This window comes from Mycobacterium senriense (genome assembly GCF_019668465.1).
GTDB lineage: Bacteria > Actinomycetota > Actinomycetes > Mycobacteriales > Mycobacteriaceae > Mycobacterium > Mycobacterium senriense.
The window spans coordinates 4,685,526-4,742,061 of the sequence record NZ_AP024828.1 but is presented as its reverse complement, the minus strand read 5'-3'; the positions used below and the strand labels follow the sequence as shown (position 1 = coordinate 4,742,061).

At 67.5% G+C, this 56,536-nt stretch carries 56 protein-coding genes (2 of these 56 only partly in view); 39 read left to right on the top strand and 17 right to left on the bottom strand.

Annotated features, from left to right (window positions below; genetic code table 11):
• Together MTY59_RS22250 and MTY59_RS22245 are read left to right on the top strand one after the other, a co-directional pair.
• On the top strand, positions 1-1,898 hold the 3' portion of the coding sequence (locus MTY59_RS22250) for a flavin-containing monooxygenase (protein ID WP_221043074.1). The gene continues 31 nt to the left of window position 1, outside the view; 1,898 of the gene's 1,929 nt are visible here — the last part of the coding sequence; its start codon lies off the left edge, out of view; its stop codon occupies positions 1,896-1,898.
• Positions 1,895-2,782, top strand: coding sequence for an SDR family NAD(P)-dependent oxidoreductase (locus MTY59_RS22245; RefSeq protein ID WP_221043073.1), 888 nt, complete (start codon positions 1,895-1,897; stop codon positions 2,780-2,782). The genes MTY59_RS22250 and MTY59_RS22245 overlap by 4 nt, the downstream gene beginning before the upstream one ends.
• A 6-nt stretch (positions 2,783-2,788) precedes the next feature.
• On the opposite strand, the gene MTY59_RS22240 is transcribed toward MTY59_RS22245, so the two are convergent.
• The 7 genes from MTY59_RS22240 to MTY59_RS22210 all read right to left on the bottom strand — a co-directional run bounded on the left by MTY59_RS22240 (position 2,789) and on the right by MTY59_RS22210 (position 8,862).
• Positions 2,789-3,412 carry a Dabb family protein gene (locus tag MTY59_RS22240; RefSeq protein WP_221043072.1) on the bottom strand — a complete coding sequence of 208 codons (624 nt, stop codon included), beginning with the start codon at positions 3,410-3,412 and terminating at the stop codon, positions 2,789-2,791.
• A complete protein-coding gene (locus MTY59_RS22235; protein ID WP_221043071.1) occupies positions 3,405-3,752 on the bottom strand; it encodes a hypothetical protein in 348 nt (115 codons plus the stop codon). The genes MTY59_RS22240 and MTY59_RS22235 overlap by 8 nt, the downstream gene beginning before the upstream one ends.
• 68 nt (positions 3,753-3,820) lie before the next feature.
• On the bottom strand, positions 3,821-4,648 hold the full coding sequence (locus MTY59_RS22230) for an IclR family transcriptional regulator (protein ID WP_221043070.1): 828 nt from the start codon (positions 4,646-4,648) through the stop codon (positions 3,821-3,823).
• 229 nt (positions 4,649-4,877) lie between these two features.
• Positions 4,878-6,344 carry an FAD-dependent oxidoreductase gene (locus tag MTY59_RS22225; RefSeq protein ID WP_221043069.1) on the bottom strand — a complete coding sequence of 489 codons (1,467 nt, stop codon included), beginning with the start codon at positions 6,342-6,344 and terminating at the stop codon, positions 4,878-4,880.
• Positions 6,341-7,249: a biphenyl-2,3-diol 1,2-dioxygenase gene (gene bphC / locus MTY59_RS22220; RefSeq protein WP_221043068.1), complete on the bottom strand. Its 909-nt coding sequence runs from the start codon at positions 7,247-7,249 to the stop codon at positions 6,341-6,343. The genes MTY59_RS22225 and bphC overlap by 4 nt, the downstream gene beginning before the upstream one ends.
• 15 nt (positions 7,250-7,264) lie before the next feature.
• Positions 7,265-8,449 (bottom strand): acyl-CoA dehydrogenase family protein, encoded by a 1,185-nt coding sequence (locus MTY59_RS22215; RefSeq protein ID WP_221043067.1) that lies wholly within the window; start codon positions 8,447-8,449, stop codon positions 7,265-7,267.
• 89 nt (positions 8,450-8,538) lie between these two features.
• A complete protein-coding gene (locus MTY59_RS22210; RefSeq protein WP_221043066.1) occupies positions 8,539-8,862 on the bottom strand; it encodes a 2Fe-2S iron-sulfur cluster-binding protein in 324 nt (107 codons plus the stop codon).
• A gap of 130 nt (positions 8,863-8,992) precedes the next feature.
• Here MTY59_RS22210 and MTY59_RS22205 point away from each other — a divergent pair, with 130 nt between their 5' ends.
• Genes MTY59_RS22205 through MTY59_RS22195 form a run of 3 tightly spaced genes read left to right on the top strand, consistent with a single transcriptional unit; the run spans position 8,993 to position 12,257 of the window.
• Entirely contained in the window at positions 8,993-10,615 is a 1,623-nt protein-coding gene (locus tag MTY59_RS22205) for a flavin-containing monooxygenase (RefSeq protein WP_415822023.1), read from the top strand.
• Entirely contained in the window at positions 10,612-11,415 is an 804-nt protein-coding gene (locus MTY59_RS22200) for a mycofactocin-coupled SDR family oxidoreductase (RefSeq protein ID WP_221043065.1), read from the top strand. Before MTY59_RS22205 ends, MTY59_RS22200 begins: the two co-directional genes overlap by 4 nt.
• On the top strand, positions 11,412-12,257 hold the full coding sequence (locus MTY59_RS22195) for a mycofactocin-coupled SDR family oxidoreductase (RefSeq protein WP_415822020.1): 846 nt from the start codon (positions 11,412-11,414) through the stop codon (positions 12,255-12,257). The genes MTY59_RS22200 and MTY59_RS22195 overlap by 4 nt, the downstream gene beginning before the upstream one ends.
• 171 nt (positions 12,258-12,428) lie before the next feature.
• On the opposite strand, the gene MTY59_RS22185 is transcribed toward MTY59_RS22195, so the two are convergent.
• The 4 genes from MTY59_RS22185 to MTY59_RS22170 form a co-directional block, all read right to left on the bottom strand.
• Complete coding sequence (locus MTY59_RS22185; protein WP_250160625.1) at positions 12,429-13,310, bottom strand: alpha/beta fold hydrolase; 882 nt, start codon at positions 13,308-13,310, stop codon at positions 12,429-12,431.
• Between the two features lie 60 nt (positions 13,311-13,370).
• The gene (locus MTY59_RS22180; protein ID WP_221043064.1) at positions 13,371-14,765 is read right to left on the bottom strand and encodes a WS/DGAT/MGAT family O-acyltransferase; all 1,395 of its coding nucleotides are present in this window, start codon (positions 14,763-14,765) and stop codon (positions 13,371-13,373) included.
• A 211-nt stretch (positions 14,766-14,976) separates the two neighbouring features.
• The gene (locus tag MTY59_RS22175; protein WP_221043063.1) at positions 14,977-15,405 is read right to left on the bottom strand and encodes a DoxX family protein; all 429 of its coding nucleotides are present in this window, start codon (positions 15,403-15,405) and stop codon (positions 14,977-14,979) included.
• Between the two features lie 80 nt (positions 15,406-15,485).
• On the bottom strand, positions 15,486-15,938 hold the full coding sequence (locus MTY59_RS22170) for a nuclear transport factor 2 family protein (protein WP_221046586.1): 453 nt from the start codon (positions 15,936-15,938) through the stop codon (positions 15,486-15,488).
• Positions 15,939-16,233: 295 nt separating this feature from the next.
• On the opposite strand from MTY59_RS22170, the gene mbp1 reads away from it, so the two are divergent.
• The 5 genes from mbp1 to MTY59_RS22145 all read left to right on the top strand — a co-directional run bounded on the left by mbp1 (position 16,234) and on the right by MTY59_RS22145 (position 21,080).
• Entirely contained in the window at positions 16,234-16,467 is a 234-nt protein-coding gene (gene mbp1, locus MTY59_RS22165) for a microaggregate-binding protein 1 (protein WP_221043062.1), read from the top strand.
• 104 nt (positions 16,468-16,571) lie between these two features.
• Positions 16,572-16,997, top strand: a complete 426-nt coding sequence (locus MTY59_RS22160; protein WP_221043061.1) for a PPOX class F420-dependent oxidoreductase — start codon at positions 16,572-16,574, stop codon at positions 16,995-16,997.
• A gap of 51 nt (positions 16,998-17,048) precedes the next feature.
• A complete protein-coding gene (locus MTY59_RS22155) occupies positions 17,049-19,283 on the top strand; it encodes a molybdopterin-dependent oxidoreductase (protein ID WP_221043060.1) in 2,235 nt (744 codons plus the stop codon).
• A 256-nt stretch (positions 19,284-19,539) separates the two neighbouring features.
• Complete coding sequence (locus MTY59_RS22150) at positions 19,540-20,562, top strand: type III polyketide synthase (RefSeq protein ID WP_221043059.1); 1,023 nt, start codon at positions 19,540-19,542, stop codon at positions 20,560-20,562.
• A 14-nt stretch (positions 20,563-20,576) separates the two neighbouring features.
• Positions 20,577-21,080: an isoprenylcysteine carboxyl methyltransferase family protein gene (locus MTY59_RS22145; protein ID WP_221046585.1), complete on the top strand. Its 504-nt coding sequence runs from the start codon at positions 20,577-20,579 to the stop codon at positions 21,078-21,080.
• Here MTY59_RS22145 and MTY59_RS22140 read toward each other — a convergent pair whose 3' ends face one another.
• Positions 21,081-21,926 carry an SDR family NAD(P)-dependent oxidoreductase gene (locus MTY59_RS22140; protein WP_221043058.1) on the bottom strand — a complete coding sequence of 282 codons (846 nt, stop codon included), beginning with the start codon at positions 21,924-21,926 and terminating at the stop codon, positions 21,081-21,083.
• Between the two features lie 206 nt (positions 21,927-22,132).
• Between MTY59_RS22140 and MTY59_RS22135 the strand changes: the two genes are divergently transcribed.
• Together MTY59_RS22135 and MTY59_RS22130 are read left to right on the top strand one after the other, a co-directional pair.
• Positions 22,133-23,182: an alpha/beta hydrolase gene (locus MTY59_RS22135; protein WP_221043057.1), complete on the top strand. Its 1,050-nt coding sequence runs from the start codon at positions 22,133-22,135 to the stop codon at positions 23,180-23,182.
• Positions 23,183-23,343: 161 nt separating this feature from the next.
• A complete protein-coding gene (locus MTY59_RS22130; RefSeq protein ID WP_221043056.1) occupies positions 23,344-26,010 on the top strand; it encodes an FHA domain-containing protein in 2,667 nt (888 codons plus the stop codon).
• Between the two features lie 10 nt (positions 26,011-26,020).
• Here MTY59_RS22130 and MTY59_RS22125 read toward each other — a convergent pair whose 3' ends face one another.
• Positions 26,021-26,185 carry a hypothetical protein gene (locus MTY59_RS22125; protein ID WP_167540309.1) on the bottom strand — a complete coding sequence of 55 codons (165 nt, stop codon included), beginning with the start codon at positions 26,183-26,185 and terminating at the stop codon, positions 26,021-26,023.
• A 253-nt stretch (positions 26,186-26,438) separates the two neighbouring features.
• Between MTY59_RS22125 and MTY59_RS22120 the strand changes: the two genes are divergently transcribed.
• Genes MTY59_RS22120 through fadD1 form a run of 9 tightly spaced genes read left to right on the top strand, consistent with a single transcriptional unit; the run spans position 26,439 to position 35,507 of the window.
• Complete coding sequence (locus tag MTY59_RS22120) at positions 26,439-27,617, top strand: acyl-CoA dehydrogenase family protein (protein WP_221046584.1); 1,179 nt, start codon at positions 26,439-26,441, stop codon at positions 27,615-27,617.
• Positions 27,618-27,638: 21 nt separating this feature from the next.
• Complete coding sequence (locus MTY59_RS22115) at positions 27,639-28,757, top strand: acyl-CoA dehydrogenase family protein (protein ID WP_221043055.1); 1,119 nt, start codon at positions 27,639-27,641, stop codon at positions 28,755-28,757.
• On the top strand, positions 28,754-29,254 hold the full coding sequence (locus MTY59_RS22110) for a MaoC family dehydratase (protein ID WP_221043054.1): 501 nt from the start codon (positions 28,754-28,756) through the stop codon (positions 29,252-29,254). The genes MTY59_RS22115 and MTY59_RS22110 overlap by 4 nt, the downstream gene beginning before the upstream one ends.
• Positions 29,255-29,261: 7 nt before the next feature.
• The gene (locus MTY59_RS22105) at positions 29,262-29,708 is read left to right on the top strand and encodes a MaoC/PaaZ C-terminal domain-containing protein (RefSeq protein ID WP_221043053.1); all 447 of its coding nucleotides are present in this window, start codon (positions 29,262-29,264) and stop codon (positions 29,706-29,708) included.
• The gene (locus MTY59_RS22100) at positions 29,705-30,907 is read left to right on the top strand and encodes a thiolase family protein (protein WP_221043052.1); all 1,203 of its coding nucleotides are present in this window, start codon (positions 29,705-29,707) and stop codon (positions 30,905-30,907) included. The genes MTY59_RS22105 and MTY59_RS22100 overlap by 4 nt, the downstream gene beginning before the upstream one ends.
• 2 nt (positions 30,908-30,909) lie before the next feature.
• Positions 30,910-31,311: a Zn-ribbon domain-containing OB-fold protein gene (locus MTY59_RS22095; protein WP_221043051.1), complete on the top strand. Its 402-nt coding sequence runs from the start codon at positions 30,910-30,912 to the stop codon at positions 31,309-31,311.
• A 28-nt stretch (positions 31,312-31,339) separates the two neighbouring features.
• On the top strand, positions 31,340-32,302 hold the full coding sequence (locus MTY59_RS22090; RefSeq protein WP_221043050.1) for an alpha/beta hydrolase: 963 nt from the start codon (positions 31,340-31,342) through the stop codon (positions 32,300-32,302).
• Positions 32,299-33,894, top strand: coding sequence for a flavin-containing monooxygenase (locus tag MTY59_RS22085; protein WP_221043049.1), 1,596 nt, complete (start codon positions 32,299-32,301; stop codon positions 33,892-33,894). The genes MTY59_RS22090 and MTY59_RS22085 overlap by 4 nt, the downstream gene beginning before the upstream one ends.
• On the top strand, positions 33,891-35,507 hold the full coding sequence (gene fadD1 / locus MTY59_RS22080) for a fatty-acid--CoA ligase FadD1 (protein ID WP_221043048.1): 1,617 nt from the start codon (positions 33,891-33,893) through the stop codon (positions 35,505-35,507). Before MTY59_RS22085 ends, fadD1 begins: the two co-directional genes overlap by 4 nt.
• 1 nt (position 35,508) lies before the next feature.
• Here the strand turns inward: fadD1 and MTY59_RS22075 are convergent, their stop codons facing one another.
• Positions 35,509-36,372 (bottom strand): DMT family transporter, encoded by an 864-nt coding sequence (locus tag MTY59_RS22075; RefSeq protein ID WP_221043047.1) that lies wholly within the window; start codon positions 36,370-36,372, stop codon positions 35,509-35,511.
• Between the two features lie 258 nt (positions 36,373-36,630).
• Between MTY59_RS22075 and MTY59_RS22070 the strand changes: the two genes are divergently transcribed.
• From MTY59_RS22070 to MTY59_RS22015, 12 genes are all read left to right on the top strand, one after another.
• The gene (locus MTY59_RS22070) at positions 36,631-37,728 is read left to right on the top strand and encodes a ferredoxin reductase (RefSeq protein WP_221043046.1); all 1,098 of its coding nucleotides are present in this window, start codon (positions 36,631-36,633) and stop codon (positions 37,726-37,728) included.
• A 16-nt stretch (positions 37,729-37,744) separates the two neighbouring features.
• On the top strand, positions 37,745-39,157 hold the full coding sequence (locus tag MTY59_RS22065; protein WP_250160624.1) for a fatty acid desaturase family protein: 1,413 nt from the start codon (positions 37,745-37,747) through the stop codon (positions 39,155-39,157).
• A gap of 36 nt (positions 39,158-39,193) precedes the next feature.
• Positions 39,194-39,934: an SDR family oxidoreductase gene (locus tag MTY59_RS22060; RefSeq protein WP_221043044.1), complete on the top strand. Its 741-nt coding sequence runs from the start codon at positions 39,194-39,196 to the stop codon at positions 39,932-39,934.
• Between the two features lie 105 nt (positions 39,935-40,039).
• On the top strand, positions 40,040-41,362 hold the full coding sequence (locus tag MTY59_RS22055; protein WP_250160623.1) for a molybdopterin-dependent oxidoreductase: 1,323 nt from the start codon (positions 40,040-40,042) through the stop codon (positions 41,360-41,362).
• Positions 41,355-41,846, top strand: coding sequence for a hypothetical protein (locus MTY59_RS22050; RefSeq protein ID WP_221043043.1), 492 nt, complete (start codon positions 41,355-41,357; stop codon positions 41,844-41,846). Before MTY59_RS22055 ends, MTY59_RS22050 begins: the two co-directional genes overlap by 8 nt.
• Before the next feature lie 38 nt (positions 41,847-41,884).
• Positions 41,885-42,181 carry a hypothetical protein gene (locus MTY59_RS22045; protein WP_221043042.1) on the top strand — a complete coding sequence of 99 codons (297 nt, stop codon included), beginning with the start codon at positions 41,885-41,887 and terminating at the stop codon, positions 42,179-42,181.
• 36 nt (positions 42,182-42,217) lie between these two features.
• A complete protein-coding gene (locus tag MTY59_RS22040; RefSeq protein WP_221046582.1) occupies positions 42,218-43,840 on the top strand; it encodes a class I adenylate-forming enzyme family protein in 1,623 nt (540 codons plus the stop codon).
• Positions 43,827-44,600: a class II aldolase/adducin family protein gene (locus tag MTY59_RS22035; protein WP_221043041.1), complete on the top strand. Its 774-nt coding sequence runs from the start codon at positions 43,827-43,829 to the stop codon at positions 44,598-44,600. The genes MTY59_RS22040 and MTY59_RS22035 overlap by 14 nt, the downstream gene beginning before the upstream one ends.
• Positions 44,601-44,652: 52 nt before the next feature.
• On the top strand, positions 44,653-45,921 hold the full coding sequence (locus MTY59_RS22030) for an amidohydrolase family protein (protein WP_221043040.1): 1,269 nt from the start codon (positions 44,653-44,655) through the stop codon (positions 45,919-45,921).
• 160 nt (positions 45,922-46,081) lie between these two features.
• Positions 46,082-47,077: an alpha/beta fold hydrolase gene (locus MTY59_RS22025; RefSeq protein WP_221043039.1), complete on the top strand. Its 996-nt coding sequence runs from the start codon at positions 46,082-46,084 to the stop codon at positions 47,075-47,077.
• 90 nt (positions 47,078-47,167) lie between these two features.
• Entirely contained in the window at positions 47,168-47,635 is a 468-nt protein-coding gene (locus tag MTY59_RS22020) for a GbsR/MarR family transcriptional regulator (RefSeq protein WP_221043038.1), read from the top strand.
• The gene (locus MTY59_RS22015; protein WP_221043037.1) at positions 47,632-48,453 is read left to right on the top strand and encodes a class I SAM-dependent methyltransferase; all 822 of its coding nucleotides are present in this window, start codon (positions 47,632-47,634) and stop codon (positions 48,451-48,453) included. Before MTY59_RS22020 ends, MTY59_RS22015 begins: the two co-directional genes overlap by 4 nt.
• An 8-nt stretch (positions 48,454-48,461) precedes the next feature.
• On the opposite strand, the gene MTY59_RS22010 is transcribed toward MTY59_RS22015, so the two are convergent.
• The gene (locus MTY59_RS22010; RefSeq protein WP_221043036.1) at positions 48,462-49,481 is read right to left on the bottom strand and encodes an NAD(P)H-dependent flavin oxidoreductase; all 1,020 of its coding nucleotides are present in this window, start codon (positions 49,479-49,481) and stop codon (positions 48,462-48,464) included.
• 114 nt (positions 49,482-49,595) lie between these two features.
• On the opposite strand from MTY59_RS22010, the gene MTY59_RS22005 reads away from it, so the two are divergent.
• On the top strand, positions 49,596-51,197 hold the full coding sequence (locus MTY59_RS22005; protein ID WP_221043035.1) for an arylsulfatase: 1,602 nt from the start codon (positions 49,596-49,598) through the stop codon (positions 51,195-51,197).
• A gap of 12 nt (positions 51,198-51,209) precedes the next feature.
• Here MTY59_RS22005 and MTY59_RS22000 read toward each other — a convergent pair whose 3' ends face one another.
• Entirely contained in the window at positions 51,210-51,875 is a 666-nt protein-coding gene (locus MTY59_RS22000; RefSeq protein ID WP_221043034.1) for a class I SAM-dependent methyltransferase, read from the bottom strand.
• 76 nt (positions 51,876-51,951) lie between these two features.
• Complete coding sequence (locus tag MTY59_RS27485) at positions 51,952-52,236, bottom strand: SecDF P1 head subdomain-containing protein (RefSeq protein WP_250160622.1); 285 nt, start codon at positions 52,234-52,236, stop codon at positions 51,952-51,954.
• Positions 52,237-52,258: 22 nt separating this feature from the next.
• Here MTY59_RS27485 and MTY59_RS27480 point away from each other — a divergent pair, with 22 nt between their 5' ends.
• The 5 genes from MTY59_RS27480 to MTY59_RS21975 all read left to right on the top strand — a co-directional run.
• The gene (locus MTY59_RS27480) at positions 52,259-52,477 is read left to right on the top strand and encodes a hypothetical protein (protein ID WP_250160621.1); all 219 of its coding nucleotides are present in this window, start codon (positions 52,259-52,261) and stop codon (positions 52,475-52,477) included.
• A gap of 328 nt (positions 52,478-52,805) precedes the next feature.
• Complete coding sequence (locus MTY59_RS21990) at positions 52,806-53,489, top strand: TetR/AcrR family transcriptional regulator (protein WP_221043032.1); 684 nt, start codon at positions 52,806-52,808, stop codon at positions 53,487-53,489.
• Between the two features lie 249 nt (positions 53,490-53,738).
• Complete coding sequence (locus tag MTY59_RS21985) at positions 53,739-54,941, top strand: cytochrome P450 (RefSeq protein ID WP_221043031.1); 1,203 nt, start codon at positions 53,739-53,741, stop codon at positions 54,939-54,941.
• The gene (locus MTY59_RS21980) at positions 54,941-55,777 is read left to right on the top strand and encodes a mycofactocin-coupled SDR family oxidoreductase (RefSeq protein ID WP_221043030.1); all 837 of its coding nucleotides are present in this window, start codon (positions 54,941-54,943) and stop codon (positions 55,775-55,777) included. The genes MTY59_RS21985 and MTY59_RS21980 overlap by 1 nt, the downstream gene beginning before the upstream one ends.
• A gap of 29 nt (positions 55,778-55,806) precedes the next feature.
• Positions 55,807-56,536, top strand: partial view of an enoyl-CoA hydratase/isomerase family protein gene (locus tag MTY59_RS21975; protein WP_221043029.1) — the 5' portion only. 239 nt of this gene lie beyond the right edge of the window; only the first 730 of its 969 coding nucleotides appear in the window; it begins with the start codon at positions 55,807-55,809; its stop codon lies beyond the right edge, outside the window.

The window sequence follows — 56,536 nt, the reverse complement described above, 5'->3', positions numbered from 1 at the left end:
CCAGCTCGGCCACGCTCGATCTCGAGGAACTGCGGACGCACCTCGGTCAGGCCGACCCCGGCGTGCTGGTCGCTATCCTGGCTCAGCTGACCGGCGACTCGTCTGTGATCGACAAGTTCGGGCCCAAGATCTCCCACGTCCCCGATCCGCCCGAGCGGGCCGGCGTCACCGATGACGACACCGCGGAGGAATTGGTGAGCGCCCTGGTTGCCGCCCTGGTCGAAAACCGGCAGGCGAGTGCTCCGCCCGTCGACGACCCCGACCTGTTCAGGCGCCTGCTTCCGCTGGCGCTGGGTTCGGAGGTGGACGACGAGTTCGTTCCGCTGCTGCTCGAGCAGGGCGGCTTTCAACTCTCACGGCCGACGCTGCCACGAAACGTGCCGATCCCCGCGACAACGAATGTGGTCATCGTCGGTGCGGGCCTCGCCGGCATCATCGCTGCGCTGGCGGCCGCCGAAGCCGGGGCTGGCTACGAAGTCTTCGATCGCAACGACGAAGTCGGGGGTACCTGGTTGACCACGACCTATCCCGGCATCGGAGTCGACACTCCCTCGGCGTACTACTCGCTGTCGCGCGAGGTGAATCCCGAATGGACGAGCTACTATCCGCAGGGCGCTGAGTACCAGGCCTATCTGGTTGCGTTGGCCGACAAGTACGGACTGCGTGAGCACACACGATTCGGCACTGAGGTAACGGCGCTGTGGTGGGACGAGGACCATGCTCATTGGCAGATCCACTCGGTTGACCGCGACGGTAAACATGACGTCACTCATTCGCGCGTGGTGATTACCGCCGCAGGTTACCTCAACCGGCCGCGTTGGCCCGAGCTATCGGGCCGGGAGACATTCGCAGGCACCAGCATTCACTCCGCACGATGGGATGCATCTCTGGACCTCGCGGGCAAGCGGGTGGCGATCATCGGTGCTGGTTGTACAGCGGTGCAAATCGTTGATGCCTGTGTGGACGAAGTCGAGCACCTCACGGTGTTTCAGCGTCAGCCACACTGGGTGGCGCCGCGTAAACGGCTGACCGACGACGTTCCCGAGTACCGCCGATACCTCGGCCGTCACGTCCCGCACTACGCCAAATGGAACAGGCTGAAGTCCTACTGGGGCACGGCGGACAACAACTATCCCGTCATCCTGCGTGACCCTCAGTGGGCGGAAACGCATCTCTCGATCTCGCCCGCGAACGACGTGCTCTTGCGGATGTGTATGGACTACATCAACACAACTTTCGGTTCGGGAACTGAACTGGCGAGGAAGGTGACGCCGGATTTTGCGCCCTACGGCAAGCGGATTATCCGTGACCCGGGTGGTTACTACGAGGCCCTGACCCGTGAGCACGTCGATGTGGAGGCCAGTGAGCCGGCCGCGGTCAACGGCAAAGGTATTGTCACCCAAGACGGCAGGCAGATCGATCTCGACGTGATCATCTATGCCACCGGATATCACCTTGACTTCTTGTCTACCATCGATATTCGTGGCCGCGGCGGGCGCAAGCTCACCGACGAGTGGGGTGACAGCCCTCGTGCCTACCGCGGCGGCACCGTGCCGGGCTTTCCCAACCTGTTCATCCACTCGGCCCCGAACTACAGTCCCGGTCACGGAGCCGGCGCTAATTTCTCGATGGAAGTACTGTCGCACTACATCATCGAATGCCTGCAATTGATGGCGCTGCGCGGGGCGAGGACGATGGAGGTCACACAACAGGCTTACGACGACTATGTGTCCGCGATCGATGAGGCCATGGCCGGCACGGTGTGGTGTCACACCCCGAACGCGCACACTTATTACCGCTCCGGTTCGGGACGGGTCGTGGTGGCCACTCCGTACCGGCTGGTGGACCTCTGGCATGAACACCGAGCGCCGATCGAAGAGCACTTCGAGTTGCGATGACCCAATTATTGTTCGGTAGAACGGCTTTGGTCACCGGCAGCAGCCGGGGGATTGGCCGGGCGATCGCGCAGCGATTGGCTGCCGAGGGCGCCACGGTGGCGGTGACGGCGCGAAACCACACACCCTCGCGGTCCACCCGGGCGGGGCTGGCTACGGTGCTGCCGGGGACGATTGACGAGACGATTGCCCTGATCGAGAACGCAGGGGGATCGGCGTTCGGGCTGGCCGTCGACCTCGAAGACAACAATGCCCGTGATGGTCTGATCGACCAGGTGCTCGACCGCACCGGCCGGATCGACATCCTGGTCAACAATGCGGGTTTCGCCGACTACTCGGTGATCGAGGAGATGAGCCTGGAGACGTTCGACCGTACCGTGGAGCACTACCTGCGCACCCCTTTTGTGCTGACGAAAGGCGCAGTGCCCCATATGCGCAAGCAAGGCGCGGGCTGGATCGTGAACATCGGGTCGGTGACCGGGGTGGCGCCGGTGAGGCCGTACCGCGAGTACAACAAGACTTCGGGCGACGTGCTCTACGGGTCCGTGAAGGCCGCGCTGCACCGCTTCACCCAGGGTGTCGCGGCGGAACTGCTGGACGCCAACATTGCGGTCAATTGCGTGGGCCCATCGACGGCGGTTCGGACACCCGGTGCGGCCCAGTTGATTCCCGACTCGTTCCCGACCGAATCGGTGGAATACCTGGCCGAAACAGTGCTGGCAATGTGTCACCTTCCCGCGGCGGAGCGCACCGGCTTGGTCGCATTCAGCCTGCACTATCCGTGGTCGCAGCAGTTGCGAGTTCACACACTGGACGGCGAAGGCGAGCTCCCCGCGCTGGAGCCACCGACGACGACCAACCCAAACATCTTGCCTGCGGGGTTCTAGCAGGATTCAGCTCAGCACCGCGTCGGTGATCGCGCAGAAGCTGTGACACACCGGATTCCGGACGATCACCTCGGGGCACTCGGGATCGAACCAGCGGTCCACTACGGCCCAGTGGATCGGGTGCATCAGGTAGGCGCCCATCAGCCCCTCGACGTCGGTGAATTCCTGCTCGAACACGTGGGTCCACTCCTGCGTCCCGACCGCTTGCTCGACACGACTCAACTGCCAGGCAGTGATCGTCTTGATATACCGCGGCATCAAGCGCAGCTCATCTTCGAAGCGGGCGATGGTGTCGCCGTCGGTGCCGGGGAGCACGCACAGCAACAGCGCGCGATAGACGGTGCCGGTTGCGCCGGTACAGGAAGCCGCGCCTGAATAGTTGGCGCCATTGACGGCGGTGATCGCGGGATCATTGAGGAGTACCGCGAAATCCGGCTCGGCGGAACGCCATTGGCTTTCCGTGCCGAAGCGCAGGTGCACCACGACGTCGCCGCCGTTGCGTGCGCCCGGCAGCGTCGGCTCGACAAGCCGGCATTGCGCCCCGGTGTTTGCGGCGACGGTGCGCACAGCGGTCAGCACGCGGTCGCGATCCTGCTCGACGACGTCGAGCAGCCGGGTCACGCTATACATCGCAGAGTCGATCGACGTCGTTGGCGGCCGCGGCCACGCTGCGGCCGCGCGTCTCGACGAGATCGGCGATGCCTTCCCACCATGGCCCGAGGGTGGGGTCCGGCCGGCCCTGCCACGTCATCTCCCACCAAGCCTGCAGGCTGGGCAGTGACCAGGTGACGGTCACGGTGTTCGATTGATCGTCGAACCAGATCGGCGGGCTGACCAGAATGTCACGCAGCGTCATACCACGGTCGCGTGCGGCCGGGGCGTACTCGTTGAGGTAGGTGTCCACAAATTCCCTGGCACAACCCGGGCGCGTGATGACACGGTCGACGACGAATATCTCACCGTTAGCCATATGCGAAGGGTATGGCGCTGTCGCGCCTTGAATACGGGTAAGTCCCGCCTACTGGGAGACGCCGAGCTTCACGCGTACTGCAACACGGGCCGCGGCGCCGGCCGCAGCGGCCGCAAGGGCTGCAGGGTCGGCGCGACGCGTTGCGGGCCGTCCTCGGCGTGCCGCCAGATGCCCATCGCGGTCATCCGGACCGGGGCGACCAATCGCTGGTCGAACATCATTCGATTCATGGGCCCGCACACCGACACCGCCGCTATCACTTCCTGGCCTTCACCGGGTCCACCGATAGGCGCTGCCACACAACCGAATCCGAGCAGCGATTCCTCGCGCTCGAAGGCGACGCCGTGCGCGCGCACCCGGGACAACTCGACGGCCAGCTGCGAGCCGGTGGCGATCGAGTATCTGGTTTTGCGGACTGCCAGGTCCACCGGCGCGTCCTCGTCGCGGTAGGCCAGCATCGCCTTCCCGACGGCGGTGCAATGCGCGGGCTGGCGGCTGCCCACCCGCGTGGGCATCGGCGCGAGCGGCGAGTCGCCGACCTTGTCGAGGTAGACCACGTCCGGCCCGTCCAGAACCGCGAGGTGCACGACGAGCCCTGTGGCGCGGTGCAATTCGCCCAGCAGGCGACCGGCGGCACGCACCAGGCGGTCCTGATGCACGGCCAGCGAGCCCAGCTCGACCAGCCGCATGCCCAGCTCGTAGTCGCGGCCGCTGCGGCGCAGCCAGCGCAGCTGCACCAGGCGCTCGAGCATCCGGTGCGCCGACGAGCGCGGCAGGCCGGTCCGCCGGACGATCTGGGCCAGCGTCAGCCGCCCGGGGCCGTCGAACGCGTCCAGCACGAGCGAGATGCGGTCGATGACCGCCGTGGGCGTGGCTGATTCCGCGGTGCCTGTCATCGGCCCTCCTGGCTGAACCTATCTGGCTGTCATATTCCTATTAGGAACATCTGTTTGTACCACACGCTGTGGTCGCTGTCACACGACACGTGAAAGTCGAGGGGCGGACGTGAGCGTCTGCCGGGTGTGCGCTGACGATGAAGTATGGGCGCGAATCCCGCCCAGGAAACACAGTCGACGCCGTCAGCGCACTCACGACGCGACGGCGATCGACCAGATGAGTGGCTGCTCAGCCCTTGGCGGCGGCCCGACCGGCGCGGCGGCCGTAGAAGCTGCCGTCACCCAGCGAGACCCCGCTGGCGTACCCCCAGGCGGCCAGCCCGGCGGTGCAGCGGCCGGCGGCGAACAGCCCCGGGATGGGCGCGCCGCTGACATGCAGCACCTCGGCGTCCAGCGTGGTGGCCAGCCCGCCCAGGGTGAAGCCGCCGGTGTTCTCGCGCAGGTCGACGGCGCCGATGGGGGAGCCGATCGGCTTGATCCACTCCGGCTTCTTGTGCAGCAGCGGGTCCTCGCCGCGCGCGGCGCCCTCGTTGTAGGCGGCCACCGTCGCCTGCAGCGAGCCGGGCGGCAGTCCCATGTCGCGTTCCAGGTCCGCGACGCTGTCCGCCACCCAGGTGGCCGGGCGCAGCATGAGCTTCGGCGACCACGAGGCCATCGCCTCCTCCTGGGCATCGCCGTCGATGATCAGGTAGGCGACGTTGTCCTGGTGGTAGAGGGTGAGCTGCCCGATGCGACCCGGGTAGGTGTCCTCGGCGACGTAGCGCTGGCCGCGGCCGTTGACGAGGATGCCGCGCACCAGCTGCTGGGGGTCGATGAAGATCGCGACCTCGGTGGCGTCCATGTGCGCCAGGTCGGCGCCCAGCGCCTGCGCCATCCGGATCGCCTGCCCGTCGTGCTGCTCGATGGAGGCGGCGGGCCGCCCGGCGATTCGCGGCGCGTACCGCTGCACCATCGCGTCGTTGTAGGCGAAGCTGCCGGTCGCCAGCACCACCCCGGACCGCGCCCGGATGTTCATCTCGGTGCCGTACTTTCGGGCGCGGATGCCGACCACCCGGCCGTCGGATTCGACGATCAGCCGTGACACCCGCACGTCGTACAGTGCCCGGGCGCCGGCCGCGGTCGCGGTTTCCACGAGCGGCTTCATCAGCATGTATCCGGCGCTGGCCTCGCCCTGCTTCTTGTTCTGCATCTGCGGGACGTGCCCGCGCGGCGCGGGGGAGGCAATGGTGTTGAACGGGAACGAGTTTTCGCCGCCGCTGTACATCAGGCCCTGGTCGCCCATCGGCTCCCAGCCGGGCTCGGAGAAGAACTCGGCCTTGAAGGGGACGCCGCAACCGACCAGCCAGTCGAAGTGCGCGACGCTGCCGGCGCAGTAATCGGCGATCCTGTCCTCGTCGGCGCCGGGCCCCATCGCGACGTTGAGGAAGGCCGCCATGTTATCGACGGAATCGGTGAAACCGCAAGCCTTTTGGATGGGTGTGCCGCCGCCGAGATAGATGAACCCGCCGGCCATCGACGCCGCCCCGCCCCAGGAGCCGGTGCGCTCCAGCACCAGCACGTCGGCGCCGGATCGCGCCGCCTCCACGGCCGCGGCCGCACCGGCGACACCGTAGCCGGCGATGGCGACGTCGGCCTCGTCATCCCACGAGGTGATCGACGACGCCGCGACCGGCGTCACCTCCGATTCGGGCGTCACAGCCGCATGGCCGCGGGCATTTCGCCGACCCACTGGTGGCCCCAGTAGCTGTCGGCGGTGATTTCCTCCGCGGTGTAATAAGTTTCGTCGACCCGCATACCGTCGGTGCCGAATTCGATGTCCCAGTCACCGGGTGCGCGGACGTAGAACGAGACCATCTTGTCGTTGGTGTGCCGCCCGAGGGTGGACGACAGCTGGAATCCCTCGGCGTTGACCCGGTCCAGCGCCTGCCCGACGGCGTCCAGGGTGTCGGCCTCCACCATGATGTGAACCAGGCGCGGGTCGCGCTGGTGCGCGGCCGGCACGATCGCCAAGCTGTGGTGTCGCTCGTTGATGCCCAGGAACCGAACCCGCACCGGGCCGAACTCTTTCGGCAGCGGCACCCGGAACGCGCCCCGGGCGCGGAAGCCCAGGACCTCGGTGTAGAAGTCGAAGAGCCCGTTGGGGTCGGTGGCCGGCACCACGACATGACCCAAGCCCTGATCGCCGGTGACGAACTTCGCGCCGAACGGCGTGACGACCGGGCTGTGGTCGAGCACCGCGCCGTGGAACACCTCCAGCGTGGTACCGGCGGGATCCTCGAACGTGATCACCTCTTCGACGCGGCGGGCCTCGGCCTCGTCCGGGGACAGCTGTTTGTACGCCACGCCGGCGCCGTCCAACGTAGCCTGCACGCGCTGCAACGCCGGGTGATCGCGCACTTCCCAGCCGACGGTCAGCACCCGGTCCGTCTCACCGGGCACCACGATGAGCCGGGCCGCCCGCTCATCCATCCGCAGGTACAGCGCCGACGGGTCGGGGCCCTTGCCCTCGGCGAAACCCAGCACCCCGAAGGCGAACTGCCGCCAGCGGTCGATGTCGTTGGTCGAAATGGTGATGTAGCCCAGGCTTTTCAGATCGCTCACGGATGCGTCTCCTGCTCAGATCAGGGCCCGCAGCGGACCCTCGGGCGGGTCGATGCCGATCGAACTCAGCGCCGACGCGTGATAAGTGGTGCCGGGGACGTGGATGGCATGCATCTGTCCGACGTGCACGTCGCGCCAATACCGTTGCAGCGGCTTGTCCATCCGCGCCGCGTTGCCGCCCGAGCGGGCGAAGATCTCGTCGACCGCGGACACCGCGCGCCACACCGCCCGAACCTGGGTGCGCCGCCCTGCCGCGCGGTCGGCGAACGACACCTCCTTGCCGGCCGCGACCATGTCGTAGATGCGGTCGGCGTTGGCCAACAGCTCCTGGCGGGCGGCGTTGATGTCCGCGGCCGCCTCGCCGATCGCGTGCATGACGTAGGGGTCGTCCTTGATCGCGGTTCCGGTGGCGCCCACCCGCTCGCGCTGATAGTCCAGGTGCGCGGCGAGCGCCCCTTCGGCGATGCCGATGGTCGCCGCGGAGATGCCCAGCGGGAACATCGTCGACCACGGCATCAGGTACAGCGGCTCGGTCATGCCGGCCTCACGCTGAGCGGTTCCGTCCATCACCTTGGTGGCGTCCATGGTCCGGTAGCTTGGGACGAACGCGTCTTTGACGATGACGTCCTTGGAGCCGGTTCCGCGCAGCCCCACCACATTCCACGAGTCGTCGACGATCTCGTAGTCCTTGCGCGGCAGGATCATGTGCAGCATCTGCGGCGGCATCAGGGGAATGCCCTTCTCGTCGCCGAGCATGGCCCCCAAAATGATCCAGTCACAGTGGTCGGTACCCGAGCTGAACTGCCAGCGGCCGTTGAAGATGTAGCCCCCGTCGACGGGCCTGGCCACGCCCTGCGGTGCGTAGGGGGAGGCCATCCAGGTGTCGACGTCGTCGGCCCAGATCTCGGCGGCGACCTTCGGGTCCGCGTAGGCCAACTGGTAGGGGTGCACGCCCACCACGCCGACGATCCAGCCGGCCGCCGGGTCCAGCGCCGCGGTGGCCATCGTCGTCTCGGCGAACTCGCGGGGGTGCACCTCGAAGCCCTGGTATTGCTTGGTCTGCAACAGCCGGATCAGGCCCGCGCCCTTCATCAGCTTGACGGTGTCGTCGGTGAGCCGCCCGATCCGTTCGGCGTCGGCGGCTTGGTCGCGCAACTGGTCGGCCATGGCCACTACCCGGTCCAGTACCCGCTCGCTCATATCGTTGTCCTTACGTGTGTGGGCTTAGTAATGGTCTACCGCAGACCCGGGCCGTCCCAAAGGAAATCCCGATGAGCGGACACCGGTAATCAGAATTCGACGTGCACATCTGCCCCGGCCGCCCTCGCCTGGCAGGCGAGAATCAGGCCGTCGTCGAGGTCCGCTGCGTCCAGGACGTCGCAGGGGGCCGTGTCGACCCGTCCGGCGATCACGGTCGCCACACACGAACCGCAGCGGCCCTCCCGGCACGAGTGCGGCACGGCGATCCCCGCGTCCAGCAGCGTCTCGACCAAGGTTTGGCCCTGCGGCCAGTGCAGACGATGCCGCCGGCCGTCCAGCTCGACGGTGACATGTGCGGCGTTGACATGTGCGGCGTTGACATGTGCGGCGTTGACATGTGCGACTTTCGGCATCGGCCGATGGTCGGCGATCGGTGCGCGGTGGCGAGCGTGCGCGCCCGGTGGCCGGGAGAACTCACCCGAACCGTCCGGTGACCGGGAGGGACGGCGGCCCGCGATGCGCAAGGCCCTACGGTGACTGGTTGTGAACGCTGGCCAACAGCCCCTGGATGTCGTCGTGGTCGGCGCGGGGTTCGCCGGCCTGTATGCCTTGCACAAGCTGCGCAGCCGGGGCCTGACGGTGCGGGTGCTGGAAGCCGCCCCCGAGCTGGGCGGCACCTGGTACCACAACCGGTATCCGGGTGCCCGCTGCGACGTCGAGAGCGTCGACTACTGCTACTCGTTCTCCGACGAGCTCCAGCGGGAGTGGGACTGGACCGAACGGTATGCCACCCAGGCCGAGATCCTGGCGTATCTGAACTGGGTGGCCGACAAGCTCGACCTGCGTCGCGACATCGCCTTGCGCACCCGCGTGGTTTCGGCGACACTCGATGAGGAGTCGTTGCGCTGGACGGTCATTACCGATGCGGGACAACGACTTTCGGCCCGGTTCTGCCTGATGGCGACCGGTCCGCTATCGGCCGCGCTGACGCCGGACCTCGCCGGCCTGGACACCTTCGCCGGGGAGACCTACCACACCGCGCACTGGCCGCACGAGCCGGTCGATTTCACCGGCAAACGGGTGGCGGTCATCGGCACCGGATCCTCGGGCATTCAATCGATTCCGATCATCGCCGAGCGCGCCGCCCAGCTCTACGTCTTTCAGCGCACCGCGAATTACAGTGTCCCGGCCGGCAACAGGTCGTTGTCCGCCGAGGAACTCGACGAGATCAAGGCGAATTATCCGCAACGGCGTGCGCTGTCGTGGCGCAGCGGCGGCGGTTCACCGCACATCACCGCACCGAGGCCGACGATGCAGTACACCGCCGAGGAGCGCCGGGCGGCGTTCGAAAAGCGGTGGCAACTCGGCGGCGTGCTGTTCTCCAAGACGTTCCCGGACCAGATGACCGACCTCGAGGCCAACGAGGAGGCCCGCAGGTTCTACGAGGAGAAGGTGCGCGCCGTCATCGACGACCCGGCCGTGGCCGAATTGCTGATTCCCACCGACCACCCGATCGGCACCAAGCGAATCTGCACGGACAGCAACTACTTTCAGACCTTCAACCGCGCCAACGTGTCACTGATCAGTGTCCGCGCCACCCCGATCGAATCCGTCGACGCCACCGGGATCAACACCCCCGGACCCGATCAGGGCAAGGCCCACTACGACGTCGACATGATCGTGCTGGCAACGGGTTTCGACGCGATGACCGGGGCGCTGGGCAAGATCGATATCGTCGGGCGTCGCGGCGCGGTCCTGCGCGAGGACTGGGCGCACGGGCCCCGCACGTACCTTGGCCTGGCCACAGACGGCTTCCCCAACCTGTTCATGATCTCGGGCCCGGGAGCGCCCGCCGTGCTGGCCAACATGGTGCTGCACGCCGAGGCGCAGGTGAACTGGATCGCCGACGCCATCGCCTTTCTCGACCGGCACGGATACGCCGCGCTGGAAGCCACCGTGGACAGCGTGGACGGCTGGGGCGCCGAATGTGCCCGGCGGGCCGAGACGACGCTGTTCACCAAGGCGAACTCCTGGTACATGGGCGCGAACGTGCCGGGCAAGCCCCGCGGCTTCATGCTGTTCACCGGCGGCTTCGCCGCCTACACCGACATCTGCGCCGAGGTGGCCGACGCCGGCTACCGGGGCTTCGATCTAATCGAACGATGACGGGATTGCTGGACAAGGTTGTCGTGGTCACCGGCGCCGCCAAAGGCACCGGGCGGGTGCACTGTGCGCGCTTCGCCGACGAGGGCGCCGACGTGATCGCGCTCGACGCCGACACCGCGGCCGACGAGTTGCGCGACACCGCAAGGGGAGTCGAGGACCGCGGCCGACGGTGCGTGACGGGCCTGGCCGACGTCAGCGACCTCGAGGCGATGACGGTCGCCATCGATGCCGGTGTCGCCGTGCTGGGCCGGCTCGACGTCGTGGTGGCCAACGCCGGGGTCCACCTGCCCGGCGCGCCGTCCTGGGAACTCGACCCCCAGCTGTGGCAGCGCACGCTCGACATCAACCTCACCGGCGTCTGGCACACGATCCGGGCGAGCGTGCCGCACATCGGGGATCAGGGTGGCTCCGTCGTCCTGATCAGCTCCACCAGCGGACTGCGCGGCCTACCCAACACCGCGCACTACACCGCCAGCAAGCACGCGGTGGTGGGACTGGCGCGCACCCTGGCCAACGAGCTCGGCCCGCGCGGCATCCGGGTCAACACCGTGCACCCCGGCCCGGTAGCCACGCCAATGGTGCTGAACGAGGCCACCTTTCGGCGACTGCGGCCGGACCTGGACAGCCCGACCGCCGCCGATGCGGCCGAGGTGCTGCAGGCGCGCAACCTGCTCCCGGTGCCCTGGGTCGAGCCCGTCGACATCGCCAACGCCGTGCTGTTCCTGGCCTCCGACGCGGCCCGCTACATCACCGGCACTCAGCTCGTCGTCGACGCGGGCCTGACGCAGAAGACGACATGACCATGACGGCCGAAGGGCGGCTAACAGGGAAGGTCGCCCTGATCACCGGCGCGGCGCGCGGGATCGGCCGTGCGCAAGCGGTGCGGTTCGCGCAGGAGGGCGCCGACATCGTCGCGCTTGACGTGTGCGGCCCGGTCGACACGGTGATCATCCCGCACAGCACCCCGGCCGACCTCGAAAAGACGGCCGCATTGGTCGCCGAGGCCGGTGGGCGGGCGCACACCGAAATCGCCGACGTGCGCGACCTCTCCGGCATGCAGGACGCCACCGAACGAGGTGTCCAGCGGTTCGGTGGCCTGGACGTGGTCTGCGCGACCGCGGGCATCACCTCGCGCGGCATGGCGGTCGAGCTGGACGAAAACGCCTGGCGCACCATGCTCGACGTCAACCTCACCGGGGTGTGGCACACCTGCCGCGCGGCCGCGCCGCACCTGATCGCGCGCGGGGCGGGATCGATGATCCTGACGAGCTCCATTGCGGGCCTGCGCGGGCTGGTCGGCGTCGCGCACTACACCGCCGCCAAGCACGGCGTGATCGGCATGATGCGCAGCATGGCCAATGAGCTTGCGCCACACAATGTTCGGGTCAACTGCATCAGCCCGACCAACGTCGACACGCCGATGATCCACAACGACGTGGTCAGCACCGCGTTCCGGCCCGACCTGGACCGCCCGCCCACGCGCGCGGAATTCGCCGAGGCGGCCCGCTCCATGAACATGCTCGCGGTGCCTTGGGTGGACGCGGTGGACGTGGCCAATGCCGCGCTGTTCCTGGCTTCCGACGAGGCGCGCTACATCACCGCGATCGTCCTGCCCGTCGACGCCGGGGCCACCCAGCGATGAGGAGAACACCATGACCGCCATCGACGACCGTTGGCAGATCGCCACCCGCACCAGCCGAGTGCTCGACGGCAACCCCGACGCGCTCGCCCTGTTGACCAAAGGCCTTGCGGCACAGAGCTGATTGCGGTAACCCGCTCGCCCGGCTTCGCCGCGCTCGCGATCACCGCTGCCTTAACCGCGTGACAGGAACGCCAGCACGGTGCTTTCGAACGCGTCCTTTGCCTCGATCATCGCCCAGTGCCCCGAGTTGGGGAAGATGTGCAGCTCCGCATTGGGAATGGTGCGCATCGGGATCAGCGCCATGTCCGGCGGGCTCACCCTGTCGTCGCGGCCCCACGTCAGCAGAGTGGGCACGGTGAGCTTGTGCATGGTCGCCCATGGCAGCGGCCGGTCGGAGGCGTTCAGCGCGGCGTTCATCCCGGCGAACGCCGCCTTGCCGTACATGCGTCGGGCCGCGGCCAGAGTGTCCGGGTCGGTGGCCAGCTGCCAGCGTTCCTCGATCAGCTGTTCGGTGACCAGCGCCTGGTCGTAGACCATCGACTTGAGCCAGTCGACCAGCCGTTGCCGCGTGGGGTCCTCGACGAACTCCTGCAGCAGCCGAATGCCTTCGCTCGGGCTGGGACTGAAGATGTTGGTGCCGATGCCGCCGATGGTCACCAGCTTCTCGACGCGGTCCGGATTGTGGGTGGCGAAGTTGATGCCGACGCCGCCGCCCATCGAGTTGCCGACGATGAGCACCTTGTCGACGCCCAGCGCGTCCAGGAACGGCGACACCGTACCGAAGGCGGTGACCATCGGATGGCCGCCGAAGTCGTCGCTGACCCCGAACCCGGGGAATTCCAGGATCAGGCACCGGAAGTGGGCGGCGAAGGCGGGCAGCACGCCACGGAAGTTCCGCCACCCGGTGACGCCGGGCCCTGACCCGTGCAGGAACAGCAGCACCGGACCAGATTCCGGGTCGCCGGTGTCGTAGTAGCGCAAAGCGCCCTTTTCCAGGCCGACTTCACGCAGGTCGTCCGCTGCGATGGTCGTCGATTCAGATGTGTCTGCCACGGATGTCACCCTGCCATGCCGTGGCGGCAAAGGTGGACGGGGTTCCGCTCACCGGGCCGCTCAGAGGGGGCTGCCCGCGGACTCGCCGCAATTCATGAGTTCTTTGAGTGCGGCCGGGAACGCGTCGGCGAGGTCCCACAGGTCCGGGACGAGGTCCGGGCAGGAGATGATGCCGATGCCCAGTCGGCCGTTGAGCGACATCACCGTGATGTTCAGCGCGGCGCCGGCGATGATCGGGCCGAGCGGATAGATCGCATCGAGGCGGCACCCCAGGAAGTAGAGCTGGTCTTGCGGGCCGGCGACATTCGACATCACCAGGTGGTGCGGCGGGTTGTTGGGCAGGGGTATGCGCGGCAGCAGTTTCTTTGCGGCGTCGAACAGGGTCTGCCCGGCCACCTGTGTCCAGTCCTGCAGCAGGGTCGGGCCCAGCGCGGCGGAGTGGTCCTTGGCCGCGGCGTTTCCGCCGGCGATGCTGGCCAGCCGTTCGACGGGGTCGTCGATGTGGGTTTCGAGCCGGCAGAGCATCCAGGTCATCTGGTTGCGGCCGCTCCGGGTGGATTTGTCGCGAACGGACACCGGCACGCTGGCGACCAGCGGCAGGTCCGACAGCGCGTCGCGGTCCTGGAAGTACTGGCGCAGCGCTCCGGCGCACAGCGCCGTCACGACGTCGTTGACCGTCACCCCGAACCGGCGTTTGACGGATTTGACGTCCTCGAGGTCCACGCTGGTGAGGGCGACGTTGCGGCGCCGGGTGAACGAGCCGTTGAACGCCGTTGGCGGTGCTGCGAACGGGGCTGCCATGGTGTGCCCACCGCCACGGACGCGCAACACCGTCTCCGCCAGGGTCAGCGCCGTTGCCGGCACGACCCTGGCCAGCCGCCACGGCCGCAACGCCGCCCCGATCAGTCCGCTCGCGGCAATGCGCAGCGGATTCGCCGCGCCGGTACGCTGGACCGGTTCCGGTGGCGGGGCGTCCGGCGCGGCGCTGCACAACTGCGCGAGCAGGTTGGCGCCGCCCACGCCGTCGACCACCGCGTGATGGACCTTGAGGACGACGGACAGCGCGTCGCTGCCGTGCAGGCCCTCGATCACCCACATCTCCCACAGCGGACGATCACGATCGAGCGCCAGCCCAGCGATGTGGCCGCAGATGTCCGCTAACTCTCTGGGACCGCCCGGCGACGGCAGGGCCGCTCGGTGAAGGTGGCGGGCGAGATCGAAGCGATCGTCGTCCACCCAAACCGGATGGTCGAAGTTCAGTTGGTTGTCGGCCAGCTTGAGGCGGAATTCGGGCACGGCGTCCAACCACCCCGACAACGCCGCACGGAAGCGATCGAAGGTGTAGCCCCCCGGCATCGCCATGGGGTCCAGCTCCAGAACGCAGCAAACATTCAAAGGCTGCGTCGGCGTTTCCAGATGCAAAAAGAACGCGTCTAACCCACTGAGTCGTTGCATACCTGCTCGTCTCTTTTGCGCGACCATGACCCCTGGTCACGTGACCCACGGTCATCCCGGAGCTCCTGAGGGGACGCACGATCGGGGAGGCCGCACTGTTCTGATGTGACTTTTATGTGTAGCCGGTGGATGGCGCTGGGCAAACATGACGCCGGTATATTTAACGAGATCGCCACTCGGCGGACGCCCGGTGCGGTCGGCGGGTCGCCGGTTATGCGCCGATGGACCGGCGCCCGGCCATCAGGCGGTCGACGGAGTAGCGGTTGTGGCCGTGGAAGGCAATCACCCCGACGAGAAACAGCGCGTGCACAAGCTGGTCGCCGATCACGTTGAAGTGCTCGATCGACGTCGCGCCCAGGACCAGGACGATCATCACCAGTCCGCCGGCGAGGGCGGCCACGCGGGTCAGCGCCCCCGCCAGCAGCAGCGCCCCGATGATCAGCTCGGCGAAGGGCAGCGTGTAACTGCACGCCGAGACTCCGACGGGGGTCAGCATCGACTTGGTGAACTCGCCCATCATCTGCGCGTGAAACGCGGCCAGCTTCGGCATCCGGACCAGACCGTGGCCGAACAGGCTGGCCCCGATGGTCAGCCGAACCAGCAGATACGCCAGCGCGCGGTCGGTGTCGGATGCGGCCATGATCGGTCCTTCCCGGTTACCCCGGTCTGGCGTGGAAGGCTAACGCGGACAATAGTTTTGGTGTGCCGCCGAGGACATGGTCATTGCGCACCGGAGGCGTCGCGGGCCATCGCGGAGTCGGGCGCCGCCCAATCGGTCGAGACCTTGCGGTGCTTGATCAGCCAGGCGTCATTTTCGGGCACCAGGAGGTCGCGGTAACGGCCGCAGTGGTCGAGCCCGATATGGGTGACCACGGTGAAGTAGGAGTCGACCCGGGCCTGGCCGGGCGCCACCTCGGTGAACAACACGTTCGCGACGTTATGGCGCACAATCGGTTTGACGCCGGCCCCGGCGGCAACCTTCCCGGTGACACCCCCCAGGAAGGCCGCGATCTCCGACCGCCCGCGCAGCGGCGCGAAACCCCGGAGCTCGAGGACGCCGTCGACGCAGAACGTCTCCGCTAGTCCGTCGAGTCGGCCGGCGTCACCGGACCAGTTGTAACGCGCTAACGTGTCCCGGATTCGCTCGCGGGCCACCACTTCCCACATCTCCACCGTCACGACTCCTCGCGCCGTCGCCGAAACCTCGGCCCACCAGCGTAGGCGCATCGGGTGACGGTGCGGAAATAAGGCGGCGCAGCGGTCGACGGAGTCGCCGGAGGGCGATCAGTGATGTTGTCCGGCAAGGTAATCGGGCTATCCCCCCGGTTAGTTCTTGGCGGCGATGAACCGTCAGGTCACGGCTGCGGCGAAGGCTACTCGTCGTCCACGTTTCGACAATGCACCGGTTGGGCAATAAAGGTGGCGAGCGCACGACACGGGCGTTGTGCGCCACACGGAGGGAGAGCGCATGTCGGACAAGAGTGGTCCCGAAGAAGCCATCGAGGGCATCGTCGAAGGTGTCAAGGGCAAGGTCAAGGAAGTCGCCGGCGCGGTCGCCGGGCGTGACGACCTGATGCGTGAGGGCCAGGCTCAGCAGGACAAGGCCGACGCGCAACGAGAGGCCGCCCAGAAAGAGGCCGAAGCCGAAAGCGCCCGTAAGGCTGCCGAAATCAACGAAGCTCGCCAGAAAGCCGAACAGTAGCGGCACTCGATGGTGGCCCGGTCACAGGCGTGGCCGGGCCATCGCTCTGTCGCCGCCGGGGGGCGCCCGGGAATGAAAAGCCGCGCGCGGGCGTAGAACGACGCATGGAACTCAACGACGCCGCCCGCGACCTCATCGGGAAAGGCGCGGATGCCACTCTGGTCACCATCAATCCCGACGGCAGCCCCCAGGTGAGCGTGGTCTGGGTGGCGCTGCGGTCGACGCCCGACGGAGACGAACTCGTCAGCGCCCACCTTTCCGAACACAAGAAGGTCCGCAACATCCGCAACGATCCCCGCGTCGCCGTGACGATCGTGGCGCTCGACGCAGCGGGCCAGGGGATGCGACCATACCTCTCGCTCACCGGGACCGCCCGGATCACCGAGGGCGGCGCCCCCGAAGTGCTGGCGGAGCTCAATCCGGTGCTGGGCGACCCGAACACGAAATTCCCGCCGGACAACGCGCCTCCGGGCTATCTCACCCACATCCGCATCGACAAGGTCGGCGGCATCGGGCCCTGGGCGGGCTGAGCCCGAATCTTGACACTTCCGCTACCCGCGGTAGCGGAATACAGTGGGTGGATGACACCGGGCGAAGACGGGACGCACCTGCGCACGTGTCCCTTGTGTGAAGCCATGTGCGGCTTGGAAATTCGTGTCGAGGACGCCCATGTCACCGGCATCCGCGGCAACCGTGACGACGTGTGGAGCCGCGGGCATCTGTGCCCCAAAGGAACCTCGCTTGCGGCCCTGCACGACGATCCGGACCGCATCCGCCAGCCGATGATCAAGGTCGACGGCCAATGGCGGGAAGTCAGCTGGGACGCGGCGTTTCGCCGCTGCACCGAACTGCTGACCCCGGTGATCGACAAGTACGGCATCGGCGCGGTCACCGCCTACACCGGCAACCCACTGGCGCATTCGTTCTCACTGGCCCGCTATGCGGGCGTGCTGATGGGCATGTCCGGCATGCCGATCACGTATTCGCCCGGCACGGTCGACCAGTGGCCGAAGAACCTGTCGTCGCACCTGATGTACGGCCTGTGGTGGAACTTCCCGGTGCCCGACATCGAACGCACCGACCTGCTGGTGATCATGGGCGCCAACCCGGCGGCATCGCAGGGTTCACTGTTGGCGGCGCCCAACGTGATGGGTCTGATCGACGGGATTCGCAAACGCGGCAAAGTGATCGTGATCGACCCGGTGCGCACCCTGACCGCCGCACGCGCCGACGAATGGCTTCCCATCGTGCCGGGAACCGACGCGGCGCTGTTGCTGGCCGTCGCGCATACCCTCTTCGACGAGGGCCTCATCCGACCGGGGCCGCACGTCGACGGTGTCGATGTCATGCGGCGAGCCGTCGCGGACTGGCCGCCGGAACGGGTCAGCGCGGTCACCGGCATCGACGAAGACCGCATCCGCCGGCTGGCCCGCGAGCTCGCGAGCACCGAGAAGTCGGTGGTATACGGCCGAATTGGGCTGTGCAATCAGGAGTTTGGCAGCCTCGCCAGCTGGCTGGTCGACGCCGTCAACATCCTCACCGGCCATTTCGACGCACCCGGGGGCGCGATGTTCCCCAAGCCGGCGGCCTGGTCGATCACCGCCCAGCCGCTGCCCGGGCTGGAAGACGGCGCAGCGGAATTCGGTCGTTGGCACACCCGGGTGCGCGGCGCCAAGGAGGTGCTCGGTCAGGCCCCGGTGTCGTGCATGGCCGAGGAGATCGCCACCCCGGGCGACGGTCAACTCAAGGCGCTGATCACGGTCGCGGGCAACCCGGTGCTGTCCACACCCGCCGGCGACAAACTCGACGAAGTGCTGCCGATGCTGGAAGCGATGATCTCCGTTGACCTTTGGCTCAACGAGACCACGCGGCACGCCGACGTGATCCTGCCCGGCCTGTCCCCGCTCGAGCAGCCGCACCACGACGATCTGATCCTGCTCTTCGCCATCCACAGCATCGCGAATTATTCTGCCCCGGTGTTCGATCCGGGCGATCGCCCGCACGAATGGGAGATCCTGATCCGGTTGACCGGCCTGTGCACCGGCACACCGGCCGAGGACGTGGACGTCGCGGCCATCGACGACGGCTTCTTCGACTACCTGGCGTTCACGCAGGGCCTCGACGGTGGACAGATCCGCAAGCTCTACGACCAGGGCGGACCCGAGCGAATGCTCGACCTCACGCTGCGCACCGGGCCCTTCGGCGACCAGTACGGCAAGAACCCGGGTGGGCTGACGCTGGACCTGCTCAAGGCCAACCCGAACGGCATCGACTTCGGGCCCATGGTGCCGCAGGTGCCCGACATCCTCGGCACCGCCGACAAGAAGATCCGGCTCGCCCCGCAATACCTGCTCGATGACCTGCCGCGGCTGGCCGCACGCATGGAGCGGGCCGCCGAGCCGCTGGTCCTGGTGAGCCGCCGGCACCTGCGATCCAACAACACCTGGCTGCACAACGTGCCCGCGCTGATGAAGGGAAAAGACCGGTGCACGTTGCTGATCCATCCCGACGACGCGGCCCGCTGCGGCGTCACCGACAACGACATCGTGACGGTGAAATCGGAGGCCGGCGAGATCAAGGTTCCCGTCGAGGTCACCGAAGCCATCAGGCCCGGAGTGGTCTCGATGCCGCACGGCTGGGGGCACGGCAAGCCGGGCACGCGCATGTCGGTGGCCAACGGCTCGCCGGGTGCCAACACGAATGTGCTGTCCCCACCCACGTTTATCGACGAGCCCTCCGGCAACGGCGTGCTCAATGGTATCCCGGTCACGATCATCGACGATCACACCCGCTTCCGGCCTGCGCCAACCGTGTGACCGCCCTCGGGGATTCCCTAGTCCCGCAGGGTCTTTCGCGCCGAAAAGGGCGCGCCTGACAATGTGCCCTCCCGTGCCCTGTCTCCTGGTTAACGGTGGCTGTGCCATTGTGGTTCAACTCACTTCGGCGGTGATCCGGTGAACCATTTACCGGGCGGCCGTCGTCGGCATGGGCATGACTGCAACAACATATTCAAGCTCCCCGCACCGGGCCGCGGGCCGAGGACGCGGCGCTCCACGGATCGCCGGTACCGCGGTGGCTTTCACGCCGCACCGCTACAACCAGGACGAGGTCGCACGCGAGCTCACCGGGTTCACCGATCCGGGATTTCTGCGCTTCGCGCAGACCGCCGGCGTCGACCAGCGCAGCCTTGCGCTGCCGCTGTCGCGTTATCCGAGTCTGACCGGCTTCACCGAAGCGAACAACGCGTATCTCGAGGTGGCCGTCGATCTGGGTGAGCGGGCGATCAAGTCGGCGCTGGCGACCGCCGGCGTGGCACCGCACGAGGTCGACACCATCGTTATGGTCTCCAGCACCGGAGTCGCGGTGCCCACCATCGACGCGCGGCTGATGACCCGAATCGGGTTGCGGCCCGACGTCAAACGGGTGCCACTGTTCGGGCTCGGCTGCGTGGCCGGGGCCGCCGGAATGGCGCGCGTGTACGACTACCTGCACGGCTACCCCGGGCACGTCGCCGTGCTGCTGTCGGTCGAACTGTGCTCGCTCACCCTGCAACACGACGACACCTCGGTCCCCGCGCTCATCGGAGTGTCCCTGTTCGGTGACGGCGCCGCCGCCGTCGTCGCAACCGGGGCCGAACGAGTCCCGTTGGCCGCCAGCCCAACAGGACCACGTGTGCTAGCGACGCGCAGCCGCGTCGTCCCCGGAACCGTCGACGTGATGGGCTGGAACGTCGGCTCCAGCGGATTTCAGCTCGTCATGTCCCGTGACGTCCCCAAGATGGCCGACGACTACCTGCGCGCCGAGGTGGACGCGTTCCTGGCCGATCACGGACTGTCCGTCACCGACATCGCGGCCTGGGTATGTCATCCGGGCGGTCCAAAAGTCCTCGAGTCGATCGAGAATGCGATCGGGTTGCCCGGCGAAGCCCTCGCGCACAGCCGAAACTCCATGCGGGAGAACGGAAATATGTCCTCGGTGTCGGTGCTGGACGTCCTGCGCCGCACGGTCGCCGCGCCGCCGGGCGACGGCGCCTTCGGGGTGATGCTCGCCATGGGGCCCGGTTTCAGCTTCGAGCTGCTATTGCTGCAGTGGTGACGGGGGACGACGCCATGTACTACTACCTGTTCATTCTCGCCGTCGGGGCCGAACGTCTCGTCGAGTTGGCGGTCGCTCAGCGAAACGCCAGATGGTCAATGGCAAACGGCGGCAAGGAGTTCGGGCGCGATCACTACCCGGCGATGGTCAGCATGCACGCCCTGCTGCTGATCTCGTGCATCGTCGAGACCTGGAGCCTGGGTCGGCCGTTCATCGGTTGGCTGGGCTGGCCGATGCTGGCCGTGGTGGCGCTCAGCACGGTCGTCCGCTGGCGCTGCGTCAGCGTGCTCGGCAAGCACTGGAATCCCAGGCTGATCGTGATCCCGGACGCGCCGCTGGTTCAGCGCGGGCCGTATCGCTGGGTGCGCCACCCCAACTACATCGCGGTGGCGGCCGAGGTGGCCGCGCTGCCGCTGGTGCACTCCGCGTGGCTCACCGCGATCGTGTTCAGCCTGGCCAATGCGTTGGTGCTCTCCGTGCGCATCCGCTCGGAGAACGCGGCGCTGGGTTACGCGTAATCAGGGGGCGACGGGCCGATTGGTCCACTGGCGATCGGGCCGGCGCGCCGAGCGGAACCATCCGCCGGCCGCGCCGGTGCCGCCGTCGGTCGGGATGACGTGGCCGGTGACGAAGCCCGAGAGGTCGGAGGCCAAAAACAGGATGACCCTGGCCTGATCCTCGGGCAGGCCCATCCGCCCGACCGGAACCCACTGCGGCCATTGCGCCTGTTCCTCGGCTGAAAGCCATTGCGAATAGGGCACTTGCAGGGATTCGGTGACATCGGGCGCGATGGCGTTCACCCGCACGCCGTCGTTGCCCACCTGGACCGCGAGGCTGCGGGTGAACGCGTTGACGGCGGCTTTGAAGGCGGCATACACCGGATCCTCCGGATAGCCGCGCAGCCCCTCGACCGACGAGACGTTCACGATTGCACCGGCGTGCCGCTCGATCATGGCCGGCAGGAACGCGTGGGTCAGCAGGAAAACGTGGTGCAGGTTGATGCGGTAGAGCTCGTCCCATAGTTGTGGGTCGGTGTTGGCGAAGTTTCCGGGATGCCGTAGCCAGTGGCCCACGTTGTTGACCAGCACGTCGACCCGGCCGAACCGGTCGAGGACCGTTGTGGCCAAGCGGGAGACCTGATCGACGTCACGGACGTCGGTGACGACCGCCAGCGCCGACCCGCCGGCCTCGGTGATCGAGGCCGCCGTCGCGTCGGCAAGGTCGGCGTCGACGTCGGCGATGATCACGTTGGCGCCGTGTACGGCGAACAGTCGCGCGGTGGCTGCGCCGATTCCTCCTGCGCCGCCGGTGACGACCGCCACCCGCTCGGTCAGTAGCGGCTCGGGGCTCGTTGCATGTGTCACCGCTCATATCTTGGGGCATCCAGGGGGTTGAGCAACAGCCGGTTCGGTCTGATCACGCCCGCGCGCCGACCGCAAGAGAGATTGACGAGTGATACCCATCTCCGCCGCCGGCAAACAGTGATGTACACGACATTTCCCGCGCGTTAATTTCCCGTTAGCCCTCGGCGGCGGGGGGTATCCGCCCCCCACTTAGGAGGTTGCAACCCATGGTGAGTACAGCCGAACCGACACATATATTGCCGAGCGTGGCGACGACGAGACGCGTTCATCACCGTCATAGTCCGCAGTCAGTTGCCGTGGGACTTGCCAGCCGGTTGATCGTGAAAAACGCGATCCGCGCGTGGGCCATGACGCCGAATCTGCATTGGCCGTTCGAATACGTCGACACAGTCGCGGGATTGGTCCCGCGTGTCGGATATGCGGCGAAAACCGAATCGGTGCGGCTGGACAACTGTGCCGCCGAATTGGTTCGCGCGCCCGGCGTCTCGGGGGAGCGGGCAATCCTGTATTTGCACGGCGGCGCATTCCTCACCTGTGGCCTCAACACGCACCGTTCCATGGTGGCCCGCTTGTCGAAGGCGGCCGATGCCGTCATCCTCGCCGTCGCATACCGAAAGCTGCCCGCACACCAGATCACCGACGCCATCGACGACGGGATCAGTGGCCTGCGCTGGCTGCAGGATCACGGGTACGACGGCGACCAGGTTGTCGTGGCCGGCGACTCCGCCGGGGGATATCTGGCGTTCATGACCACACTCCTGGCGATCCAGGACGGCATCATGGAGCCGGCCGGAGTTGCGGCTGTCTCGCCGTTCACCGATGCGGATCCCGTGCGAAAACTCAAGCACCGCAACGTCCGCAAGTGTTCGATGTTCACTCGCCGGGCCTTCTCCAGGTTCGCCCAATTCCTCAGCAACGCACAGGTTGTGGAGGGCAAGGGCGAAGGCGACGGCACGGTCGCTTCCCCGGTGGACGCCGACCTGTCCTCGTTGCCGCCGGTCACCATTCACGCCAGCTCGGACGAGTTGCTGCTCGCCGATGCCGAGCTGATGGCGAAACGCTTGGAAGCCAGCGGGATCCACTGCGATCTGCATCTGTGGGAGGGGCAGATCCACGACTTCCCTTTGGCCGCAGACATTTTGCCCGAGGGCCGGCGCGCCATCAAATACCTTGGTGACTTCGTCAAGGACGTCACCGCTGTTCGCGCGAGAGTCCCGAGTGTGCGCAGCCTGCGCAACGCCGCGGTGGCCGGTTGAAGGCGCCGAAAGTAACTGCGCCGCAAGCCGGTTCGCCGTCCCGCTGTTTCGGTGACCCGGCACCGTGTCCCGGCGCCGGGTCTTGGCTGCGGTTGCGCGAACAGGCGCCCGGCAAAGAACCCAGCGCATAAGTTGCGCCGCTGCCGTTACAGTTGGTCCTGATGACCCCACCAGCCCCGCCTGCGCTCACCGTGCGGTACGAGGGAGCCGAGCGCACCTTCGCGCCGGGCAACGACGTAGTGATCGGGCGTGACCTGCGCGCCGACCTGCGAGTCGCCCACCCGCTGATCTCCCGCAACCACCTGATCGTGCGGTATGACCAGGGCCGATGGATCGCCATCGACAACGGCAGCCTGAACGGCCTCTATGTGCACAACCGCCGCGTCCCGGTCGTCGACATCCAGGACGGCCTGCGCATCAACATGGGCAATCCCGACGGTCCCGCGCTCGCCTTCGAGGTCGGCCGCCACCAGGGCTCGGCCGGCCGGCCCCCGCTGACCACGTCCATACCGATCGTCAGCAGCCCCAGCGAACCGCTGGCGCGGGCGCCGCAGGACCAGCCATTCGGCACGCAATGGCCCGGCCAGCCCCAGCAGCCGGCGTCGGCCTCGTTCCGGCACCTCGCCCATCCGTCCACCGCCGCACAGCCGAGCCAGCCGCCCAACGGACCCACGCCGAGCCATCCGGCCGGGCCGCAGCCCCGGTACCCGACCAGCGGTCTACCGAGCGCCCCGCCCAGCGGCTCCCAGCACGCCCCGCAGATCTACCGGTCACCGTCGGCGCATGCGGCGCCGCCGACCACCGCCGAACCGGCCGCGCCCCAGACGGGCCGCGTCGGCGGCGACTCGTCCGTCATCGCGACGTCGATGATGAAGATCCTGCGGCCGGGCAAGACCGGGCTGGACGTGCCGGGCGCGATCAAGATAGGCCGCGCCAACGACAACGACATCGTCATCCCCGAGGTGCTGGCATCGCGCCATCACGCCACCCTGGTCCCGACGCCCTCCGGAACCGAGATCCACGACAACCGCAGCATCAACGGCACCTTCGTCAACGGTGCCCGGGTCGATTCGGCCGTGCTGCACGACGGCGACGTGGTCACGATCGGCAACATCGACCTGATCTTTCACGGCGGCACCCTGGCCCGCCGCGACCAGACGGCGACCGCCACGCGTACCGGCGGCCTCGACGCGCGCGGGGTGACCTGGACGATCGAGAACAACAAAACGCTGCTGGACAACATCTCGTTGACCGCGCTTCCCGGCACCCTGACGGCGATCATCGGGCCCTCCGGCGCGGGCAAGTCGACCTTCGCCCGGCTGGTCGCCGGGTACACCCACCCGACGACGGGGACCGTGTCGTTCGAGGGCCACAACATCCATGCCGAGTACGCCTCGCTGCGCAGCAGGATCGGAATGGTGCCCCAGGACGATGTGGTGCACGGGCAGCTGACCGTGCAGCAGGCGCTGATGTACGCCGCCGAACTACGGCTCCCGCCGGACACCACCAAGGACGACCGCGCCCAGGTGGTGGCCCGGGTGCTCGAAGAACTCGAGATGACCCAGCACCTGCACACCCGGGTCGACAAGCTGTCCGGCGGTCAGCGCAAACGCGCGTCCGTGGCGCTCGAGCTGCTCACGGGTCCGTCGCTGCTGATCCTCGACGAGCCGACCTCCGGCCTGGACCCGGCGCTGGATCGGCAGGTGATGACCATGCTGCGGCAGCTGGCCGACGCCGGCCGCGTGGTGCTCGTGGTCACCCACTCGCTGACCTACCTCGACGTCTGCGATCAGGTATTACTGCTCGCGCCCGGCGGCAAGACCGCGTTCTGCGGCCCGCCGAGCCAGATCGGTCCCGCCATGGGCACCACCAACTGGGCCGACATCTTCAGCACGGTCGCCAACGACCCCGACGGGTCCCGGGCGCGCTACCTGGCCCGGACGGGTCCTCCGCCCGCTCCGCCGCCCGCGGAGAAACCCGCCGAACTGGGCGATCCCTCGCACACCAGCCTGTTCCGCCAGTTCTCCACGATCGCCCGGCGTCAGATGCGGCTGATCATTTCGGACCGCGGCTACTTCGTCTTCCTCGCGCTCCTGCCGTTCATCATGGGGTCGTTGTCGATGTCGGTGCCCGGCGATGTCGGCTTCGGCATCCCGAACCCGATGGGCGCCGCGCCCAACGAGCCCGGGCAGATCCTGGTGCTGCTGAACGTCGGCGCGGTGTTCATGGGCACCGCCCTGACCATCCGCGACCTGATCGGTGAGCGCGCCATCTTCCTGCGCGAACAGGCGGTCGGGTTGTCCACGTCGGCGTACCTGTTGGCCAAGGTCTGCGTGTACACGGTCTTCGCGATCGTCCAGTCGGCGATCGTCAGCATCATCGCGGTGCTCGGCAAGGGCGCCCCGACACAGGGGGCCGTCGCGCTGGGCAAGCCCGGTCTGGAGCTGTTCGCGGACGTCGCGTTGACGTGCGTCGCGTCGGCGATGCTGGGGCTGGCCCTGTCGGCGGTTGCCAAGTCCAACGAGCAGATCATGCCGTTGTTGGTGGTGGCCGTGATGTCGCAGCTGGTGTTCTCCGGCGGGATGATCCCGGTCACCGCGCGCGTCGGGCTGGACCAGATGTCGTGGGCGACACCGGCGCGGTGGGGATTCGCGGCGTCGGCCTCCACCGCCGACCTGCTCAAGCTGGAGCCGGGACCGGTCATTCCCAAGGACTCGCACTGGCGGCACACCCCGGCGTCGTGGTGGTTCGACGTCGGCATGCTGTTCGTCATCAGCGCCGTCTATCTGGGCTTCGTGCGCTGGAAGATCCGCCTCAGGGGCGGCTGAGCGCGTCCGTTCAGGCGCCCTTGCGGACCAACTGCTCGGCCGCGGCGCGCATGCGGTCGGACAGCTGCAGCAGATCGTGCTCGCCCACGCCCAGCGGCAGCGTGTAAGCCAGTTGCCGCAATTCGACGGCGTAGTTGCGCAAATCTTCGCGGAGGCGCATCTCAACAGTGGGCATGACTTCTCCCTCAGGCCGGGCAGAATGCCTGGTCCGCGTCGACCAGCCGATCTGAAAATCCTCGCAGGCCGCCCGGATAACCGCGAGGGTGTCTACGCGTTTTAACGGGAGTTTGACAGCGCATTTACAGTCGGCGCGCCGGCGATGTCGGCGGCCGCTCGTGCCGCAATACCGAAATTCCCGGCGCCATCTCGCGGTGGCGTTACGCTGACGACGCTCGGTGAAAAGCATGCGGAAAGGCACAGGCGCCGGAATGGATTTCGAACTCGACGCTGGGCAGCGCGCCTGGCTGGCCGAGGTCCGCGAGTTTCTGCACCAGAACGTCACCCCGGAATTGCGCGCCGAGCTCGCCGAGCACGACCTGGAATTTCGCGACGGGGAAGTCGCCCGGTTTAGACGCAAGATCGGGGCCAAGGGCTGGTTCGGGCTGAACTGGCCGCGCGAATATGGGGGCCTGGGGCTCGGCGCGATCCACCTGCATCTGCTGATGAGCGAATTCGAATATTGGGGCGTGCCCGGCCCCGACCTGACGGTGACCTCGGTGGCGCCGATGATCATGCGGCACGGCACCGAGCGCAACAAGACCGAATGGCTGCCCCCGATCGCGCGGGGCGAGATGATCTGCGCGGTCGGCTATTCCGAGCCGGAGGCGGGAACCGACCTGGCCGGCCTGCGGACCAGCGCCACGCTTGACGGCGAGGAATGGGTGATCAACGGCACCAAGATCTGGAACAGCGGCGCCCAGCGTGCGACGCACGAATGGCTCTGTGTCCGCACCGATCCCAGCGCCGCCCGGCATCGGGGCATTTCGGTCATCATGGTGCCGATCGACAGCCCAGGCGTCGACATCCGCCCGCTGTACGCCTGGTCTGGCTACCGCACCAATGAGGTGCACTTCCGTGACGTACGGGTACCGGGCACCAACCTGGTCGGCGAGGTCGACCGCGGCTGGACCTATATCACCGGCGCCCTCGATCTCGAACGCGGTGCGCTGACCAACGCAGGAGACCTGCGCCGCGCGGTCGAGGAACTGCACGAGCTGGCGCGACGCCCGCGGCGCGACGGGTCCGTGCCCGCCGACGATCCGTCGATTCGCCGCCGGTTGGTGCAGGCCGAGGCCGACGTCGCGGTGGCCGTCCTGATGGGTTACGAGGCGGCGTCGATCCTCGACAGCGGCGTCATTCCCAGCGTCGAGGTCAGCGTCGAGAAGGTGTTCACCAGCGAGCTGCGCCAGCGCATCGCCGACCTGGCGCTCGACCTTCTCGGCCCCGACGGTCTGCTGGCGCATCGCAGCGAAAAGGCCCCGCTGGCAGGCAAATTCGAGCGTCTTTACCGGGCCGCCCCGCTGATGCGCTTCGGCGGGGGTACCAACGAGGTGCTGCGCGACATCATCGCCCAGCGCGGGCACGCAATGCCCTCCTATGAACGCTGACCCCGAGCCCATACACCGCCGATGAAGACGATCCCCACTACCGAACAACGCGAGTTCGCCGCGGCGTTGCGCGCCCTACTGGCCGCCGAGAACCCGATCGCGCTGGTGCGCGCCCTCGGCGAACCCGACGCGGACCGCGGCACGCCGGCGTTGTGGAAGGCGCTGGCCGATGCCGGCGTCTTCGGCCTGGCCATCAGCGAGGAGTACGGCGGCGCCGGCGGCTCGCTCGACGACCTGGCGGTCTTCTACACCGAGGCCGGCCGCGCGCTGTGCCCGACGACGGTGCACAGCAGCGTGCAGGCCGCGCTGGCCATCGACCAGCTCGGCTCCCCGGACGTCAAGGCCCGCTGGCTGCCGAAGCTCGCGTCCGGGAACGTCCGGGCCACCACGGCGCTGTGGAACGCCCGCGACGCCGCCGCCGTCGCCCCGCCGCTGCACGCCGACCCCGCCGGAAAACGGTGGCGGCTCAACGGAACCGCGGATTACGTCCTCGACATCGACGTCGCCGATCTCATCGTGGTGTCGGCCGCGGCGGGCGGGCGCACCCTGCTCTTCGTCGTCGATGTCCGGGATGTCAGCGTGGAACCGCTCGACATGGCCGGTGGGTTCCAGGCTCGCACGGTGCGCTTCGACGACGTCACCGTCGACGCGGCATTGGACGGGGTCACCGCACCGGCACTGCGCCGGCTGGCCAACATCGCCGCGGCGCTGGGATCGCTCGACCTGGTGGGCGTCGGCCTAGCCGCGTTGGACCGCACCGTCGACTACACCAAGCTGCGTCATCAATTCGGCCGGCCCATCGCGTCGTTCCAGGCCGCCCAGCATCTGGTCGCCAACATGCACATCGCGCTCGCGGCAGCGCGATTGGCTGCGCACGCGGCGGTGTTCTGGCTCGGACGCGGCCGCGTCGCGACCAGGGAGACAGCGGTCGCGCGCATGCACGCGGCCGCCGCGGCGCGGCTGATCACGATGGACGCCCACCAATTGCACGGCGGCATGGGCTATGTCACCGAGACCGACCTGCACCTGTGGAGCGAACGCGCACGGCTCGGTTCGACATTCGGCGGTGGAGCCGACGTCGCGGCCTCCTGGCTCGAGCAGTGCCTGCACGACGAGACAGACGAAGGGGAGCGCCGTTGAGCGAGGACAGCTTGATCGACGCGGAATCGGCGTCCCGCGTGGGCACGGTCGCAGCGTCGGCGACCGGCGAGGTGAACCGGCGCGATTGGCAACGCTGGGCCGCGGCGGTGGGTGACCACAACCCGCTGTATTTCGACCCGGATTACGCCAGAGCCAATGGATATCGCGACATCATCTGCCCTCCATTGTTCCTCCAGTACGCGATCCTCGGCGTCTCGCCGCTCGAGTCGCTGCGTCCCGACGGATCGTCCGGGGCGGTCTCCGGCAGCCTGGCCTTCCCCCGGGCCCCCAAGCGGATGGCCGGCGGTGAGAGCTTCACGTTTCACCTGCCCGCCTATCACCGCGACGAGATCGAGATGGTCCGCACCATCGAATCGATCGTCGAAAAGCAAGGCCGCTCCGGCAAATTCGTTCTTGTCACCTGGCACACGGTGTACCGCAACCAGCATCGCGACCTGCTGGCCGAAGCGTCGACATCGATGATCGCCCGTCCCTAGGAGCGCAATGACCGACTCGCAGGTGTGTTACGAAGACGTCGCGGTGGGTGAGGACATCCCCACGCTGACCGTCACCGTCGACGAAACCCAGATGTTCTTCTTCAGCGCCGCCACCTACAACGGCCACCGCATCCACTACGACAAAGAGTGGGCCCGCGACACCGAAGGCTACGAAACGGTCCTGGTGCACGGCCCGCTGCAGGCGGCGCTGCTGGCCCGCGCCTTGGGCGACTGGATCGGCGGGCGCGGGCGACTGGTGTCGTTCTCGGTGCAGAACCGGGCCGTCGCCTATCCCGGCGAATCGCTCAGCTTCGGTGGTGAGGTCACCGGTAAACGGCTGAGCGACACGGGAACCGGGCTGGTCGATCTCGTCATCGCCGGGCGCCGCGACGACACGATACTGATGCCGGGAATGGCGACGGTCGAGCTGCCGATGCGGGGAGCTCAGGCGTGACCGGGCTGCGCGGCGAGGCAGCCATCGTCGGGATCGCGGAGTTGCCCGCCGAACGGCGTCCCACCCGCGCGCCGCTGTTCACCCTCGATCAATACGCGGTGCTGGCGAAGATGGCGATCGAGGACGCCGGAGTCGGCCCCGACTGTGTCAACGGCCTGCTGACCCACGGCATCGCCGAGTCGGCCATGTTCGCGCCGGCCACCCTGTGCGAATATTTGGGTTTGGCCCTGGATTTCGGCGAGCGCGTGGATCTCGGTGGGGCCACCGCCGCCGGAATGATCTGGCGGGCCGCGGCGGCCGTCGAACTCGGCATCTGCGAAGCGGCGCTCGCCGTCGTACCCGGCTCGGCGTCGCTGCCCCGATCCGAGCGTCGACCCGCGCCCGACCCGAATTGGTATGGGGCGTCATCGAACGACTACGGCTCGCCACAAGCCGAATTCGAGATTCCCTACGGCAACGTAGGGCAGAACGCGCCCTACGCTCAGATCGCCCAGCGTTACGCGGCGGAATTCGGCTACGACCCGGCCGCGGTCGCCAAGATCGCCGTCGACCAACGCAGCAACGCGTGCGCGCACCCGGGCGCGGTGTTTCACGGCACCCCGATCACGGTGAACGATGTGCTGGACAGCCCGATGATCGCCGACCCGATTCACATGCTGGAAACGGTGATGCGCGTGCACGGGGGAGTGGGCGTGCTGATTGCCAACGCCGACATCGCACGCCGCGGCCGCCACCGGCCGGTGTGGATCAAGGGCTTCGGCGAGCACATCGCCTTCAAGACCCCGACCTATGCCGAGGACCTGCTGTCCACCCCGATCGCACGCGCGGCCGACCAGGCCTTCGCGATGGCCGGACTGAACCGGTCCGATGTGGATGTCGCGTCGATCTACGACTGCTACACCATCACGGTGCTGATGAGCCTGGAGGACGCCGGATTCTGCGCGAAAGGCGAAGGCATGTCCTGGATTACCGGGCACGACCTGACCTTTCGCGGTGACTTCCCGCTCAACACCGCCGGCGGCCAACTGTCCTTCGGCCAGGCCGGCATGGCCGGCGGCATGCACCATGTGGTCGACGGTGCACGCCAGATCATGGGCCGGGCCGGCGACGCGCAGGTGACCGACTGCCACACCGCGTTCGTGACCGGCAACGGCGGCATCATGAGCGAACAGGTCGCGCTGCTCCTGCGGGGGGACTAGTCATGGCTCACCCCATCCCCGAGCCCACACCGGTCTCCCGGCCGTTCTGGGACGGCCTGGCGCAGCATCGGATCCTGGTGCAGTACTCGGCGTCGGCACAGCGCTACGTGTTCTACCCGCGCACGCTGGCCCCGGGCACCCTGGCCGACGACCTGGAATGGCGCGAGATCGACGGCGCCGGAACGCTGTACACGTTCACGATCGCCCGCAGGCCGACCGGCCCACCGTGGCAAGACGCGTTGCCTCAGCTGCTCGCGGTGGTGCGGTGGGATGCCGGGCCGAAATTCAGCACCGAGCTGGTCGACGTCGACCCGGGCGACATCCGGATCGGAATGCGGGTGCACCCGGTGTTCTACGATCTGCCTGAAGAGGGCATCACCCTGCTGAAATATCGGCCCGCATGACCTTTGGGCGACGAGGTCGGAGGTGCACATGGACGATCCGCTCAACGGCATAGTGCAGGCGATGCTGGAGGCGTTGAACACCGGATTCCCGCGCGTCGAGCACCTGACCGGCCCGCAGGCGCGCGCCGCGGTGGCGCAGCGACGCATGCCGGTCGACAACCTCGGCGACGTCCGCAGCGCCACCGACCGCATGGTCCCAGGGCCAGGCGGCGCGGTTCCGGTACGTGTCTACGAGCCGCATGGCGAGCCGGCGGGAGAGCGCGCGGCGATCGTGTTCTACCACGGGGGCGGATTCGTCTTCTGCGACATCGAGTCTCACGACGGGTTCTGCCGGGCCCTGGCCCGCGGCAGTCAGGCCGTGGTGATCTCGGTCGACTATCGCCTCGCCCCCGAGCATCCCGCCCCGGCGGCGGCGCTCGATGCGTTCGCGGTGTTCGGCTGGGCGGTCGAGCACGCCGCCGAGCTGGGCATCGACCCGGCACGCACCGCGGTCGCCGGTGACAGCGCCGGCGGCAACCTGGCCGCGGTCGCCGCCATCCTCTGCCGCGACCGCGGCGCCACCCTACCGGCCGCGCAGCTGCTGGTCTACCCGGCGATCGATCCGAGCTTCGACACCGAGAGCTATCACCGCTACGCCACGGGGTACTTCAACACCCGCGCCGCGATGCAGTGGTACTGGCACCAATACCTGGGCGCGCAAACGGTTTTCGATCCGCCCTACCTGGTGGCCCCTGCCCGCGCCGACACCCATGCGGGTCTGCCGCCCGCGGTGATCGTGACGGCCGGGCTCGATCCCCTGAACAGCGAGGGCTGCGACTACGCCCGCCTGTTGCGCGGTGCGGGGGTGCCCGTCGTGCACCGGGACTTTCCCGGGCTGTTCCACGGCTTCATGACGATGCAAACGTTTCCGCCGGCGGCATCGGCGCAGCAGCTGGTCTGCGCCGACCTGCGTGAGCTGCTGCATCCGGCGGACCGGAGCGTGGCGTCGTGACCGAAGCCAGCGACGTGATCGTCATCGGGGCCGGGTTCGCCGGGCTCTACGCCGTGCACCGGGCCGCGTCGTCGGGCCTCGCGGTGACCGCCCTCGAGGCCGCACCCGACGTGGGCGGCACCTGGTACTGGAACCGTTACCCGGGCGCACGCTGCGACGTCGAAAGTGTGGACTACTCCTACTCTTTCGACGAAGAGCTGCAACGGAGCTGGCAGTGGAGCGAACGCTTCGCCGCCCAACCCGAAATCCTGGCCTACCTGCGGCACGTCGCCGACCGTTTCGATCTGCGCCGCCACTACCGATTCGGCGTCGACGCCATCGGCGCCACCTTCGAGCGGGGACGCTGGCATGTCGACACCGCAGCCGGGCACACCTATGCCGCACAGTTCCTGTTGTGCGCGACCGGCTGCCTGTCGGCGGTGAACCGGCCCAGTGTCCCGGGTGCCGAAACGTTCTCGGGCGAGGTGTATTTCACGGCTGCGTGGCCGCGCGAGGATCCGGAGCTGCGCGGCAAGCGGGTGGGCCTGATCGGCACCGGATCGTCCGGTATCCAGGTGGCGCCGATCGTCGCCGCGACCGCCGAAAGCCTGGTGGTGTTCCAGCGATCCGCGAACTACACCATCCCGATGCCCAACCGGCCGTGGTCGGCCGAGGAACAGCGAGAAATCCAGGAGCAGTATCCCGAGCGCCGCCGGGTCTCCGCCTACGCGGCTGCGGGGACCCCGCACGGCACCTACCACAAGAACGCCCTCGACACCGAGGCCCACGAGCGGTCCGAGGCGCTGTGGAAGCGCTGGCGCGAAGGCGGCGTCCTGTTCGCCAAGACCTTCCCCGATCAGACGAGCGACCCGTCCGCCAACGACGTCGCCAGGATCTTCGCCGAGGAGCGGATCCGGGAGATCGTCGCCGACCCCGTCGTCGCAACGGATCTCATCCCGGTCGATCACCCGATCGGAAGCAAACGGATCTGCACCGACGACGGCTACTACGCGACCTTCAACCGCGACAACGTTCGGCTGGTGAACCTGCGGCGCGAGCCGATCGAGGCGATGACCGCTGACGGCGTACGAACCGTCGCAGCGACATATCCCTGCGACGTGCTGGTCTTCGCGACCGGCTTCGACGCCATGACCGGGGCGCTGACCCGAATCGACCCGAAAGGCCCTGGGGGACAACGACTGCGGGACGCCTGGGCCGACGGCCCGGTGACCTTCCTCGGCCTGATGGTGCCGGGGCTGCCGAATTTGTTCACCGTCAGCGGGCCGGGCAGCCCCTCGGTGCTGGCGAACATGGTGCTGCACGCCGAGGTGCAGGTCGACTGGGTCATCGATCTGGTGCGGGCGGCGCGACGCCAAGGGGTGAGCGAGGTCGAGCCTCGCCGCGACGCGGCGCTCGCCTGGACCCGGCACGTGTGCCAGGCGGCCGACCGGACGCTATTTCCCAAGGCGGCATCCTCGTGGTACCTGGGCACCAACATCGAGGGCAAGAAGCGGGTCTTCATGCCCTACATCGGCGGCTTCGGCACCTACCGGCGGCACTGCGACGAGGTGGCTCGGAACGACTACGCCGGGTTGGTGTTCACGACAAGGTGATTGAGACGGTTCAACAGCTGTTGCGGCAGCGTTGCGACGACGACACCCCGGCGCTCGCCCACGGCGACCGGACGTGGACCTGGCGCGAGCATCTCGCCGAGGCGGCGGCCGAGGCCGCAGCGCTCATCGAGCTCGCGGACCCGGCACGGCCGCTGCATGTCGGTGCGGTACTGGGCAATTCGCCGGCCATGTTGCGGGCCATGGCCGCGGCCGCGCTCGGCGGTTACGTGTTGTGCGGAATCAACACCACGCGGCGCGGAGCCGGATTGCTGGCCGACATCCGGCGATCCGACTGCCAGATGCTGCTCGTCGACCCCGACCATCTCGAACTGCTGGATGGGTTGAACCTCAACGGTATTCAGGTGCTCGATGTGACCGGCGCACGCTACGCCGAAGCCGTCGCCGCGGCACCATCGCTGGTTCCCGTTCGCGAGGTGGCGGCCGCCGACACCCTGATGATGATCTTCACCTCGGGCACCAGCGGCGACCCGAAGGTGGTGCGGTTCGCCCATGGCATGGCGATTATGTGCGGCGCCAGCCTGATCTATCAATACGACGTCACCGCCGACGACGTCTGCTACCTGGCGATGCCGCTCTTCCATTCCAACGGTGTCGCCGCCGGTTGGGCCGTCGCCATCGGCTGCGGGGCCACCATGGTGCCGGCCCGATTCTCGCCGTCGCGCTTTCTCGACGATGTCCGCCACTACCGGGTGACATACCTGAACTATGTCGGCAAGCCGCTGGCGTTGATCCTGTCCACCCCCGAACGTCCCGATGACGCCGAGAACACCCTGCGGGTGGCGTTCGGCAACGAGGCCACCGATCGCGATATCGCGGAATTCGCAAGGCGTTTCGGGTGCCGGGTCGTCGACAGCTTCGGCTCGAGTGAATTCGCGGTCATCGTGGTGCGCGAAGACGGCACCCCGCCCGGATCCATCGGCAAGCCGTACCCGGGCGTGAGCATCTACAACTCGACGACGCTGCGGGAGTGCGAGACAGCGCGGTTCGACGAGCACGGCGCGCTGACCAATTTCGATGACGCCGTCGGCGAACTCGTCAACACCCAGGGCGCGGGCCCGTTCGCCGGCTACTACAACGACCCGGGCGCCACCGCCGAGCGGATGCGGCACGGGATGTACTGGTCGGGCGATCTGGCCTACCGCGACGCGGACGGCTGGATCTATCTCGCCGGGCGGACCGCCGATTGGATGCGGGTGGACGGGGAGAACCTGGCGGCCGGCCCGATCGAGCGGATTCTGGCGCGGTTGCCCGCCATCAGCCAGGTCGCCGTCTATGCGGTCCCCGACGACCGGGTGGGCGACCAGGTGATGGCCGCGCTGGTGCTGCGGCCCGGGGCAAGCCTGACCCCGGAGGATTTCGAGAAATTCCTTGCCGCCCAACCTGACCTGTCCCCGAAGGCGTGGCCGCGCCACGTCCGCATCAACGATCGGCTGCCCGCGACCGCCACGAACAAGATCCTCAACCGGGCGCTGATCGCCGCGGGTGTCACCGCGCAGGACGGCCTGTTGTGGACGCGCCCCGCGCGCGGCACCGGCTATGTCCCGGTGGGCGACGCCGCCGACGGCCGCGCGGCATCGGCCCACGGCTCATGAATCAGCCCGCTTCCTCGGCGACGGGGGCTTCGCCGAAGCGCGCGAGCACCAGGGTCGCGGACACGGCGATGGCGAACCCCACGATCACCAGCCAGCCGAGCCCGTCGCGCGCGGTGTCGCCCAGCCACACCACCCCGACGAACGCGGGCGCCAGCGTTTCTCCGACCACCATTCCCGCGACGGCCGTGGTCACCGATCCGCGATGCAACGCGGAGGTGAGCAACAGAAACCCCGCGGCGCCCCCCGCGGCGGCCGCGTACAGGGCGGGGTTGGTGTAGAAGGAGCGTTTGGTGGGATCGATCGCATCGATCAGCCGCACGCCCACCTCGACGACGCCGAAGCCGGTCCCGGCGCCCAGCCCCAGTGCGAGCGCACGGGCGCGGTCGGGCAGACGCCCCGCGGCGGCGCCGCCGACGAAGATCGCGGCCACCACGCCCAGCAGGGCCCAGCCGAGCCCGGCCGGGGCGTGCCGGAAGTGGCCCGGCCCGGCGGCGAAGGCCAGGACGACCAGGCTGACGCAGACGACGCCGACGGCCGCCCACTCGGCCGATGACAAGCGCGCCGACAACACCCACGCCGCGACGACGCCGGTGACCGCGATCGAGGCGGCCAGCGCCGCCGCGACCACATAGATCGGAACCAAGCGCAGCGCGGCGACCTGCAGCGCAAACCCGGCGACGTCCAGGCCGACACCGATCAGATAGCGCCACTGGCGCACGGCGCGCAACAGCAATACCGCATCCACACCCGAGCCGCTGCCCGCTTCCACCGAGCGCGTCCCCGCCGCTTGCAGCACGGTCGCCGTCCCATAGCAAAGCGAGCAGCCCAGCGCGAGGAGGAAGCCGATCAGCACATTCACCGACACTAGGCGCCACCGACACTAGGCGCCGCGACGCCCCGCCGGCGCGGCGGATGACCCCGCGAAACAGATGAACAAACGTTTGGCCACCCACCGCCCGGGGCACCTCAGAGGTATCTATTGCCACAACCCACGTCGAACGTATACCCGCCAGTGAACGGCTGAGATTCAGTCGCGCGCGCGTTAGGCATATGTATAACCGTGCGCTACAACAGGATTCAGATCAATGTTTAGCGTCGGTGTACAAGTGTGTACTCTGGGGGCATGGCTGAACGCGGCGCCCAGCCCAACGTCCCCCGCGGGCGTCGGTTGTTCCTGCGGGCGGTGCGGCGGTTATTCAGTCCGTTACAGCCCGACGACTACCTGGAAATGATCAATCCGCTGTGGACCACCAGGGAGCTGCGCGGAAAGGTCGAGCGAGTCGAACCGCAGGGCTCGGAAGCGGCGAGCGTGCTGATCCGGCCCGGGTATGAATGGCCGGGTCACAAGCCCGGTCAGTATGTGCGGCTGGGCGTGGTCGTCGACGGCGTCTACCACTGGCGAGCGTATTCGTTGACGTCGGACCCAGCCCCCGAAGACGGGCTGATCAGCGTGACGCCCAAGCGGGTGGACGGCGGCGTCGTGTCGCCGTATCTGGTGCAGAAGGTTCAGCCGGGAGATCTGGTGCGGCTTGGTGAGGTGGAGGGCGTATTCACGCTGCCCGAGCCGTTGCCGGCCAAGATGCTGTTCATCAGCGCGGGCAGCGGCATCACGCCGATCATCAGCATGTTGCGCAGCATCGATCACGGCGGTGAGTTCGGCGACGTCGTGGTCATCCACTCCGCTCGCACCCGCGAGCAGGTGATGTTCTTGCAGGTCCTCGAAGAGTTCGATCGCCGTCACGACGGGATGCGGCTGGATTTGCGCCTCACCGCCGAACGCGGTCGGCTGGAGCCAAGCGGGCTGGACGAAGCGTGCCCGGACTGGCGCGAACGCGAAGCTTTCTGCTCGGGTCCCGGCGAAATGCTCGACGCGCTGATCGAGCACTGGGAAAGCAACGGAGACCGCGACCGTCTGCACTTTGAGCGTTTCCAGCCCAAGATCGGTGGCGACGCCAACGCCGGCGAGGGCGGCACGGTGCAGTTCCTCGACAGCGAGAAGGAAGTCGAATGTGACGGCGGCACATCGATTTTGGAGGCAGGCGAGAAGGCCGGTCTCAACCTCGCCTACGGCTGTCGAATCGGAATCTGCCATACCTGCGTCGGGACGCTGAAGTCGGGCAAACTGCGTGACCTGCGCTCAGGTGAAGTGATCGAACCCACCGAACAGGACGTACGAATCTGCATCAACACCGCCGAAGGCGATGTTGAGCTCGAACTGTGATCGAAAGGAGCGGCTCGTGACAACTGCCGCGAAAGCGAAAACCACTGGGGGCGAGTTGCTTGCCCGCCTGGGTGAACAAGAACGCGAAAAGCTCGCGAAGGAACTCGACGCGATACACGACGACGTCTTCGCCGATCTCGGCGAACGGGACCGGCACTACATCAAGACGGTCATCTCCGTCCAGCGCCAGATCGTCGTGGCCGGCCGGGTGCTATTGCTCGGATCGCGCTCGAAAACCGCATGGGTCCTGGGCACGGCCTGTCTGGGAATGGCCAAGATCCTGGAGAACATGGAGATCGGCCACAACGTGATGCACGGCCAGTGGGATTGGATGAACGATCCCGATATTCACTCGTCGGTGTGGGACTGGGATACCGCGTCCACCGCCGAGGCCTGGAAGCACTCGCACAACTACATCCACCACACGTACACCAACATCCTGGGCAAGGACAAAGACCTCGGGTATGAGCTCTTGCGGATCGACCCGAATCAAAGTTGGCACCCACGGTTTCTCTTCCAGCCGCTGTACAACATCTTGCTCATGCTGCTGTTCGAATGGGGCGTGGCGATTCATGACATGGACATCGATGCCATCCGCACGCGCCAGAAGCCGTGGTCGGAGGTGCGCGAGGATCTGCGAGGTATCGGGGTCAAGGCGCGCGCACAGATTTTCAAGGACTATCTCGGTTGGCCGCTGATCAGCGCGGGCGCGTTCGCCCTCGTCCAGTTGGCCACCCGCGGCAAAATCGGCCAGCCGGCTCAGTCGCGCCTGGGCAGGACGCTGCGCAGGGTGTCTAACAAGGGACGGCTGGGCGCCACCGCCGGCTTCCTCGACAAGGTGCTGCCGGGAGTCGAAAGCACCTACCTGCGCACCCTGGCTGCCGACGCGGTCGCCAACGTGATCCGCAACGTGTGGTCGAACGCGATCATCTTCTGCGGCCATTTCCCCGACCAGACCTACACGTTCAGCCAGGAAGACGTTGAGGACGAGACGCGTGGCGGGTGGTATCTGCGCCAGTTGGTCGGCGCCGCAAACATCGAGGGCAGCCCGCTGTTCCACGTCATCAGCGGCAACTTGGGTTATCAAGTGGAGCACCATCTCTACCCCGACATGCCGAGCAGCCGCTATTCGGAGATCGCGCCCCAGGTCAAAGACATCTGCGAGCGTTACGAGCTGCCGTACAACTCCGGCCCGTTCTCCAAGCAGTGGCTTATGGTGCAGCGCACCATCCTTCGACTCGCGTTCCCCGGCGGAAAGCCGCGGCCGAAGGCCGGGCCATACCGAAGCCAGGGCGGCCAGCCGGCGCCACAGCGACCCAGCGAGGGCTCCCGGTTCCGTGACCGTGTCCCCGCCGAACACCCGGCGGCCGGCCCCGAACATGAGTCCGGCGGTGTCGAGGTGTCCCCGCCGCCGCGCGGCAAGGACTGAGCCGCGTCGCGGTAGGCGCCCGTCTAGCCTGAGCTGATGACCGGTATCGACGGGCGCGTCGTTGCCATCACCGGAGCAAGCTCTGGCATCGGCGAGGCGACGGCACGCCTGCTCGCCGAGCGCGGTGCCCGAGTGGTGCTGGGCGCGCGGCGCGCCGAGCGCCTCGACGACATCGCCGGCGAGATACGTGCCGGGGGCGGAACGGCCATCACGTGTGCGACCGACGTGGCACGCCGCGACGACATGCGGCGGCTCGTCGGTGCGGCGGTCGATTCGTTCGGTCGCCTCGATGTGTTGATCAGCAATGCGGGTATCAGCAAGATCGGGCCGATGGCAGACCTCCAGGTCGACGGATGGTCGGCGATGATCGACGTCAACCTGCGCGGGGTGCTGCACGGCATCGCCGCCGCCCTGCCGATCTTCCGGCGCCAGGGACAAGGCCACTTCGTCACGACGGTGTCGACGGCCGGGCTCAAGATTTTGCCCACCATGGCGGTCTACGCGGCCACCAAAAACGCCGTGCGCACGGTCATGGAAGGGCTGCGCCAAGAGTCGACCGACGGCGTGATCCGAACGACGTCGATATCACCGGGATTCGTCGATACTGCACTGGACGGCTCCATTGACGACGATGCGGTGCGCGCGCAGATCCGGCGCGACATGAACGATTTCGGTCTACCCCCGGCGGCGGTGGCACGCGCCGTCGCATTCGCCATCGAGCAGCCCCACGACGTCGAGATCGGTGAAATCACCATTCGCCCCACCGTCCAGGGTTAGCGCGGTCTCAATATCACCCGCCGAATTGAACCGTCAACACCCCTTCGTCGTGAAAGATCGGGTCGGCACCGTTGGATGTGATCGCTGAGCTCTGGTTAGGGGCAGATGAAGCCAACCCGGATAACCGGCGGGCCTGCCGCCGAGGACATCACGCCGACGAATGAGGCCGGCGGCCCCGGCTTCCCGGCGCGGCTGTGGCGCAGCCCGCTGCGGGGACCGTGGCTGACGTCGGTGTTCGGCTCGGTGCTGCTGGTGACGCTGCCGATCGTCATCCTCACCGGGCTGCTGTCCTACATCGCTTACGGGCCGCGGTTCGGCCAGGCGATCCCCGGCGATGTCGGCTGGCTCAAGCTGCCGACCTTCGACTGGCCCACCGACCCGTCCTGGCTGTACCGGCTGACGCAGGGGCTTCATGTCGGGCTGGGGCTCGTCCTCATCCCGGTGGTGCTGGCCAAGCTGTGGTCGGTGATCCCCCGGCTCTTCGTGTTCCCGCCGGTGCGGTCGATCGCCCAACTGCTGGAACGGATTTCGCTGCTGATGCTGGTCGGCGGGATCCTGTTCGAGATCGTGACCGGCGTGCTGAACATCCAGTACGACTACATCTTCGGGTTCAGCTTCTACACCGCGCACTACTTCGGTGCGTGGGTGTTCATCACCGGCTTCGTCATGCACGTGGCGATCAAGAGCCGGCGCATGTGGGCCGGTCTGCGGTCGCTGTCGCTGCGGGACGTGCTGCGCACCGGGCGCGCCGACACCGAGGCGCAGCCATGGCAGCCCGACGGTCTGGTCGCCACCGACCCCGCCCCGGCGACGATGAGCCGCCGCGGCGCCCTGGCGCTGGTGGGCGGCGGCGCCCTTTTCCTGGCGGTCATCACCGCCGGCCAGACGCTGGGCGGCTACGCCCGGCCCGCCGCGCTGCTACTGCCGCGCGGGCGACGGCCCGGAGGCGGACCCAATGACTTCGAGATCAACCGCACCGCGGCCGCGGCCGGCATCTCCACCGCGGACACGACGGAGCGCTGGCGGCTCACCCTGAGCGGCGGGCCCCGGCCGGTGGCGCTGGACCGCGCCGCCCTGCTGGCGATGCCACAACACACCGCCGCGCTGCCGATCGCCTGCGTCGAGGGCTGGTCGACCACCCAGACGTGGACCGGTGTGCGACTGGCCGACCTCGCCCGACTGGCCGGTGTGCCGGCACCGGAATCCGCGCGGGTGTCGTCGCTGGAGCGCTCGGGCGCGTTCACCGGGGCGACGCTGCAACGCAACCAGGTGCTGCACCCGGACGCACTGCTGGCGATGCGCGTGAACGGCACCGACCTGTCCCCGGATCACGGCTTTCCCGCGCGGATCATCGTGCCCGCACTCCCCGGCGTGCACAACACGAAGTGGGTGGCGTCCATCGTTTTTCGAACGGCCGCGCATGCGTAGCGCCTTCGCACGGATCTACGGATCCCACCCGCTGCACCTGCTGACGATGATCGCCGGCTTCGCCCTGCTGGGCTACGTCATCGCCGTCGTCAAACCGGTCACGCTGTGGAACCCGCACGTCTGGTGGCAGTCGATCGTCGTCTGGTTCGCCGCCGCCATCGTCGCCCACGACCTGGTGTTGTTCCCCGTCTACGCCCTCATTGACCGGATGCTGTCACGCGACCGCGCCCGGCCCGCGCGCGCCGATGCCGGTGTGCCGGTGCTCAATTACGTCCGGGTGCCCGCGCTGGGGGCGGGCCTGACACTGCTGGTGTTCCTGCCCGGCATCGTCCGGCAAGGCGCCACCACCTACCGGGCCGCGACCGGCCAGACTCAGGACCCGTTTCTCGGCCGATGGCTGCTGTTGACGGCCGCGATGTTCGCGGTCAGCGCCGGGGTGTACGCCCTGAAGCTGGCGGCGGCACGTCGACGGGCGGGTGCGTGACCTGCGCGCCTACCGGTGAGCAATTACTCTTGTGCCTCATGGGGAGCCGCAACGCCAAGGCACGTGCCGCGCTGTGCGGGTGCGTGACCGCGGTTGTTCTCGCCACCGGCCTGGCGTGGGGCGGCGCACCTGCGGCCGCCGCCACGCCGTCGGTCGTGACGCCCGCGCCACCGGCCCCGGGCGGTGCGGTGCCGGTGCAACCCGTCGGGGGAGGCGGCTGCATCATCGGCCTCAACTGCGGGTGCATTCGCAACGTCACCTGCCCGTCGCCGCACCCGCGCCGCCCGAGCGTCGACAACAACCAGCACGCCGCGCCCGCCCCGCCGAATCCCTAGCGCCGCAACCGCCGGTGGCTTTCCTATCATTTGATGATGGGCGCCGGCGGGCTGGAAACTGTGGGCTCGCCGGCGTTCACCCACGAGGACCCGGCCCGCTTTCGTGCCGCCGGCTGGTGGTGCGATACGACGCTGTCGGACGCGGTGCGTCGCAACGCCGAACGGATACCGGACCGTCCCGCCTACGTCGACTACGGCGGATCCGCGTTCACCTGGCGTGAATTCGACCGCGCCGCAAACGGTTTGGCCGAAACATTGGCCGGAGCCGGCGTCGCCCGCGGTGACCTCGTGGCGGTATGGCACGGCGACTGCGCCGCCATCCACGTGCTGTTCGTGGCGATCGAACGCTGCGGCGCGGTGGTCGTCGGCATCGGCGCGCGCGCCGGCACCCGCGAGGCGTCGGCGATCCTGCGCACCGCCCAGCCGAAGATCCTGGTCAGTGACCTACCCCGGGCGGGCACCGCCGCGGACGTCGCCGGCGAACTGGGGGTGCCCGGCGTGGTGTTGAGCCACGACGACGGGACGCTTCGGCTCGATGTCGACGCCGATCCCAAGGCGCCGGCGGCCGGTTGCGAACTCGGCCCCGACGACGTCTTCCTGATCAACTCGACGTCCGGCACCACCGGGCTGCCCAAGTGCGTCGTGCACACCCAGAACCGTTGGCACTACTTCCACCAGAAAGCCGTCGCCAACGGGCTGCTGAGGAGCGAGGAGGTATTCCTGCCGGTGATCCCCACCCCGTTCGGCTTCGGGCTGTGGACCAGTCACACCACCCCCATATACCTCGGCGCCACCGCGGTGATTCTGGACCGGTTCACCACCCAGGCCACGTGCGAGGCGATAGCCCGGCATAGGGTCACCGTATTGTGTTGCGTCAGCACGCAATTGACCATGCTGATGGCGGACCCGGCCAGCCGTGGCCACGACCTCAGTTCGCTGCGCGTCGTGTACACCGGCGGGGAGGCGTTGCCGTACCGGCCCGCGGCCGAGTTCGAGGAACTCACCGGCGCAAAAATCCTGCAGTTCTACGGTTCCAACGAGACCGGGATGCTCAGCGCCACCACCCTCGACGACTCGCGCGAGCGCCGGCTGCGCACCGGCGGCCGCCTCATCCCCGAAATGGCGGTCCGGCTGTTCGACGGGGACCGCGACGTCACCGAAACGGGGCGCGGCCAGCCCGCGTGCCGGGGACCGGCGACCAGCCTCGGTTACCTCGGCGGCACCGACCACGACAAGCTGTTCACCCGCGACGGGTGGATGCGCATGGGCGACATCTGTGAGATCGACGGCGACGGCTACCTGCGCGTCACCGGGCGCACGTCCGATTTCATCGTGCGCGGCGGCAAGAACATCAGCGCCAGCCAGGTCGAAGACGCCGTCATGACCCATCCCGCCATCGCGATCGCGGCGGCCGTCGCCATGCCCGACCCGGTGTTCGGCGAAAAGGTCTGCCTCTATGCCGAACTCACCGACGCCGCCACCGTGGACCTGCCCGGACTCGTCGAACACCTGCTGGCGCTGGGCGTTTCCAAAGAGCTGCTGCCCGAGCGGCTCATCGTGGTCGACGAGTTGCCCCGCTCATCCGGCGGAAAGATAGCCAAAGGCCGGCTGCGCGAGGATATTGGAGCCAGAATGGAGGCCGGTCATGAACGCTCCTGATGCACGCCGCGGCGGGTTGGAAGTCTGGGCACCGTCGGTGGTCCCACCCATCGGCGTCGACCTGTCGAATCAGCAGGCGCTGGCCATCGCCTTCCGCCACCTGGCCGGCATCGGGTTCGCCGAGAACATGGCCGGGCACATCACCTGGCAGCTCGACGGCCAGACCGACATGTTCGTCAACCCGTGGGGGCTGTGGTGGCAGGAGATCACCGCATCCGATATCTGCGTGGTCGACGGCGACGCGCGGGTGGTCAGCGGGCGCTGGGACGTCACCCCGGCCATCCACATCCACACCGAACTGCACCGGGTGCGCGACGACGCCCGAGTGGTGATCCACAACCACCCCTACTACGTCTGCGTGCTCGCCGCATTGGGCAGGCTGCCCGAGCTGGTGCACCAGACCGGTTCGCTGTTCCTCGACGACCTGTGCCTGGTCGACACCTACGACGGCGAGATCGACAGCCCCACGCGCGCCGCGGAACTCGCCGCGCGGATCGGCGGCGCCAACCTGACGATCCTGGCCAACCACGGCGTCATCGCGACCGGGCGCAACCTGCCCGAGGCCGTCTACCGTGCCGCATCCATCGAACGCGTCTGCAAGCTGGCCTACGACGTCCTGCTCACCGGCCGGGATCCGGTGCCCATGAACTGGTCGGACATGGCCGGCATGCAACGGTCGCTGATCGAGCGGGCGGCCGACGTCTACTGGGCCGGGGCGGCGCGCATGACCATCAAGGCCGACCCCGATGTGCTCACCTGAACCAGTGCCGGCCCGCCGATCAAATGACGCTGCCCCGCAAGGAGATTGACGAGTGAAATCGATCGACGAGCTGGCCACCGACCTGAGCTTCACCACGGCGAAGACCGGCGCGGGGCGCTCGGTCACCTTCCTGCCCGATCCGCCCCGGGCCGCGCGCCGCTACACGGTGATCTCGGTGGACGACCACATCGTCGAACCCCCGGACACCTTCACCGACCGCCTACCCCGCAAGTACGCCGACCGGGCGCCGAAAGTCGTCGAGACCGACGGCGGGGGACAGACTTGGGTCTACGACGGCAAGGAACTGCCCAACGTCGGCTTCAATGCCGTGGTCGGCCGGCCGGTGGCGGAGTACGGTTTCGAGCCCGTCCGATTCGACGAAATGCGCAGGGGCGCATGGGATATCCACGCCCGGGTCAAGGACATGGATCTCAACGGCATCTACGCCTCGCTGAACTTCCCGTCGTTCCTGCCGGGCTTCGCCGGGCAACGGCTGCAGCAGGTGACCAGCGACCGCGACCTGGCGCTGGCCTCGGTGCGGGCTTGGAACGACTGGCATCTCGACGTCTGGGCGGGGTCGTATCCCGACCGGATCATTCCCTGCCAGTTGCCGTGGCTGCTCGATCCCGAACTCGGCGCGACGATGATCCGGGAGAACTCCGAGCGCGGCTTCCACGCGGTCACGTTCAGCGAGAACCCGGCCATGCTGGGTTTGCCCAGCATCCACACCGACCACTGGGATCCGCTGATGGCGGCCTGCGCCGAGACCGGCACCGTGGTGAACCTGCACATCGGATCGTCGGGGTCGTCGCCGTCCACCACCGCGGACGCGCCACCGGACGTGCAGGGTGTGCTGTTCTTCGCCTACGCCATTTCCGCCGCTGTCGACTGGCTGTACTCCGGGCTGCCCAGCCGATTCCCCGACCTCAAGATCTGCCTGTCCGAAGGCGGAATCGGTTGGGTGGCCGGCCTACTCGATCGCCTCGACCACATGCTCAGCTATCACGCGATGTACGGCACCTGGCAGGCGCTCGGTGAGCCCTTGACCCCGGCGGAGGTGCTGACCCGCAACTTCTGGTTCTGCGCGGTCGAGGACAAGTCCTCATTCGTACAGCGCGACCGGATCGGCGTCGACAACATCATGCTGGAAGCCGACTACCCGCACTGCGACTCGACGTGGCCGCACACCCAACGAACCATTCACGAGCAGATCGGCGATCTGCCGCCCGACGTCATCCGAAAATTCTGCTGGGAGAACGCGTCTCGGCTATACCGGCACCCGGTGCCGGCCGCGGTGCAAGAGGACCCCGAGGCGTTCTGACCGGGCGGCGCGCCGCCCGAGCACAATGCGCAAAACTGCGAAAATCGCTGGTTGCGTGGCTATCGCGCACAAGCGAGTCATGGCCCGTGTCGGCCCGTAACTTCGATCGCAACGAGGTGCCGGGACCCCCTTCGGCATCGCCACCGGTCAGGAGTTCGCCGTGTTCATTGAGCCAGAACTGATTACGGGATCGAACGCGTACCGCTCGACCAACGTGACGCCGCCGCGGCGACTGGAGGCCAAGCGCGACGGCTATGTCGAGCGGACAGTCACCACGAGTGACGGTGTGCGGCTTGCGGTCCGCGACTACGGCACGGCCTTCGCCCCTGAGCACACCATCGTTCTGCTGCACGGCCTTTGCCTGACCCAGTCGAGTTGGGCGCTGCAGATTCGGCACCTGCTGCGCCGGTGGGGCGGCAGCGTGCGGATCATCACCTACGACCACCGCGGCCACGGCGAATCGACCGGTGCCGACATGCGCACCTACCGCATCGACCGGCTGGCCGACGACCTCGCCGAGGTTCTCACCGCATTGCGCGTCACCGGGCCGCTCACGTTGGCCGGTCACTCCATGGGCGGCATGACCGCGCTGGCCTACCTCGGCCGTCCCGCCGCCGATCGTCCGGTCGAGCCGCAGGGCCTGGTCCTGGTCGCCACCGCGGCGGGCCGGCTCGCCGAGCGGGGCCTCGGCCGGCTACTGAACACGCGCGCCACCGAGATGCTGTTCGAACTCGTCCACCACATTCCGCAGCGCGCGATGGACCGGGCGATCAACGGACTGGTCCGCCCCCTGTGCGGCGGCCTGGCCAAGTACTCCGGTGCCGACTGGCAGGGCGCGGCCGCACTGACGGTCTCGGCCATCAGCACCACGCCGTTGACCACGGCGGCGGGCTTCCTGCCCAGCCTGAAGCGCTACGACGAGTACCACGCGCTCGCCACCATCGGCGCCAACGCCGTGGTGGTCAGCGGCGGCGCCGACCGGACCACCCCCGCCGCGCACGCGCGCGACATTGCGGCGGCCATCCCGGGCGCCACCCACCTGCACCAGCCCGACGCCGGGCACATGCTGCTCGAAGAGCACCCGCAGTGTGTCAGCGACGCGATCGACAGCGTGCTGAGCGTGCGCACTCCATCGGCGCAGGGCGCGGTGAGCTGACGTTCGACGCGCCCTGCCCCGCGCGCAGTTCCCGGGATGTGCCGAGCGGTGTAAGTTACGTTTAGTATGTACTGAACGAACTGGAGGCTTATGTCCCCGGAAGAGGCCGAGTTCGTCGACCGCCTCGGGCTGTTCTTCGAGCTCCTCGGCGCAACCCGCACCATGGGCCGGGTATATGGCTGGCTGCTGATCTGTGATCCGCCGCAGCAGTCGTTGACCCAGCTGACCGAGGCGTTATCGGTGAGCAAGGCCTCGATCAGCACCGTCGCCCGCCAACTGCTGGACGGCGGCATGGTCGAGCGGTTGCCCAGCTCCAACCGTCAGCACCTCTACCGCGTGCGGCCAGGCGGGTTCACCAGCGTCCTGGAGACGCAGCTGTCACTGATGCGGCTGGGCATCGAACCCGCCGAGTTCGCACTGTCGGTGCTGGGCGAGGACCGCGCCGAACAGCGCCAGCGCGTCGAGGACTTCCGCGACTTCTGTGAGTTCTGCACCCAGGCCTACGGCGATCAGCTCATGAAGATGTGGACCGAGTATCGGAAAAGGAAAAAGCCATGACCGCGACGGACAAAGTCGACTTCAGTTCCGTGCCGTGGGGTTCGGTGGGGTGGACCAACCTCGTCACGCTATACCTGCGCGCGCACGAGAGCCGTACGGAGCGGCCCATTCTGGGGGACCGGACGGCCGCGGAAGCGGTGGACCGGATCGCGTATGACTTCAAAAGAATTCACCGGATGTCGTTGCCGGCGGTTAACCAATACCTGGTCGCGCTACGGGCCAGGCAGCTCGACGACTGGTGCGCGGATTACCTTGCCCGGCACCCGGATGCCGTTGTGCTGCATCTGGGTTGCGGCCTCGACGGCCGCTTCTTCCGGCTCGCCCCACCGCCTTCCGTCGTGTGGTTCGACGTCGATCAGCCGAGTGTGATCGGGCTCCGCCGCCGGCTCTACGACGACACCGACCAATACCGGATGATCGGCTCGTCGGTGACCGAACTGCAGTGGCTCGATCAGGTCCCGGCCGGACGCCCGACGCTGATCATTGCCGAGGGCCTGCTCATGTACCTGCACGAACACGAAGTACGGCGCCTCCTGCAGCGCCTGACCGACCAATTCACCGGCGGCGAAATGCATTTCGACACGCTCTCCGCGCTGGCACCGCTGATGTCCAAGCTCTTCACCCGGGGAATCATCAAGTGGGGCATCCGGGACGTGCGCGAGATCGCCACCTGGAATCCCCGGCTGCGGTTCCTCGAGCAGAGACCCGTGCTGGCCGACTACAACCGGATCCCGTCGACAGCGGTGCGGTTGATCTACCGGTTGACGTGGATGACGGCCGGTCGCCACTACGACGTGCTGAACCGCTTTGAATACTGACTAGCCGGTCAGAGGTCGGACGCCAGCCGGCGCAGAATGTCGGTGGCGGACTCCGCGGTCGCGTGCCGATAACCGGTGCCCGCCCACAGGTGGACGTAGTCCGGCCTGCCCGCCGCCGCCGCGGCCTTGCGCAGCGGGCTGGTCAGGTAGTGAATGGCGGGATAGCCAGCCGGCGCCTCGGCTTCGTGGGCGTCGATGAAAGCGTTGCGCAGGCCGCGGGCCGGCCGGCCGGTGAAAGCGCGGGTCAGCACCGTCTCGGTGTAGGCGGGGTCGACCAGGGCCGCCTGATGAGTGGCCGACGCGCCGCTCTCGGTGGCGCGCAACAGCACGGTGCCCACGGCGGCCGCGGTCGCACCCGCGCGGATCACCTCGGCCACCGCGGCGGGCGTGGCCAGGCCGCCGGTCGCCATCACCGGCAGCGGCACCTTCGCGACGACTTCCTTGACCAGGTCGACGATCGGGACCGGCGTCAACGGCCGCTGCGGCGAGAGGGTGCCAGAATGGCCGCCGGCATCGGCCGCCTGCACGGCGAGCATGTCGACGCCCGCCTCGTGGGCCCGCGCCGCCTCGTCGGCCGTGGTCACCGTCTGCACCACAACGCTGTTGGCGCGTTGCAGCGCGGCGATCACGTCGCGCGGCGGAATGCCGAAAGTGAACGACACCATCGGAACCGGGTCGTCGAGCAACAGCGCGATCTTCTCGTCGAATCTGTCGTTGTCCTCGATGGGCTCGGGTGGCAGCGTCAGCCCGAACTGGTCGGCCTCGGCCTGGACGATCGCGGCGTAGGCGTGGTAGCGCTGCGGGTCGACCGGCACCGGGTTGGGCGCGAAGACGTTGACTCCGAATGGGATCGACTCGGCGCGAACGGCTTTGATCTCGGCCTCGATGGCCTCGACTGTCTTGTATCCGGCCGCGAGCAGTCCCAGCGCGCCGGCGCGGGTGGCGGCCGACACCATGGCCGGGGTGGTCGGGCCGCCCGACATCGGCGCCGCTACCAGCGGAACGGACATTCCAAACTGCGCCAACATCTCCAGGCCCTTTCTCTATGCCGCCGCGGATACCATGCCTCCCTTGACCCTATCGGCGCCCGGCCGGTGCGGCAGCATTCCGCGGCGGCGGCCGGCCTGGCAGGATGCTTGAGCGTGACGCGCCCCAACTTCCTTGTGATCGTTGCTGACGACCTCGGGTTCTCCGACATCGGCGCGTTTGGCGGCGAGATCGAGACGCCCAACCTCGATCGGCTGGCCCACGCGGGGATCCGGCTCACCGATTTCCACTCGGCACCGGCCTGCTCACCGACCCGGGCGATGTTGTTGACCGGGACCGATCACCACATCGCCGGCATCGGCACCATGCTCGAGGTCGCGTCCCCGGAGTTCCGCGGTGCGCCCGGGTACGAGGGCTATCTGAACGACCGGGTGGTCGCGCTGCCCGAACTGTTGCGCGACGCGGGGTATCTGACGCTGATGTCGGGCAAGTGGCACCTGGGCGCCACGATCGAGACGTCGCCGTGGGCGCGTGGTTTCGAGCGCTCGTTCGCCCTCTTGCCGGCCGGCGCCAGTCATTACGGCGGATCGGGGGCGCGCGGATTCTCACCCGTGCCAACGCTTTACACCGAGGATGACCGGTTCGTCAGCGTCGGTGACGACTTCTATTCGTCGGACTCCTACACCGACACCCTGCTGCGGTATCTGGATGAACGCGCCCCCGACGACGACCGGCCCTTCTTCGCCTACCTGCCGTTCCAGGCGCCGCACTGGCCCCTGCAGGCACCCGACGAATCCGTCGCGAAATACCGGGGCCGCTACGACGCCGGGCCGGACGTCCTGCGCGAGGAGCGCCTGGCCGCGCTCAAGCGGCTCGGACTGTGTCCATCCGACGTGGTCGCACACCCGGTGGTGGCCGACGGCGCACCGGAGTGGGCCGACATGACCGACGAGCAGCGCGCGCGCTCGGCCCGCAGCATGGAGGTCTACGCCGGGATGGTCGACCGGATGGACTACAACGTCGGCCGGGTCATCGACTACCTCTCGGCCAGCGGCGAACTCGACAACACCGTCGTCATCTTCATGTCCGACAACGGCGCCGAGGGCGCGATCGTGGAGGCGATGCCGCTGCGCGGTCCGCAGATCGCCGCACAGATCGAAAAGCATTGCGACAACAGCCTGGACAACCTGGGCCGGCCGACGTCGTTCATCTGGTACGGCCCCCGCTGGGCGCAGGCCGCCACCGCGCCTTCGCGCCTGCACAAGGCGTTCACCACCCAGGGCGGAATCCGGGTGACCGGCTTCGTCACCTGGCCCGGCTTCGCCCGGCAACAACAGATCGGCACCGCGTTCAGCACCGTCATGGACATCGCGCCGACCGTGCTGGAGCTGGCCGGGACCACCCACCCGGGCACGTCGTATCGCGGCCGCGAGGTGGCCCCCATGCGCGGCCGCTCACTGGTGGACTACCTGACGGGCGCCGCGGAGACCGTGCACGATCCGGGCACCGGCACGGGCTGGGAGCTGTTCGGCCGTCGCGCCATCCGGCAGGGCGACTGGAAGGCGCTGTACCTCCCGCCACCGTACGGGCCGGGCAGCTGGCAACTCTACGATCTGTCTTCCGACCTCGGCGAGATCGACGACCTGGCCGACGCGCGGCCCGACAAGCTGGCCGAGCTGCTGGCGCTGTGGGATCGCTACGTCGAGGAAACCGGCGTGATCCTCGACCCCGTCTCGGTCTACGACGTCCAATTGTGACCCGCTGCTCGATCACGCGCTGGGTCGAAGGGCCTCAAATAGCTCGACTGAACCACTGTGCCGTGCAACCAAGACTTCGAGTCCCGCATCTTTGAGCCAGCGCCGCACGTCACCGGCCTGGGGCGTGATCCCAAAGAAGCCCGCCGCCTGCAACGCCGTCACAAAACGATCCTGACGCCGGCCGCGACCACGTACACACGTGCTCCCGCGAAGAATCCCACCCGGCTTGAGCACGCGGGCTAACTCGAAAACCGCCGCTCGCGGGTCAGGAAGACAATGCAGACCGTTGAATGTCAATGCCAGGTCAAAGGTGTTGTCCTGGAAGGGTAAATCTGTGACATCGGCCTCGGTGAACTCCATCAGGTCGGCCACACCCAGCTGAGTTGCCCGGCTGCGCGCCCGCCTCAGCATGTCCGAGGAAATGTCGGCGGCCACATAGCGGCAATCCTGTCCAGAGCGCAAGCCACGAAAGGCAAAGCCACCACCGCACGGGATGTCAAGTACATGGACGCCGGCGCGAGCTTCACCGACACGCTGAACCTCTTGCAGGAGGTCGTGTAATGTCAATCCCCACAACGCTTTTGCGCCCACCGCAGCGACACTGTCATGTATTGCAGCCGTGTTATACAACGCCGATGCCAGCCGAGCGGCGCGCCAGCGGTCCGTTACCTGCCCCATCCGCTGACCCTAACTGGAAATTCAGGTGTGGCAAGCTGAATGCGTCTCCGAGACGTGTCCGGGCGCCTCGAGCACGTCACGCGGGACGACCCACCAATTGGGCCAATTGCGCCGCGCCCGGGGCTGTTTGGGTGGTCAGGACGATCCGCCCGGACGTGGCCGGTTGTTCGATGATCGGTGCTTCCAGGACCATGTCGTCCCGGACGAAGGCCATGTGGTCCTGCAGATGCGCGCCCGTGAAGGTGGTCCACGCGGCCGCCGATGGCGGATCCAGCACGAGAGTCAGCTCGTAATAATCCGCGGTCAACGACTTCGGTGGGTCGACGCGGACGAGTCCGAGCTGCATGGTCTCGGGGCCCAACGTATAGACCGTGGTTCGCCCGATGTCACAGGTGGTGAGGACGTCGGTGGGCTTTGCGGGAGTGTTCGGATCCGTGGCCGGGCACTTCACGGCTGGCGTCGTCGGCTGCGATTTCGTCACCGGCCGGACCGGCAACGGCGCAATCTTCACGACCGGAGGCGGTGGCGGGGGTGGCGGCGCGGTCGTGCTGGGCGGCGCGGTGATCGACGAGGTGGACGGCGCAGGCTTGTGCGTCTGCTGACAGCCACACATCACTGCCGCGAGCAGGCAGATACACCCAAGCCAGGAGGCGGCACTACGCGCGCTGAATCGACGGTGGATCATCTTCGATGCACTCTACCGGGCACTCTACCGGGCACCCTTCCGGCAGGATTATTGATTCCATGTCCGACGGGAACTCCTGCACCGCAATTTCTTTGGTGCCCGCTGGCGCGCCGCGTCGAATTGGCGCAATTCGACGAAGGTTGCCGCAGCCTCTTGGCCTGCACGCATGTGGCATTCCGGCGTGCTCGGCAGCGCGCTCTTTACTGACACTACGAATATAGAGTAGGGTCGCTGTCTGGAAGATTATGGACAAACGCCGAAAGCCCAACCCCGCCGAGCGCCGCCGCGATCTGTGCGACGCGGCGATCCAGTTGTTGGCCGATGACGGGGCTAAGGGCCTGAGCCATCTGAAGGTCGACCGCGCGGCCGGGGTGCCGGACGGCACCACCTCTTTCTATTTCCGCACCCGGTCGGCGCTGTTGCGCGCGGTGGCCGAGCGCTCGGCCGAGCTCGACCTCGCCGAGCTGCAGGCAATCGCGGACAGCTCCGATGGCGCCGGTGCGGATCGCACACCGTCGCGGTTGTCGCAGGTGGTCATCCAGGCCGGCAGCGATCCGCAGCTGTATCGGACCAGGGCCCGCTATGAGCTGACCATGCAGGCCACCCGCGACCCCGCTCTGGCCGCGATTCTGCAGCAGGCCACCGACGAGTTCACCAAGCTGCACCGGGAGATCTTGGTGCAGCTGATGCCGCACGGTGCGGACCTGGATCCGGCCGTCGTCGAGGATCTGAGCAATGTCACGTTGACGTTCATCAACGGCCTGCTGCAGCGGTTCGCGCATGGCGACCGGATCATCGACAGCGCCGAACAGCTCGACGGGATCCTGTCGGCGATCGCCGTCGGCATCCTGAAGAGTCCGGACAAGGGGCGGCTGACCCAGGCCGGCGGCCTGCGGGTGTTGCGCCGCGGGGCGGCCGGGTCCGCGTGAGGACGCCGCAAGAACACGGCGTACGGGGCTATGGATCTTGCCACGGCATCCGCTGTATGGTTCTCTACGAGAATAGAGTAAGCCCACGTTCATGCGCCGTTTTCAGCGGAGCTTGTGCAGAAGTCAGAGCGACGCAATTAAGCGGAGTGTAGAAATTGCCCGGACCGAATCCAGCGCTGCGACGCTGGCAGCGCTAGCCCTGGTGCAGGTCGTGCGGGCAACTAAAACTGCAGCGGTAGGAGGGATTTCGTGACGGCGAGCACCGATAGCCATGTTCGTTTCGATCCATACGATGTCGAGTTGATTGCCGACCCGTATCCCATGTTCAAGCGGCTGCGCGACGAGGCACCGCTCTACTACAACGCCGAATACGATTTCTACGCGTTGAGCCGGTTTGCCGATGTCAACAAGGGCATCATCGACTACGCCACATACAGCTCCGCGCGGGGCGTGATCATGGAACTGATCAAGGCCAACCTCGAAATCCCGTCGGGCATGCTGATCTTCGAGGATCCGCCGATCCACGACGTGCACCGCAAGCTGCTGTCGCGGATGTTCACCCCCCGCAAGATCGCCGCGCTCGAGCCGATGATCCGTGAGTTCTGCGCGCAATCGCTGGATCCGTTGGTGGGCTCCGGTCGGTTCGACTTCGTCACGGACCTGGGCGCGATCATGCCCATGAAGGTCATCAGCGCACTCCTCGGGATTCCCGAAGAAGACCAGGAATTCATCCGCGATCGCGGTAACGCCCAGCTACGCACCGAGCCAGGCAAGCCGATGAGTGCCGCCGAGCATGGCTTGTCGGTGGGCGAGCAGTTCGAGGCCTACATCGACTGGCGGGCGGAGAATCCGTCCGACGACATCATGACCGAGTTGCTCAACGTCGAATTCGTCGACGAGACCGGTACCACGAGGCGGTTGAGGCGCGAGGAAATCCTGGTGTACCTCAATGTCGTGGCCGGGGCCGGCAACGAAACGACGACGCGGTTGATCGGTTGGGCCGGCAAGGTTCTCGCGGAGCACCCCGACCAGCGCCGCGAACTTGTCGACAATCCGGCGCTCATCCCGCAGGCGATCGAGGAGCTGCTGCGCTTCGAGCCGCCCGCGCCGCACATGGCGCGTTATGTGACGCGTGATGTCAGTGTGTATGACCAGACGGTCCCGGAAGGCAGTGTGATGCTGATGCTGATCGGCGCCGCCTGCCGCGACGAGCGGCAATTCGGTCCCGACGCGGGCGAATTCAATATTCACCGCGCCGCCCGGCCGCACCTCACGTTCAGCGTCGGCGCCCACTTCTGCCTGGGTTCGGCACTGGCCCGGCTGGAAGGCCGGGTCGCCCTGGAAGAAATCCTCAAGCGGTTCCCGGAGTGGGAGCCCGACCTGGCCAACGCCACGCTCAGCCCGACATCGTCGGTGCGGGGCTGGGAAACGCTGCCGACGCTGGTGCCCTGATGGCCGGCCGGGTCGACGGCAAGGTCGCCTTCATCAGCGGCGCCGCGCGCGGTCAGGGCCGCAGTCACGCCCTCCGCCTGGCGCAGGAGGGCGCCGACATCATCGCGATCGACGTCTGCGGGCCGATCGACAACCTGGCCTATCCGCACTCGACACCGGAAGACCTTGCCGAGACTGCGGATCTGGTCAAGAACCTCGACCGGCGCATCGTGACCGCCCAGGTGGACGTCCGCGACTACGACGCGCTGAAAGCCGCGGTGGACAGCGGGGTCGAACAGCTCGGCCGTCTCGACATCATCGTCGCCAACGCGGGCGTCGGCACCGATGGCAGGAAGCTGCACAAGATCCGCGAGGACGTGTGGCAGGACATGATCGACATCAACCTCAGCGACGTATGGCATACCGTCAAAGCGGGTGTGCCGCATGTCCTTTCGGGTGGCCGCGGTGGCTCCATCGTGCTCACCAGTTCGGTGGGCGGCCGCAAGGCCTACCCGAACACCGGGCATTACATCGCCGCCAAGCACGGCGTCATCGGGCTGATGCGGGCCTTCGCCGTCGAGTTGGGCCCGCATATGATCAGGGTCAATGCGGTGCTGCCCACCCAGGTCAGCACCACGATGGTGATGAACGACAACACCTATCGGCTCTTTCGCCCGGATCTGGAGAATCCCGGACCGGACGACTTCGCCCCCATCTCGCAAATGATGCACACACTGCCGGTGCCTTGGGTGGAAGCCACCGACATCAGCAATGCTGTCCTGTTCCTCGCCTCTGACGAGTCTCGTTATGTCACCGGCGTTTCGCTTCCCGTCGATGCGGGCAGCTTGCTCAAATAGGCGTCAGCCCCAAGTGAAAGAAGAAGCCCATGCCCGAATATGACTACGAAAAGCTGAAGAAGGAAGCCGAGCAGTACATCAGGTTCGAAAAGGACAAGAAGAACCGGATCGCCTACATCACCTTCGATCGTCCCGACGCGCAGAACGCCACCAGTCTGGGCATGCGGCAGAACTACGCGGACCTGATCCACAAGTGCAACGTGGACGACGACGTCAAGGTGGTCGTGATCCGCGGCGAGGGACAGGATTTCGGCAGCGGCGGCGACCTGCCCGAGCAGCGCCCCATGCTGGAGAACCCCGGTCTCCCGCTGCATCACGAGCTCGCGATCAACGATGACGACGTCAAGTACCCGCCGGGTGGTTCGTACCGCTACCTGTCCACCGTCACCGACTTCTACGCCAAGGCCCGCGCCGGAAACCGTCCGCTGCAGGAGCTTCGGAAGATCAGCATCATCGAGGCCAAGGGCTACTGCTACGGGTGGCACTTCTACCAGGCCGGCGACGCCGATCTGGTTATCTCCTCCGACGACGCCCTGTTCGGTCACCCCGCCTTCCGGTACGTGGGCTGGGGACCGCGGCTGTGGTGGTGGGCCGAGACGATGGGCCTGCGCAAGTTCTCCGAGATGCTGTTCACCGGAAGGCCGTTCAGCGCAAAGGAAATGTACGACTGCGGCTTCGTCAACAGCGTGGTGCCACGTGACCAGCTGGAAGCCGAGACCGAGAAGTACGCCATGGCATGCTCACGGTCCCGCCCGACCG

What these genes read in the sequence shown, in the direction of transcription:
- MTY59_RS22245 (WP_221043073.1), top strand. Translation starts at nt 1,895, where the DNA reads ATGACCCAATTATTGTTCGGTAGAACGGCTTTGGTCACCGGCAGCAGC.
- MTY59_RS22240 (WP_221043072.1), bottom strand. Translation starts at nt 3,412, where the DNA reads ATGTATAGCGTGACCCGGCTGCTCGACGTCGTCGAGCAGGATCGCGAC.
- MTY59_RS22235 (WP_221043071.1), bottom strand. Translation starts at nt 3,752, where the DNA reads ATGGCTAACGGTGAGATATTCGTCGTCGACCGTGTCATCACGCGCCCG.
- MTY59_RS22230 (WP_221043070.1), bottom strand. Translation starts at nt 4,648, where the DNA reads ATGACAGGCACCGCGGAATCAGCCACGCCCACGGCGGTCATCGACCGC.
- MTY59_RS22215 (WP_221043067.1), bottom strand. Translation starts at nt 8,449, where the DNA reads ATGAGCGAGCGGGTACTGGACCGGGTAGTGGCCATGGCCGACCAGTTG.
- MTY59_RS22210 (WP_221043066.1), bottom strand. Translation starts at nt 8,862, where the DNA reads ATGCCGAAAGTCGCACATGTCAACGCCGCACATGTCAACGCCGCACAT.
- MTY59_RS22200 (WP_221043065.1), top strand. Translation starts at nt 10,612, where the DNA reads ATGACGGGATTGCTGGACAAGGTTGTCGTGGTCACCGGCGCCGCCAAA.
- MTY59_RS22195 (WP_415822020.1), top strand. Translation starts at nt 11,412, where the DNA reads ATGACCATGACGGCCGAAGGGCGGCTAACAGGGAAGGTCGCCCTGATC.
- MTY59_RS22180 (WP_221043064.1), bottom strand. Translation starts at nt 14,765, where the DNA reads ATGCAACGACTCAGTGGGTTAGACGCGTTCTTTTTGCATCTGGAAACG.
- MTY59_RS22175 (WP_221043063.1), bottom strand. Translation starts at nt 15,405, where the DNA reads ATGGCCGCATCCGACACCGACCGCGCGCTGGCGTATCTGCTGGTTCGG.
- mbp1 (WP_221043062.1), top strand. Translation starts at nt 16,234, where the DNA reads ATGTCGGACAAGAGTGGTCCCGAAGAAGCCATCGAGGGCATCGTCGAA.
- MTY59_RS22160 (WP_221043061.1), top strand. Translation starts at nt 16,572, where the DNA reads ATGGAACTCAACGACGCCGCCCGCGACCTCATCGGGAAAGGCGCGGAT.
- MTY59_RS22155 (WP_221043060.1), top strand. Translation starts at nt 17,049, where the DNA reads ATGACACCGGGCGAAGACGGGACGCACCTGCGCACGTGTCCCTTGTGT.
- MTY59_RS22145 (WP_221046585.1), top strand. Translation starts at nt 20,577, where the DNA reads ATGTACTACTACCTGTTCATTCTCGCCGTCGGGGCCGAACGTCTCGTC.
- MTY59_RS22135 (WP_221043057.1), top strand. Translation starts at nt 22,133, where the DNA reads ATGGTGAGTACAGCCGAACCGACACATATATTGCCGAGCGTGGCGACG.
- MTY59_RS22130 (WP_221043056.1), top strand. Translation starts at nt 23,344, where the DNA reads ATGACCCCACCAGCCCCGCCTGCGCTCACCGTGCGGTACGAGGGAGCC.
- MTY59_RS22125 (WP_167540309.1), bottom strand. Translation starts at nt 26,185, where the DNA reads ATGCCCACTGTTGAGATGCGCCTCCGCGAAGATTTGCGCAACTACGCC.
- MTY59_RS22120 (WP_221046584.1), top strand. Translation starts at nt 26,439, where the DNA reads ATGGATTTCGAACTCGACGCTGGGCAGCGCGCCTGGCTGGCCGAGGTC.
- MTY59_RS22115 (WP_221043055.1), top strand. Translation starts at nt 27,639, where the DNA reads ATGAAGACGATCCCCACTACCGAACAACGCGAGTTCGCCGCGGCGTTG.
- MTY59_RS22105 (WP_221043053.1), top strand. Translation starts at nt 29,262, where the DNA reads ATGACCGACTCGCAGGTGTGTTACGAAGACGTCGCGGTGGGTGAGGAC.
- MTY59_RS22095 (WP_221043051.1), top strand. Translation starts at nt 30,910, where the DNA reads ATGGCTCACCCCATCCCCGAGCCCACACCGGTCTCCCGGCCGTTCTGG.
- MTY59_RS22090 (WP_221043050.1), top strand. Translation starts at nt 31,340, where the DNA reads ATGGACGATCCGCTCAACGGCATAGTGCAGGCGATGCTGGAGGCGTTG.
- MTY59_RS22070 (WP_221043046.1), top strand. Translation starts at nt 36,631, where the DNA reads ATGGCTGAACGCGGCGCCCAGCCCAACGTCCCCCGCGGGCGTCGGTTG.
- MTY59_RS22060 (WP_221043044.1), top strand. Translation starts at nt 39,194, where the DNA reads ATGACCGGTATCGACGGGCGCGTCGTTGCCATCACCGGAGCAAGCTCT.
- MTY59_RS22055 (WP_250160623.1), top strand. Translation starts at nt 40,040, where the DNA reads ATGAAGCCAACCCGGATAACCGGCGGGCCTGCCGCCGAGGACATCACG.
- MTY59_RS22050 (WP_221043043.1), top strand. Translation starts at nt 41,355, where the DNA reads ATGCGTAGCGCCTTCGCACGGATCTACGGATCCCACCCGCTGCACCTG.
- MTY59_RS22045 (WP_221043042.1), top strand. Translation starts at nt 41,885, where the DNA reads ATGGGGAGCCGCAACGCCAAGGCACGTGCCGCGCTGTGCGGGTGCGTG.
- MTY59_RS22040 (WP_221046582.1), top strand. Translation starts at nt 42,218, where the DNA reads ATGGGCGCCGGCGGGCTGGAAACTGTGGGCTCGCCGGCGTTCACCCAC.
- MTY59_RS22035 (WP_221043041.1), top strand. Translation starts at nt 43,827, where the DNA reads ATGAACGCTCCTGATGCACGCCGCGGCGGGTTGGAAGTCTGGGCACCG.
- MTY59_RS22020 (WP_221043038.1), top strand. Translation starts at nt 47,168, where the DNA reads ATGTCCCCGGAAGAGGCCGAGTTCGTCGACCGCCTCGGGCTGTTCTTC.
- MTY59_RS22015 (WP_221043037.1), top strand. Translation starts at nt 47,632, where the DNA reads ATGACCGCGACGGACAAAGTCGACTTCAGTTCCGTGCCGTGGGGTTCG.
- MTY59_RS22010 (WP_221043036.1), bottom strand. Translation starts at nt 49,481, where the DNA reads ATGTTGGCGCAGTTTGGAATGTCCGTTCCGCTGGTAGCGGCGCCGATG.
- MTY59_RS22000 (WP_221043034.1), bottom strand. Translation starts at nt 51,875, where the DNA reads ATGGGGCAGGTAACGGACCGCTGGCGCGCCGCTCGGCTGGCATCGGCG.
- MTY59_RS27480 (WP_250160621.1), top strand. Translation starts at nt 52,259, where the DNA reads ATGTCACAGGTGGTGAGGACGTCGGTGGGCTTTGCGGGAGTGTTCGGA.
- MTY59_RS21990 (WP_221043032.1), top strand. Translation starts at nt 52,806, where the DNA reads ATGGACAAACGCCGAAAGCCCAACCCCGCCGAGCGCCGCCGCGATCTG.
- MTY59_RS21980 (WP_221043030.1), top strand. Translation starts at nt 54,941, where the DNA reads ATGGCCGGCCGGGTCGACGGCAAGGTCGCCTTCATCAGCGGCGCCGCG.